The organism is Paraburkholderia sp. CI2, assembly GCF_014201055.1.
Lineage (GTDB): Bacteria > Pseudomonadota > Gammaproteobacteria > Burkholderiales > Burkholderiaceae > Paraburkholderia > Paraburkholderia tuberum.
Genome location: NZ_JACHDL010000010.1, coordinates 1 through 55,687, shown reverse-complemented (window position 1 = coordinate 55,687; position 55,687 = coordinate 1). Strand labels below are relative to the sequence as shown.

Sequence of the window (55,687 nt, the reverse complement as noted above, 5' to 3'; positions counted from 1 at the left end):
GCGTGTCGCGGTGGTGCGCAGCGCCGACGCATCCGAGCCCGCTTGCGGCTCGGTCAGGCAGAACGCGCCGAGCATCTCGCCGCGCGCGAGCGGCGTCAACCAGTCGCGCTTCTGCGCGTCGTTGCCATAAGTGAGCAGGATGCTGCACACGGGGCAGTTGTTCACCGAGATCGCGGTCGACGTGCCGCCGTCGCCGGCCGCGATTTCTTCGAGGATCAACGCGAGCGCGAGCGCGTCCATGCCGGCGCCGCCATACGCTTCGGGCACCAGCACGCCATAAGCACCGAGCTCGGCGAGCTGCCGGTGCACGTCGCGCGGGAAGGTGCGCTCGCGGTCCCATTGCGCCGCGTACGGCGTGATCTCTTCGCGCACGAAGGTGCGCAGCGCGTCGCGCACCATCAGGTGATCCTGATCAAGCACCATGAGCGTGTCTCCGGTCCCATGCAACGTAGTTGTCTACCAGTCGAGCTGCGTGCCGTCGTGCTGAAAGAAGCGGCCGTGGAACGCGTCGCGCGATGCCGCCGCCTGCGCCAGCACCTCGCGCATGCCCGCCACGCTGCGCGCGGGATCGAGCGCGGCCTGCGCGCCGCCCATGTCGGTGCGCACCCAGCCGGGATGCAGCGACACGCAGGTCGCGCGCTGCGCGTCGAGCGACGCGAGCTTCAGCACGGCGTTCAGCGCCGCCTTGCTCGCGCGATACAGCCAGCCGGTCGTGCCGCTTGCATCGGCGATGCTGCCCATGCGACTCGAAATCACCGCGAGCACGCCGTCCGTTTCCTCGACGAGCGGCAGCAGGATTGGCAGCAGCTGCATCGGGCCGCGCACGTTCGTGTGCATCACGTGATCGAAGTCCTCGGCGGTGATCGTTTCGATGCCTTCGGTGCGCGGACCGTACACGCCCGACACCAGGATCGCGGCATCGAGCCGTTCGCCGTCGAGCTTCCAGCCGAGCGCCGCGATGTCTTCGGGCGCGGTGACGTCGAGCGTGAAGGTTTCGGCGCCGAGTTCGTTGAGCGCGTCGAGCGCGGCGCCGTCGCGCGCGGTCGCGAGCACGCGCCAGCCGCTGTTTCTGTACTGCCGGACGAATTCCTGGCCGATGCCACGCGATGCACCGACGATCAACACTGTTTTCATCGTATTCCTCGAAGATTTTGTGGATGCGTCAGATCAGTTCGACACCCATCGCGGTCGCCTCGCCGCCGCCGATACACAGCGTCGCGACACCGCGCTTCAGACCGCGATTCTTCAGCGCGCCGATCAGCGTGACGAGAATGCGCGCGCCCGATGCGCCGATCGGATGGCCTAACGCGCACGCGCCGCCGTTCACGTTGACCTTGTTGTGCGGTAAATCGTGCTCTTTCATCGCGGCCATCGTGACGACCGCGAACGCTTCGTTGATCTCGTACAGATCGACGTCGCCGGCGCGCCAGCCGTTCCTCCCAAGCAGCTTGCGGATCGCGCCGACCGGCGCGGTGGTGAACTTCGCGGGCGCCTGCGCGAACGTCGAATGACCGACGACGCGCGCGAGCGGCGCTACGCCGAGCCGTTTCGCGGTCGACTCGCGCATCATCACGAGCGCGGCTGCGCCGTCCGAGATCGACGACGAGTTCGCCGCCGTCACGGTGCCGGTCTTGCTGAACGCGGGCTTCAGCGTGGGGATCTTGTCGAGGTTGGCCTTGAACGGCTGCTCGTCGCGCGCGATCGTGACGTCACCCTTTCGGCCCGCTACGGTGACCGGCGCGATTTCCCAGTCGAACGAGCCGTCCTCGTTCGCGCGCTTCGCGCGGTTCAGCGACTCGACCGCGAACGCGTCCTGCGCCTCGCGCGTGAAGTCGAACGACGCCGCACACTCCTCGGCGAACGTGCCCATCAGACGGCCTTTGTCGTAGGCGTCTTCGAGGCCGTCGTAGAACATGTGGTCGAGCACCTGGCCGTGGCCCATGCGCATGCCGCCGCGCGCCTTCGGCAGCAGATAGGGTGCGTTCGTCATGCTCTCCATGCCGCCCGCGACGATCACGTCGAGCGAGTCCGCGGCCAGCATGTCGTGCGCGAACATCGCCGCGCGCATGCCGGAGCCGCACATCTTGTTGACCGTCGTGCAGCCGGTGGCGAGCGGCAGACCCGCACCGAGCGCTGCCTGGCGCGCGGGCGCCTGGCCGAGGCCGGCGGGCAGCACGCAACCGATCACCGCCTCGTCGATCTGCTCGGGCTTCAGACCCGCTCGTTCTACGGCCGCCTTGATCGCGACCGCGCCGAGTTGCGGCGCGCTCAGCGACGCGAAGTCGCCCTGAAAGCCGGCCATCGGCGTGCGCGCCGCGCTGACGATTACGATTGGATCGGCGTTGATACCACTGTGGTTTGCGTCACTCATGTTCGAGCTCCTTGGTCATAGCTTGGATGGCTACCGCCGCGCGTTGCCTGATGCGAACCCTCGTGGGATTCATCAAGCCACGCGCACATTTGGCTCGTCCGCCTGCGCATCGGGCGCTCCGGCGAACCGCTCCGGATAACGCACGCAAAAGCGCACGCTCCGGTCGTACGGGAAAAAATCGGGCAGTTCGCCCTTTAGCAGAGAATCCTTGTATCGCTGCCACAGCTCGGGCTCGAAGAAATCCGCGTGATGCCGCATGAACGAGCGCCGCACGCGTGGATCGCCGAGCAGGAAAGTGCCGTACGTCTCCGGGAAAATATCGTGCGGGCCTACCGCGTACCACGGCTCGTCCGACATTTCGTCTTCCTCGTTGCGCGGCGCCGGCACCGCACGCACGTTGCAGTCGGTCAGGTATTCGATCTCGTCGTAGTCGTAGAACACGACGCGGCCATGTCGCGTGACGCCGAAGTTCTTGTAGAGCATGTCGCCGGGGAAGATGTTCGCCTGGATCAGTTCCTTCACCGCGTCGCCGTATTCCTTGATGCCGTGCTCGACGTCGTTGTCGTTACCGTTCTGCAGGAACAGATTGAGCGGCACCATGCGTCGCTCGAGGTACAGATGGCGAATCACGAGGTTGTCGCCGTCGTACTCGATCAGCGACGGCACTTCCTTTTCGAGTTCGCGCAACAGCGTTTCGTCGAGCCGCGCGAGCGGCAGCGCGACGCTCGAATATTCGAGCGTGTCGGCCATCCGGCCGAGCCGGTCATGACGTTTGACGAGCAGATACTTCTGCTGGATCTGCGCGCGCGTGGTTTCCTTCGGCGGCGGAAAGTTGTCCTTGATCAGCTTGAACACGTAGGGGAACGACGGCAACGTGAACACCAGCATCACGAGCCCCTTGATGCCGGGCGCGACGATGAAGCGGTCGCTCGAATGCTTCAGGTGATGCAGCAGATCGCGATAGAACAGATTCTTGCCCTGCTTCTGCAGACCCACCGATGTATAGATTTCCGCCTTCGGCTTGCCCGGCATGACCGTGCGCAGAAACTCGACATACGCGGACGGCACTTCCATGTCGACCAGAAAATACGAGTGCGAGAAGCTGAAGATGATCAGCAACTGCTCGCGCTTGAGCAGCACGGTGTCGAGCGCGAGCACGCCCGGTTTCACGTGACGCAGCGGCACCGCGAACGGCAGCAGCGCCTCGCCGTTGATGATGCGCCCGACGATATATGCAGCCTTGTTGCGATAAAACAGCGACGACAACACGTGAATCTGGAAGTTCGGCGCTTCGTCGAACACGCCGAACGCTTCGTGAATCGACTGCATCACGCAGGCGACGTCGCGCGTCAGATCCTCGAACGGCGGATCGAGCTGGAAGTTCGTGACGACCCGTTCGAGCGTTGCGGCAAGTCCATCAGTACCGGGGTAATACGCGCGATAAGTCGGCTTCGCGGCCGGTTCGTCGTTCTCGATGTATTCGGTCGAGATCGCCGGCCGCACGAAAATGAAATCGTTGTTGAAGTACGAGCGATGCAGAATCTTGCAGGAAACCGAATTAAAGAAGGTTTCCGCGCATTCCGGCTGACGGTGCGTGGTCAGGAGGCCGATGTAGTGCAGCTTGATCTGCTGCCACACTTCGCTGTCGATGTTTTCCGCGTCGTACTCGTCTTCGAGCAACTGCACGCATTCCTGCACGCGATCGTCGTACGACGTGATGCGGTCGCGCGCGAGCTTTTGCAGGCCGTGCCAGTCGCCGGCTTCGAACAGCGTTTTCGCGTGGATCGCCGCGTCGCGAAAGATCCGGTAGTGACGGTCGAACCCTTCGAGCATCGTCTGCGCGACGTCGAAACCGATTTGCGACGATAACAGCTTGGGGAAGTGATTCATCACGCGCGCTCCGCAAACGCCGGTCAGAGTCAGGCAGCTTCAGGCAGGCTTCGCTTCGTGCCTCGCGCCATCGAGCAGCGCGCGCGCCTGCGCTTCATACTGCGCGAGATCTTCGAGCGTCGCGTCGAGATCTTCTCGCTGACGTTCGAGCACTTCGCGATGACGCGCGACCGTCGCGAGGAACGCGTGCAACTGCGGCACGGTATCGGTCGGCGATTCGTAGACGTCGAGCAGGTCCCGGATCTCCGACAGCGTGAAGCCGAGCCGCTTGCCGCGCAAGGTGAGCTTCAGACGCGTGCGGTCGCGGCCCGAATAGACGCGCCGCAAGCCGCTCGAACCCTCGCGGCTCGGTGAGAGTAAACCCTGGTCTTCGTAGAAACGGATCGCGCGCGGCGTGACGTCGAATTCGCGCGCGAGCTCGGTGATCGTGTATTGCGTATTCATCGGGACATCTCGTGGCCCTTGGTCGGCACAAAACCGGATTGGACGATAGAATCGACGTTTACGTTATCGTCAACCTGAGCGGAAAGCAACCACAACCCGGCCGACCGGCATCGCACACCTCGCCATGCCGGAGGGTCGTCGGAGGAAGACAGTCCCCATGAATGCACTCGAACACCAGCTCGAATACCCCTTCAACGACACGATGCCCGACGCGGGCCGCACGATGGAAGTCGCGCCCGGCGTGCTTTGGCTGCGCATGCCGCTGCCATTTGCGCTCGACCATATCAACCTGTGGCTGCTGCGCGATGAGATCGACGGCCAGCGAGGCTGGACCGTGGTCGATTGCGGCATCACGTCGGACACGATCAAGGCGAATTGGGAGAGCGTGTTCGAATCGGTGCTCGACGGCCTGCCGGTGCTGCGCGTGATCGTCACGCATTGCCATCCGGATCACATCGGCCTCGCGCATTGGGTGTGCGGCGGTGGCGATAAAAAGCGTTGGGACGCGCGACTGTGGATGACACTCGGCGAATACATGCAGGCGCGCGTGATGGCGACCGGCGACGGCTCGAACGCGGGTGGCGAGGCCGCGGCGCGGCACTTCGCGCGGCACGGTCTGACCGACGCCGAATCGCTCGAAAAACTGCGCAATCGCAATAGCTACTACGCGAGCCTCGTGCCGGCGATTCCGGGGCGATACCGCCGTTTGCGCGAAGCCGAGGACGTGAGGATTGGCGGTAGGACGTGGCGCGTGGTGACGGGATTCGGCCATTCGCCGGAACACTGTGCGCTGCACTGCGCGGAAACCGGCACGCTGATTTCCGGCGACATGGTGCTGCCGCGCATTTCGACCAACGTGTCGGTGTTCGATATCGAGCCTGAGGGTTCGCCGCTCGAACTGTATCTGGAGTCGCTCGGCCGCTACGAGACGATGCCCGAAGCTACGCTCGTGCTGCCGTCGCATGGCAAGCCGTTTCGCGGCGTGCGCACGCGCATTCAGCAACTGCGCGAGCATCATGACGCGCGGCTCGCCGAAGTGCGCGAAGCATGCGCGGAAAGGCCGCGCAGCGCCGCCGATATCGTGCCGTTGATGTTCAAGCGCCAACTCGATATCCATCAGATGACGTTCGCGATGGGTGAGGCGCTCGCGCATTTGCATCTGCTGTGGCGAGCGGGGGATTTGAAGCGGACGCAGGATGCGGATGGGGTGATTCGGTTTGCGGCGGTGTGATCTTTTCGATTCGATGCGCTATATGAGCGCACTCAGCGGCGCAACGGTGCTGGGTGTGTTCATTCGAACTATTTCAACGGCAAGTCAGATGCAGCGTCGCGAAGTTGCTGGGCACGCCGGTTGTTGAGTTCCGCAACGCAAGCCAAACTGCGCACTTCGCGTGCACTGCCGGCTCCACCACCGCTTAGCGAAGCTGCGAACTGGCATTGAGTCTCGCGGTACTTAGCGAATTTGCTGTTTGATGCGACGAGTCTTGCCTTGGCCTGGTTCACGTACTTGTTGTCTTCATCCCATTTGGAGAGGGTGCCAGCCATCTTCTCCTCGGCTCGTCTGAGGGCCTTCTGACTGGCATCTGCTTTTTCTGCCAGACAGTCCCGCATTCCCGATTGCGAGAATGCACTGCATTCTTCGCGTAAAGCCCGCTCGCTTGCAACGAGAGCAGTTGAGGCCGCAAGGACCAACGTTGGCAGGCAGGCGGCCAGGCCTAAACAGATCAGCTTTATAGCGCGCATAGGGCCACCTTTCCTTTACGCACCATTGACAAAGCGTAATCAAGCTTTCTGGCGTAGTTGAGGTCACCGCCTCCGTTATAACGCTCCGCTATCAATGCCGCGGAGAAGGGGCGCCAGCTCGTAATAGCCTTTTGAACTGAAGCCTTCCGGTACTTCAACACTTGTCCGGGTCGCAGAACGGTGGCGGGGGATTCAGCTCTTTTAACGTGTCGATCGTCGTGCCCTGAGCCTTCGCCATCTTGTCGAGGCTGTCTCCTGGCCTGACGGCGATTTCGTAAACCTTAGGGTCAGCACGAAGTACGCTTCGGTACTTAAAATGTGCCATGCGCATCAGCAAATAACCAATACCAGCACGGATGTTATACGCCGGTATCGTTCTGACTGAGGCCATTGTCAGCCGTCCTATCCAGGCTGGCGGCACAATCAAATCGCCGCCTTCATTACCTGAAAGCAGCGATGCTAATCCAGGATCGCCTGCAACCCCAATTCGCATCGGCTTGGCGTTCCACTCAGGATCGTGGGCACCTGTTTCGACCCACAACATCGCCTTGATAAGCTGCCAGTCCAGGGACACGTACCCGGAAGTGCCGCAGAGATGGCGGTGGTACTCATGGACTGCCGGCTGGATCTCGCAGTCCCAGGAATTCCATTTGGCATCGCTTACAGCCTTGCTAACGCCATCCTGCCACCGTTCAAAACCTGTCCTCGTTGGAGCTTGCATTGCCATAACCATTCCTTCTGTCAAAGTGTGGGCGGCTACTTTGCAGGCAATTATCAGCTTCTTGCCTGAGGAAAATTGCATTAGGAATCGGTCTGGCGGCCAAAGGCCCGAGATCACGTCGGAAAGAGGTTACGCAGTGTCAAATGCAACCAGCCAATTCGCGCGTTGAATAAAAAAAGCCCGGTTCAAAAACCGGGCTTTCTTGCAGTTCCGGCCGCGTCAACCGCAGCCCGCAGTCACTGCACCACCACCGCCCCAAAATTCTGCCGACCAAACGGACTCACGTGATACCCGCTCACGTTCGTGCGCGTGATCGCGGCAGCGGTCGGATAGCCGAGCGGAATCCACAGCGCTTCGTCGTGGATGATCTGCTGCGCGGCTTCATACGCTTTCGTGCGCTTGGCGATATCGGACGTCGCTCTGCCGTCGGCGATCAGCTTGTCGAGGTCCTGATCGCAGAAGCGCGCGAAGTTGATGCCCGACTTCACCGCGTTGCAACTGAAGAGCGGCGACAGATAGTTGTCCGGATCGCCGTTGTCGCCGGCCCAGCCCATGAACAGCGTGTCATGCTGACCCTGCTTCGCCCGCTTGATCAGCTCGCCCCATTCGATCACCTTTACGTCCGCCTTCACGCCGATCTTCGCGAAGTCGGCCTGCAGCAGTTCGGCACCGGCCTTCGGATTCGGATTGAGCACGCTGCCATTCGGACGCACCCAGATCGTCGTTTCAAAACCGTTCGGATAGCCCGCGTCGGCGAGCAGCTTCTTCGCCTTCGCCGGGTCGTACGGCCAGCCCTTGATCGAATGGTTGTAGCTCCACGTATTCGGCGGAAACGGGTTCACGGCCGGCGTCGCGGTGTTGTCGAACACGGTCTTCAGATATGTCGTGCGGTCGAACGCCATGTTCAGCGCGGCGCGCACCTTCTGGTTTTCAAGTGGCTTCTGCTGCGTGTTCAGCGCGACGAAGGCCGTCATGAACGCGGGCGTCTGCACGATCGCGAGCGACTTGTCGTTCTTCGCGTCGGCGAGATCCTGCGGCTTCGGCGAGAGCGCGATCTCGCATTCGCCAGCCTTCACCTTCTGCGCGCGCACGGTCGCGTCCGGCGTGATCGCGTAGATCAGGCGCTCGATCTTCGGCTTCGGTCCCCAGTAGGTCGGGTTCGCGTCATAACGGATCACCGCGTCTTTCGTATAGCTTTTCAGCACGAACGGGCCGGTGCCGATCGGCTTCGCATTCAGATCGACCTGCTTGCCGGCCTTCAGCAACTGGTCCGCGTACTCGGCCGAATAGATCGACGCGAAGCCCATCGTCAGGATCGACAGGAACGTCGCGTTCGGCTCGTTCAGCTCGAACTTGACCGTGTTGTCGTCGACCTTGGTAATCGACTTGATCAGCTTCGGCAGCCCCATCGATTGCGCATGCGGGAAGCCGCTCGCGCCCGCCACCTTGTGCCACGGATTGCTGTCGTTGAGCATGCGGTCGAACGTGAAGATCACGTCGTCGGCATTGAGCGCGCGGGTGGGCTTGAAGTAGTCGGTGGTTTGGAACTGCACGTTGGGGCGCAGGTGGAACGTGTACGTCAGGCCGTCGGGGCTCACTTCCCACTTGTCGGCGAGCGCGGGCACGACCTTCTTCGCGGCTTCGTCGAACGACACCAGCGAGTTGAAGATCACGTCGGCCGATGCATTCGTCGTGACGAGCGAATTGAACTGCACGACGTCGAAGCCGTCAGGGCTCGATTCGGTACAGACGGTCAACGGTTTGGCGAGCACGAGCGCGGGCGCAGTGAGCAGGATGGCGGCTGCGAGCAGTTTGAAGCGCATAGGATCTCCGGTAACGAGCGCAGTCAGGCAGTGCGTCTGGTTGTGTTTATGGCGGCGATGCGTGAGCGGGCAGGTCAGCGGTCCCGGCGCGCGCGTCGCCACGATTGTGATACGTTCCCGGCGCCGTCGTACAGGTCGGGCGATCCCGGCCTGAGGCCTGGGGGCCGGCCTTCGAGGCCTGGCCGGCGGCGCGCCTTCGCGAAAGCTTATCGAAGGGCCATTTTGGCGACAACAATTTAATCGACATATCCATATGGGGGCGGCGCGGCCATGCTGCCGCCTCAGGCTGCGGCGGCCTGACGCAGCAGGTAGCCGATGCCACTTATTGCGCGCACGCCGTACCACGACGTCATTTCCCCATCGATCAGATCGATGCGCTTGCCGGTGAGACGCGGATCGCGCGCGAGCGCATCGCGATGCGCGGCCGTGAAGCGGTACGGCTCGCTCGACAGCAGCACGCGGTCGACCTGCGCGAGCCACGGCGCGTCGTCGAAGTCGAGCGTGGGGTAACGCGCGGCGCCCGCGCTGCCGCCGCGCACGTCGGGAAGCGTATGCCAGTTCACGAGGCGCAGCATCGCGGCGATGTAGGTGTCGCGTGCGACGCTCATCCACGGTTCGCGCCAGATCAGGTACAGCACGCTCTGCGCGGCGAAGGCGTGAGCGCCGGCTTCGCGCAGACGCGCTTTGAGCGAGTTGCTCAAGCGCCGCGCTTCTTCTTCACGCCCGAAGATCGCGCCGAGCAGCGCGAACAGCGCGAGGTTGTCGTGCGGCGTCTGCGGATGGGTGACGACGATGTGCGGCACGAACGCGCGCAGTTGCTCGACGGTGTCGCGTTCGTTCTCGTCGACATTGACGATCAGATGGGTGGGGCGCAGCGCGCGGATCGCGTCCAGTTTGACGGCCTTCGTGCCGCCGACCTTCGGCACCGCCCAGACCTTGTCGCGCGGATGCACGCAAAAGCCGGTGCGCCCGACGATCTGCTGTTCGAGGCCGAGCGCGAACAGCGTTTCGGTGAGGCTCGGCACCAGCGACACGATGCGCGCGTCGGTGCCCGCGGATTCGTGCGCGACGCCGGCTGCATCGACCGCACGGGACTGCATGGCTTACTCGGTGGCGGCGCGCGGCTTGCGCGGCGCGCGTTCGAACACGCGGTCGTAGAGCCAGCGCGGCAGCACATGCAGCAGCAACGCGGCCACGCGCATCTGCCACGGAAACACCGCGAACGACGTCTGCCGTTCGACTGCCCGCGCGACCTTCGTCGCGAAACGGTCGGGGTCCATCAGGAACGGCATGTTGTACGGATTGTGCTCGGTCATCGGCGTGCGGATATAGCCGGGCGCGATCGTGACGACCCCGACGCCGAACGGCCGCATCTCGACGCGCAACGCCTCGAGATACTTCAGGGCCGCCGATTTCGACGCGCTGTACGCGCCCGAACCGGGCAAGCCGCGCACGCCCGCGACGCTCGCAATGCCGACCAGCGTGCCGCGCTTCGATGCGGCCATCGCGGCGGCAAATGGCTCGAACGTCGCGACCATGCCGAAGTAATTGATGTCCATCACCTCGCGGAACGTGCGCAGATCGCCGTGACCCGTCAGCGCGCCGCGGCTGATGCCGGCGTTGGCGATCACGACGTCCGGCAGGCCGTGCGCGGCGATGAAGCGCGCGGCCGCATCGGCGAGCGCTTCCGCGTCGCGCACGTCGACTGCATAGATCGAGACGGTGTTCTGGGGATGGGACCGCTGGAACGCGGCGAGCGCGTCGCCGCGGCGGGCGACGAGGCCGAGAATCGCGCCGCGCCGTGCGTATTCGCCGGCGAGCGCGAGGCCGATGCCGCTCGAAGCGCCGGTAATGAAAACCTTCAGCGGAGAGGTCATACCGGCGCCTCGTGATTACATCTTCTTGGCGCGGACTTGCGAGACGAGGTAGTCGAGCACCTGGATCGTGCCCGGCAGGGTGCCGGTCGCGGCCGGGCCGGTTTCATACTTGCCCTGCACGGCGAGCGTCGGCACGCCGTCGATCTTGTAGTCGTCGAGCAGCTTCTTGTCCTTCTGCAGCGCGCTTTGCGTCGAGAACGAGTTGTACGCTTCCATGTACTTCTTCGGATCGACGCCGAGCGTCGCGAGGTATTTGCTCTGGTCTTCCGGCGTCAGCAGATAGTTCTTGTTGACATGGATTTCGTTGAACACCTTCGGCGTCAGTTCGTTCGCGACGCCGAGCGCGTCGAGCGCGTGGTACATCTTCGAGTGCGGGATGAAGTCGTCGCGGAAGGCGACCGGCACGCGGCGGAACACGACGTCCGGGCCCTGCTTCTTGACCCAGGCTTCGAGGAACGGGTCGAATTCATTGCAATGCGGGCAGCCGTACCAGAAGAATTCGATGACTTCGATCTTGCCGGCCGGCACGTCGGTCGGTTGCGGCGAGGCCAGCACGGTGTAGTCCTTGCCGGCAACCGGCGCGGTCGGCGACGCATGCGCGCTGGCCGCGATCAGGCCTAGCGAGAGAAACAGGATGCTCAGCAGCTTTTTCATGTTGTGTAGACCCAGATAAGGCGGTAGCGCGGCGACGCCATGCTAAGAGCCCGTCGCCGCTGGTCGGATTCGGTGTGGCCGCCCGCCACAATACAGGTCGAAGCGGCCATCGTGCTTGTGACCCGCGCGCCGCGCCGATAGTTCGACGCGCCGTGCGGGCCGGCATTACCGTTTGTTTATTGTTTGGTGAAGCGGATCACCGCGGTATCGACACCCGCGTCCGACAGACGCTGACGACTCGAATTCATGTCCTCGAACTTCGAGAACGGCCCGATGCGCACGCGGTAGTACGTGACGCCGCCGGCATCGCGCTGCGTGACCTTCGATTCGAAGCCCTGGAACGCGAGGCGCGCGCGCTGCTGTTCGGCATCGGCGGAGGTCTTGTACGCGCCGACCTGCAGGAAATAGCCGGTGTTCGCCTCGCCCGGCGCCGGAGCGGCGGCCGAGCCCGGCTTGGCGTTGGCGACCGTGGTCGCGCTCGTGCTCTTAGGCACGGAGCCTGCCGCGGTGGCGGCCGGCGCGCTCGAGGTCTGCGGCTTCTTCGCCGGCGCCGGCGCGACGATGCCGCCGGTGCCGTTCTCCTGCGCGGGATTCGGCGCGACCGCCGTGCCGTTGTTATTCGCGTTGCCGCCCGACGGCGGCACTTCGACGATCTGCGGTTCTTCGAGCATGCCCGACTGGGTCTGGGCGTTGGTCTGGCCCGGCGCGGTGTTCGGCGGAGCCGGTTGCGCGGCCTGCGGCACCGGCTGGCCCGGCGTCTTGCCTTGCAGCGGACGGTTCGGATCGTATTGCGGCTGGCTCGCACCGTTGTCGGTCGCCGCTGGCGGCGCGACCTTCGACACGAACGGCGTAGGCGCACGGGTGATATACAGCGCCACCACTACCGCGATCGCCAGGCCGACGATCAGGCCCAGCACGATGCCGAGAAAAGTGCCCCCGGTTTGCTTCGATTGCTTTGTTGTGCGGCGTGGTTTTGCCATCGTACGAATCACCTGCAAAAAGAATCCAGGAACGGCCGCCGATTATAACGACGGCCGCGCGCATATTACGCTGGAGGAGTTACATCTTGACGGGAGCGGAGACGCCGATCGTCGCGAGACCGTTGGCCAGCACCTGGCGCGTGGCCGCGAGCAGCGCGACGCGAGCGTTGCGTTCGGCCGCGTCGTCGACCAGCACGCGCTCGGCACGGTCATTGTAGAACGAGTGAAATTCGCCGGCGAGTTCGCGCAAGTAGAAGGCGACCGCGTGCGGCGCGAGTTCGTCGGCGGCGTGCTGCAGCATGTCCGGGAATTCGGCGAGCTTGTTGAGCAGCGCCATCGAGCGCTCGCTTGTCAGCGGCGCGAAATCCACGCTTGCGAGCGCGTTCTCGTCCAGGCCGTAGCGCGCGTTGCACTCGGCGATCACCGAGCAGATGCGCGCGTGCGCATACTGCACGTAGTGCACCGGATTCTCGTCGTTCTGCTTCAGCGCGAGGTCGATGTCGAACACGAACTCGGTGTCCGCCTTGCGCGAGATCAGGAAAAAGCGCACCGCGTCGCGGCCGCGGCGAATGGTTTCCTCGTCGATCAGATCGACGGCCGCTTCCGAGCCCGGCGTCGCGCCGCCCGACCATTCGATCAGGTCGCGCACCGTCACGTAGCTGCCCGCGCGCTTCGAGATCTTCACCTCTTCGCCGTTGCGCATGACCGTGACCATCTTGTGCAGGATGTAGTCGGGGTAGCCCTTCGGAATGCCGATGCCGAGACCCTGCAGACCTGCGCGCACGCGCGCGATCGTGCCGTGGTGATCCGAGCCCTGCACGTTGATGACCTTGGTGAAGCCGCGCTCCCACTTCGCGACGTGATAGGCGACGTCCGGCACGAAGTACGTGTAGGTGCCGTCGGTCTTGCGCATCACGCGGTCTTTGTCGTCGTCGTCGTCGGTGGTGCGCAGCCACAGCGCACCTTCCTGCTCGTAGGTCTTGCCCGCGGCGATCAGCGCGTCGACCGTTTTCTCGACGCGGCCTTCCGCGTACAGCGACGATTCCAGGTAGTACTGGTCGAACTTCACGCCGAACGCCTGCAGGTCCATGTCCTGCTCGCGACGCAGATACGTGACCGCGAAGCGGCGGATCGCCTCGAGGTCCTCGACGTCGCGCGCGCCGGTGACGGGCTCGCCGTCGCTCGCCTCGACCGTGATGCCGTTCAGATAGTCTTTCGCGATGTCGGCGATGTACTCGCCGTTATAGGCCGACGCGGGCCAGCCTTCGTCGCCGGGGGCGAGGCCGCGTGCGCGTGCCTGGGTCGACAGGGCGAGCGTGTGGATCTGCACGCCGGCGTCGTTGTAGTAGAACTCGCGGTGCACGTCCCAGCCCTGCGACGCGAGCACGTTCGCGAGCGCGTCGCCGAGCGCGGCCTGGCGGCCGTGGCCGACGTGCAGGGGGCCGGTGGGGTTGGCCGACACGAACTCGATCAGCACGTGCTTGCCGGCGTCGCGCCGTGAGCGGCCGTACGCGTCCTTCTCGGCGAACACGGCGGCGATCACGCCTTGCTTGGCTGCGGCCGTGAGCCGCAGGTTGATGAAGCCGGGGCCCGCCACTTCGGCGGTGTCGATCAGGCCTTTGGCCTGCGGATTGACGAGCAGCGCATCGACGATCTGTTGCGCGAGCTGGCGCGGATTGGCGCGCAGCGGCTTGGCGAGCTGCATCGCGACGTTGCACGCGACGTCGCCGTGCGCGGCGACTTTCGGGCGCTCCAGCGCGATGGCGGGCGAGACGAAGGCGGCTTCCGTCGCGCCTTGGGTGGCAGTCGCGACCTGCTTCACCGTCTCGGCGAGCAGTGTTTCGAGTGTGTGTTTGTGTGCGGGCAGCATGCTTGTTGCGAGTCCAGTGAGGCAATCCGGTAAGGCGGAAGAGGCGCCGGCCGAGGCCGGTGTCGCAAGCGTTGAACGCGGCAGCGCTTTGCGGCGCCGATGGCTGCGCCGCCGGCAGACTGTCCCCCCAGGCGATGCGACGAGACGCAAGCAGCGCAACGCGGTGGACTCCGCTCGGCGGCCCGCCGGCACGCAGGCTCGCGCGGCATGCGGATCGCGGCCGATGGCTCGACGCCCCCGCTTGGCCCACGTGTGCGATGCTCGTCGAGCCTTGCCATACGTGGCGCTGGGCGGCGCGCTTTTCCGTTCAGACGGATTTTAGCAGGTGCTAATATGTTCAATGAGTTGCCCACGAGGGGCTGGGGCCGCCGCGCCTTGCCGGCGCCACGTCAGGCGCACGCTGTTGCAGCCCTTGGGACGCTCATGCGTTAACCCGACATAACGAAAAAGGGAACAGTCATGCTGATTACTTTCAAGTGCCACGCCTGCCCGGACGTGATGATGCTGGAGAATCTGGCGCAGTATCTGGTCGGCATTGTCGGCAAACGCCTTGGGCAGCGGGGCGTCATTACTCACGACGAACTGGGCCCGGCCATCGAGAAGCTCGAAGCGGCGATCACCTCCGACAAGCAGGAGCGCGCCGAGCACGAGGGCCATTTCCACGAGGGCGAAGACGGCCGCGATCGTCACGAGATTCCGCCCGGTCTCGCGCAGCGCGCGTATCCGTTCCTCGACATGCTGCGCGCGGCGCAGAAGGAAAACGCGGATATCGTCTGGGGGCTTTGATTTCTGCTGGGTCCCGAGCGCCGCGGCCCGGTCTCAGAAGGCCTTCATAAGCGCTTTTGGGGCGCACTCAAAGAAAGGAGCCCGCTTGACGCGGGCTCTTTGTCATTCAGAGGGCTTGTCCGCCTCGCCGCTCACTGGCTCGCGGGGGCCGCCGACGCTGCCGCGCCTTTCTTCATCTTTTGCTTCTTCGCCTTTTTGACATGCGCCTCGGTGGGGGGCGAGTAGGAGCTGACCGCGCTCGATCCGCCCGGCGCGGCGGGTTGTGCGAGCGCCACGGAAGCGCCCGCGGCCAGCGAAACAGCGGTCAATAACAGTGTCAGCTTCTTCATACGATTTTTCTCCGTTGACGGTTGCAATTTCGGTGAGCCGGCGCGTTGTGCTCGCGCCTGACGGGATGAAAGCCGACTCAGTCTACAAAGCCGAAATTGCCGTGGCGCCAAATATTCTGTCTTTCGGACTCGATATAGTCGCGCACGCGCGGCTCGGGCCGCACGGCCCGGCCACGTATCGCTTCACGCTCAAAGCAACGGCGCCAACGCGCGCTCGGCGTCCGCTTTCGTGAGCGACATCCGCTGCGCGTAGTCGTCGAGCTGATCCGCGCCGATCTTGCCGACCGAGAAATAGGTGCTGTCCGGATGCGCGAGGTAGAAGCCCGACACGCTCGCCGCCGGCAGCATCGCCAGCGATTCGGTCAGGCTCATGTTGATTTCGTTCGCCCGCAGCACGTCGAACATGTCGCGCTTGACGAGGTGGTCGGGGCAGGCCGGATAGCCTGGCGCCGGGCGGATGCCGCGGTATTTCTCGGCGATCAGCTCGTCGCTGGAGAGGTTTTCGCTGTTGGCGTAGCCCCACAGGTCGCGCCGCACGCGCGCGTGCAACGCTTCGGCGAATGCTTCGGCGAGCCGGTCCGCGAGCGCCTTCAGCATGATCGCGCTGTAGTCGTCGAGATCCTTCTCGAACTGCCTCTCCTTCACGTCGACGCCAAGACCCGCCGTCACCGCGAACATGCCGATGTAGTCGGCGACGCCCGAGTCCTTCGGCGCGATGAAGTCGGCCAGCGAGCGGTTCGGCCGCATCACCCCGTCGACCACCGGCCGCACGCTCTGTTGACGCAGATTGCGCCACGTCAGCGCGACTTCGCTGCGCGATTCGTCCGTGTAGATTTCGATGTCGTCGTCGTTCACCGTGTTGGCCGGCAACAGCGTGATCACGCCGTTGGCCTGCAGCCAGCGGCCCTGAATCAGGCGCGCGAGCATCGACTTGCCGTCGGAGAACACGCGCCGCGCCGATTCGCCGACGATCTCGTCGTTGAGAATCGCCGGATATGGGCCGGCGAGATCCCACGTCTGGAAGAACGGACCCCAGTCGATATAGTTCGCGAGCTCGTTCAGATCGAAGTTCTTGAACACGCGTCGGCCGATGAACTTCGGCTTGACCGGCTGATAGCCTGCCCAGTCGATCTTCGTCTTATTGGCGCGCGCTTGCGCGAGCGTGACCATCGGCTGTGCTTTTTTGTTCGCATGCTGATCGCGGATGCGGTTGTAGTCGGCGTTCAGTTCGTCGATGTACTTCGCGGCGCCCTCGTCGGACAGCAGGCTCGAGGCGACCGATACCGAGCGCGACGCGTCCGGGACGTAGACCACCGGCCCGTCGTAGTGCGGAGAGATCTTCACCGCCGTGTGCACACGCGAGGTCGTCGCGCCGCCGATCAGGAGCGGAATCTTCTTGACGCGAAAGTAGTCGTCGCGCTGCATTTCCGATGCGACGTAGGCCATTTCTTCGAGACTCGGCGTAATCAGGCCCGACAGCCCGATGATGTCCGCGCCCTCGACCTTCGCCTTCGCGAGGATCTCGCTGCACGGGACCATCACGCCCATGTTGACCACTTCGAAGTTGTTGCACTGGAGCACGACCGACACGATGTTCTTGCCGATGTCGTGCACGTCGCCCTTCACGGTCGCGATGACGATCTTGCCCTTGGCGCGCACGTCGTCGCCGGCCGCCGCGAGCTGGCGCTTTTCTTCCTCGATGAACGGGATCAGATGCGCGACCGCCTGCTTCATTACGCGCGCCGACTTCACGACCTGCGGCAGGAACATCTTGCCCTGGCCGAACAGGTCGCCGACGATGTTCATGCCGTCCATCAGCGGACCTTCGATCACGTTGATCGGACGGCCGCCTGCAGCGGCGATCTTCGCGCGCACTTCCTCGGTGTCTTCGACGATGAACGTGGTGATGCCGCTCACCAGCGCATGCGCGAGACGCTTCTCGACCGGCTGCTTGCGCCACTCGAGGTTCTCTTCCTTCTTCGCGGCGCCGCTTTTGAACTTGTCGGCGATTTCGAGCAGGCGGTCGGTGCCGTCTTGACGGCGATTCAGCACGACGTCTTCGACGAGCTCGCGCAGTTCGGGATCGAGTTCGGCATACACGCCGAGCTGGCCCGCGTTGACGATGCCCATGTCCATCCCCGCCTGGATCGCGTGATAGAGGAACACGGTGTGAATCGCCTCGCGCACCGGATCGTTGCCGCGGAACGAGAACGACACGTTCGACACGCCGCCGCTCACCTTCGCGTACGGCAGGTTCTGCTTGATCCAGCGGGTCGCCTCGATGAAGTCGACCGCATAGTTGTTGTGTTCCTCGATGCCGGTCGCGATCGCAAAGATGTTCGGATCGAAGATGATGTCCTCGGGCGGAAAGCCGACTTCGTTGACGAGCACGTCGTACGAGCGCTTGCAAATCCCGGTCTTGCGTTGGAACGTATCGGCCTGGCCCTGTTCGTCGAACGCCATCACGACCGCAGCCGCGCCATAGCGGCGAATCAGCTTTGCATGATGAACGAACGCTTCCTTGCCTTCCTTCAGCGAGATCGAGTTGACGATCGCCTTGCCCTGCACGCACTTGAGACCCGCCTCGATCACGTCCCACTTCGACGAGTCGATCATGATCGGCACGCGCGCGATGTCCGGCTCCGACGCGATCAGATTCATGAAGCGGACCATTGCCGCTTTCGAATCGAGCATCGCCTCGTCCATGTTGATGTCGATTACCTGCGCGCCGTTCTCGACCTGGTGGCGCGCGACGGCCAATGCTTCGTCGAACTGATTGTTCAGGATCATTCGCGCGAACGCTTTCGAGCCGGTCACATTGGTGCGTTCGCCAACGTTGATGAAGAGCGTCCCGGACGTGACGTTGAACGGCTCGAGGCCGGCAAGGCGCATGGTGTGATCGGTCATGGCGTGTGTGCGAGTCGGGTGCGTGCGTTAAGGGACGTGCAGGACGTGCAGGACGTCGGGGCGAAGTGTTTCGGCGGGCTCAGGCCGCGTCGCGATACTGGCTCGGCCACTTGCGCGGCTTCAACTCGGCGAGCGCCTTCGCGATCGCCGCGATGTGCTCGGGCGTCGTGCCGCAGCAGCCGCCCGCGATGTTCACGAGCCCCGCTTCGGCGAATTCCTTCAGCAGGCCAGAGGTATCCGCGGGCAATTCGTCGAAGCCGGTGTCGCTCATCGGGTTCGGCAGGCCGGCGTTCGGATAGCACGACACGTAGGTGTCGCACAGCTTCGCGAGCTCGGCGATGTACGGACGCATCAGCGCCGCGCCGAGCGCGCAGTTCAGGCCGAACGTGAGCGGCTTCGCGTGACGCAGCGAGTTCCAGAAGGCCTCGACGGTCTGGCCCGACAGAATGCGGCCCGACGCATCGGTGACGGTGCCCGAGATCATGATCGGCAGACGCTCGCCGGTGTTTTCGAACAGCTCGTCGAGCGCGAACAGTGCGGCCTTCGCATTCAGCGTGTCGAAGATCGTTTCGACGAGGAACAGGTCCGCGCCGCCGTCGAGCAGCGCTTTCGCCTGCTCGTAGTACGCGGCGCGCAGTTCGTCGAAGGTCACGTTGCGCGCGCCCGGATCGTTGACGTCCGGCGAAATGCTGGCGGTTTTCGGCGTCGGGCCGATCGCGCCGGCGACGAAGCGCGGCTTGTCCGGCGTTGCGTATTTGTCGCACGCGGCGCGCGCGAGCTTCGCCGATTCGATGTTCATCTGGACGGCGAGCGATTCCATGCCGTAGTCGGCCTGCGCGACCGTGGTCGCGCCGAACGTGTTGGTCTCGATGATGTCCGCGCCCGCCGCGAGATACTGCTCGTGAATCTCGGCGATGATCTGCGGCTGGGTGATCGACAGCAGTTCGTTGTTGCCCTTGATGTCGCGCGCGTAGTCCTTGAAGCGCTCGCCGCGATAGCTGGCTTCGTCGAGCTTGTAGCGCTGGATCATCGTGCCCATCGCGCCGTCCAGAATCAGGATGCGCGAGTTCAGCAGCGCGGGCAGCGCTGCGCCGCGGGTGTAGGCGGGCTCCGAACGGACTGGCGTGATGGATTGAGCAGGCTGGGTCATGGCGGACGAGGGCTTGCGCCGGCGTTGGCGGAAAGCCTGTCATTGTAGCCGCAGCCGGGCGGATGCGCCCGCCGCGGTGGAGAGTGCGAGGCGCGGCCGGCAAAATCGACCGATACGGACGCGCCGCGCCGGGAATTCAGAAACGCGCTAACAAACGATGCAATAAAAAACGGCCCGGCAAGCCAAAGCCTGCCGGGCCGTTTCGCTGCCGCCGACCGCTTGATGGAACCCGCCGGCAAAGCCGCGCGGCGCGGTCGATCGATGTCGCCAGAGCGCCAGCTGAACACCTCCAGTCAATGCAGGACCACCGGTTGATGCATCAGACTGTCGAATTGACCGAGGAATTCATCAACCTCGTCGAGCGTCGGCTCGCCTTCGATCAGCTTTTGCACATGCTCGCGAAAACGCGCCGCCATTGCCCCGTCGATGTAGATTTCGCGCTGCATGTTCTTGTCGACAATCTCGTAGCCGCCCGACTTCATGGCAAGCAGACCTTCCTGCGGAGGAAACTCGACGACACAGTAGTTAGGGCTGTTATAGATCATTTGCATGGCGACACTCCTTATTTCCGTTGGGCTCCTGCCCTTTTCTGCACCGTAGGTGGAGCATGTGGGATGGAATTCAAGGGGTGGGTCCGGACGACGCAAGTAAAAACTCCGGACCTGACGGTTAGACTCGCCGCTCCAGAAACGATTCAAGCAAGGCGGCAAAACGCTGTGATTGCTCGATTGGCGCGAGATGCGCGGCGTCCAGCAACTCGAAGCGGGCGCCCTCGATCGCCTCCGCTATTGCCTGCGTAGCAGCAGGGGGCGTGCCAGTGTCGTGACGTCCGGCCACCGTCAGCGTCGGCGAGCGGATTGCGCCGTGCTGGCCGCGAAGGTCGAAATCGCGCAGTGCCTCGCAGGCCATCGCAAAACCTTCCGGCGAGGTGCGCGCAAATGTCTCACGGATCGGCTCGACCGCTTCGGGATGGCCGGCCTGAAAGTCGGGCGTGAGCCAACGCGCGATCGTCGACGGTAACAGCGCCTCCATGCCGTCGCTGCGCGCGGTGTGGGCGCGCTGATTCCACAACTCACGGTTCTCGGGCGGAGTGCCGCCGGTGCTGTCGGCAATCGTCAGCGTGTCGATGCGCGATGGATGGTCGAGCGCGAACTGCTGCGCAATCATGCCGCCGAGCGACAGGCCGACCAGGTGCGTCGTCCGCGCGCCGAGGGCATCGAGCAGTTTGGCGAGATCGTCGGCCAGATCGTGCATGGCGAACGGCTCGCGCGCAACTGCGCTGTGGCCGTGGCCGCGCACGTCGTAGCGCAGCACCGTGTAATCGTCGCGGAAATAGCCTGCCATCTGATCCCAGATGGAAAGATCGCCGCCCAACTGATGGATGAACGTGAGCCACGGGCCGCCGCCTTCGTTGCTCAGCACGTAGCGTGTGTCGATACCGTTGATGTTCACTTGCATGTGGACTCCTCTGAAGGAAACGCAGTGAAAAAGCGCGGTGGGTCGCCTCGTTCGCGCGAACGAGGCTCCATTGACGTGCGAGTCAGCGTTGCAAAGGAAGTTTCGCCGATCTCGTGCGGATTTGCTCGTGACACTGTGTCACGAAAAGTGTCACGGTTTGATGATGGTCGGAGCGGTCGAATCGACCGGTGCAGATGGGGCGGCCTCGGGTGTTACTGCCGATGCGTCGGCCGGTGCTGGCGCTGGCGTTGCAGGGCCCGTGGCAGCGGAAGCCGCGGGTGCAGCAGGCGTGGCCGGCGCGCCACCATTGCCGCGGTCATCCGGCGACGTGCCATCGACATTCAGCTTGCCGCGCCACACCAGTTCGAACTGGGTACCGTTCGGCTCCGTCTGCAGGATGCGCGCCGGCAGCCAGCCAAGGGACGGGGCGAGCCACACATCGACGCGGCGCTGGTCGCCATCGTGGCGCGGCAGACGTTTGAAGTGACGCGTCTCCAGATAGCCTTGCGCGGCGCGGATCGTTTCGTCGCCGATCGTCTCGATCGGCCAATTCTCCCCGCTATCGGTATCGACGACGAAAAACTGTCGCGTCACGCCAGGCTTATAGGCGTCAGGATCGCCGCGCACGAGGCTCGCGAGCTGCATCACGACACTGAAGCGATCCTGCGCGCCGTCGGGCAACGGCAACGAGGCGGGCGTGCGCGTAAAGCCAACCTTCTTGTCATTGCGATTGAAGATCGCGATGTCTTCGGCGCGACGGCCACGCTTTTCGCTGTACTGCGCCGGCGCGAGGCCAAAGGCATCGATGCCGCCGTGGCTCGAAAACACGAACGGACCGACGAACGGCAGCGGCACTGATACGACCATTTCGTAGCCCTGCCCGTCGCTCGCCCAATGGATCGTGCCGGGCGCGTTGCGCACGCCGTTGTAGAACGTGTCGTAGTCGAGTTCGGCCGACGGCGGTACCGAAAACTTCACACCCTGCGACGCTTGCGGCGCGCTGGCCGCGGCAGGGGCGCTCGCGACGGCGCCACTGGCATTCGCATGGGCCGATGCATTCGCGTTCGCGATGGCGGGTGGCGCGCTAGCCGCCACCTCCGATGCCGGCGTGGCCGCGGGCTCGTCCGGTTTGGCCGGTTGCAACGCGGTCATCACATGCTGCTCGCGCGGCGGCCTCGCCGCGGGCTTGCGTGCAGGCGCGGGCGGATGCGGTGCCGGCACGGCGGGCTGTGGCGCGGGTTGACGCTCGACCCTTTCGGGCGTCAGCAGCACGACCTGCACCGGCACATGCTCGCGATTCGCCGGATTCAGATCCACGCGATTGCGCTCGAACCATTGCGCCGCGATCCAGTGCACAACCGCGACGGCCGCGAGGACGGCGATCCAGCGCCACGCGCGCGCGCCGCGTCCCGGCCCGCTACCAAAAGCGGGCAGGCGATCATGACGGCGGTTGGCGGAAGCAAAATCCATCGGCGCTTGAATCGGTGAGAGCGTGAAAGGATACGGTGCGTATCAACCGTTGTCACCACGCGGCGTCGCGCTATAGCCGAGTTCGTACGACAGCTTGCGCGCGCATTCGCGCAACGCGGTATCGATCTCGCCGCCCCAGCGGATATCGAAGGCGCCTTCATGGCCGAGCGCGACGAGACCGAGCGCGAGTTCGCCGGTCGAATCGAACACCGGCAACGAAAACGCGTGGATCGTCGGCAGCAGCATGCCTTCGACGCGCGCAGCCTCGTGCTCGCGCACCTCGGCGAGCACCTTGTCGACCTCTTCGCGGGTGCGTGGCGCGCCGCTATACGACGAGCGCCGCGAGTCGGCCAGCTCGTGCTCGAGCATCGCGGCGGTCTTGCCGGACGGCAGGTAGGCGGCGAACAGCAGACCGGTCGCCGAACTGAGCAAGGGCATCACGTCGCCGAGCTTTAGCGACGCCTTGGCCGGATAGCTCGACTCCATCCAGTGCACCATCGTCGGTCCCTGATTGCCCCACACCGCGATGCCGACGGTCAGGTCGAGCCGGTCGCGCAGTTCGGCGAGCGCGATGCGCGCGAGCTTCACACCGTCGACGCGAGCAAGCCGCGCGAGCCCCAACTGCAAAGCGAAGCCGCCGAGTTCGTAGCGGCCCGACAGCGGGTCCTGCGCGACCACGCCGAGACGCAGAAAGCTGACCAGATAGCGATGCGCCTTCGCCGGACTCATGCCCGCGCGCTGCGCGAGATCGCGCAGCATCATCGCGCGCGGCTCGTGGGTCAGCACGTCGAGCAGCCTGAAACCGACCTCGATCGACTGGATGCCCGAGCGCAGTTTTTCTTCGCCGGGTTCGCCGGGTTCGTCATCGGCGCCGGTGGCGTCGGTTGCATGGGCGGGATCGAGCAGATCGTCGGCGGACGCGGGGTCGGTGCGGGTGCGGATCGTGCCGGAGCGGGCGTTGGCGGACATGTGCAAAAAGCGCGGGCAGCGCGTTCGGTGATCGTAATGGAGACGGCTACGGTGACACGACGACGAACACGCAGATATTGGGCCGCGCCGATTCACCATCGTAGAATACATTCCTTCCATCGTCACTAATACACGGTTCACAGCTCTATGAAACTTGCCTCGCTGAAGGACGGCACGCGCGACGGTCAACTGATCGTCGTGTCCCGCGACCTGCACACGGCGGCCATCGCCGACGCGATTGCGCCCACGCTGCAGCGCGTGCTCGACGACTGGGCCTTCTACGCGCCGCAACTGCACGACCTTTACGATGCGCTGAACCAGGGCCGTGCGCGCAACAGCTTTTCATTCGACGCCAAAGAGTGCATGGCGCCGCTGCCGCGCGCGTTCCAGTGGGCCGACGGCTCGTCGTACGTGAACCACGTCGAGCTCGTGCGGCGCGCGCGCGGCGCGCAAATGCCGCCCGAATTCTGGACCGACCCGCTGATGTACCAGGGCGGTAGCGACGACTTCATCGGCCCGCGCGACGACGTGGCGTGCGCATCGGAAGAGTACGGCATCGACTTCGAGGCCGAAGTCGCGGTCGTCACCGGCGATGTGCGGATGGGCGCGACGCCCGAGCAGGCCCTGCGCGGCGTGCGGCTGGTCATGCTCGTCAACGACGTGTCGCTGCGCAACCTGATCCCCGCCGAACTCGCGAAGGGCTTCGGCTTTTTCCAGAGCAAGCCGGCCACCTCATTCGCGCCGGTCGCCGTGACGCCCGACGAGCTCGGCGAACACTGGCGCGAAGGCCGCGTGCATCGGCCGATGATCGTCCACTGGAACGGCAGGAAGGTCGGCCAGCCCGACGCGGGCACCGATATGGTGTTTCACTTCGGTCAGCTGATCGCGCATGCCGCGAAAACGCGCAATCTGCGTGCTGGTGCCATCGTCGGTTCGGGCACGGTGTCGAACAAGGACGCGAAACGCGGCTACTGCTGTATCGCCGAGAAGCGCTGCCTCGAAACGATCGAGCACGGCGCGCCGCAAACGGAGTTCATGAAATACGGCGACACCGTGAGGATCGAAATGTTCGACGATGCGGGCAAGTCGATTTTCGGTGCGATCGAGCAGAGCATCGCGCCGCTCGAATGAAGCGCGGCGCTCACGCGGCAATGCTTTGACGCGGGCGGCACGCGCGAAAGGGTTTCGCCCGATGCCGCCACTTGCGCGCGCGGCTACACTGCGGCAAACATCACAACGAAAACCCCGACGTGAGGACAGCATGCCGCGATTGGACTTCTCCGCAGCTGGACGTCGGCGCGCTTGCGCGTCGCCCGTTGAAGCGCGCACGAGCGCGCGTGGCTTGCCTCAACGTGGTCGGCGCTTCGCGCGGCGCGCCGCGACGCTGTGCGCCGCGCTTGCCTGCGCGTTGCCGCTGACATCGTTCGCGCAGGTGAAAATCGGTCTCGTGCTGTCGCTGACCGGGCCGGCCGCGTCGCTCGGCATTCCCGCGCGCGACACGGTCGCGCTGCTACCCAAACAGATCGGCGGGCAGAACGTCGAATACATCGTGCTCGACGATGCATCGGACACGACCCACGCCGTGCAGGACACCAGGAAGCTCATCAGCGAGAATCACGTCGACGCGATCATCGGCTCGTCGATCACGCCGAATTCGCTCGCGATGATCGACGTGGTCGCCGAGGGCGAAACGCCGATGATCTCGCTCGCGTCGTCCGCGAAAATCATCGAACCGGTCGACGCGAAACGTCGCTGGGTCTTCAAGACGCCGCAGACCGACGCGATGATGGCCTCGGCGATCGCCGAGCATGCGAGCGGACACGGCGTGAAGACGATCGCGTTCATCGGCCAGGCCGACGCGCTCGGCGAGACGTTCTACGCCGAGGTCGCGAAGTTCGCGCAACTGCATCACATCGACGTGGTCGCGAGCGAGCGTTTCAATCGCACCGATCCGAGCGTGACCGGCCAGGTGCTGAAGATTCTCGCGACCCACCCCGACGCGGTAGTGGTCGGCGCGGCCGGCACGCCTGCCGCGTTGCCGCCGAAAACGCTGCGCGAGCGCGGCTACAAGGGCGTCATCTATCACAACCACGGCGTCGGCAATAACGACTTCCTGCGCGTGTGCGGCGCCGATTGCAACGGCACCTTCCTGCCCGCGAGCCCAGTGTTGGTCGCCGCGCAATTGCCGGCCGATCATCCGGCGAAGGGTCTCGCCCTCGATTACATCGCGCGCTTCGAGGCGCAGCACGGGGCGGGCAGCGTGTCGGCATTCGGTTCGTACACGTCGGACGCGGGCGCGTTGCTCGAGCATGCGATTCCGCTCGCGCTGAAAGCCGGCACGCCCGGCACGCCGCCGTTTCGCCGCGCGCTGCGCGACGCGCTCGAAGGAACACGCGGTCTCGCGGACACCAATGGCGTCGTCAACATGAGCGCGGCCGATCATCTCGGGCTCGATCAGCGCGCCCGCGTGATGGTCGAAATCACCAATGGCAAGTGGCTTTATCAGCCGCATTGAACGGGTCGCGGCGTTCCGCGCGCGACTGAACGAATCTCCTCCGGACTGCTCACCATGCCTCAGCCATCGCAACCGAACGACGCGTACTACGCGCACTACCAGTCGCTGCGTTTGCAGCGTCATCCGCATGGCGTGCTCGAAGTCGTGATGAGCGGCGAGGGCGCGAATAAAAGCGGCCTCGCGACCGCGAACGCACGCATGCATTACGAGCTCGCGGAAATCTGGCGCGATATCGATCGCGATCCCGATGCGCGCGTCGCGATCATTCGCGGCGAGGGTAAAGGCTTTTCGGCCGGCGGCGATCTGCAGCTCGTCGAGGACATGGCGAACGATTTCGAGGTGCGCACGCGTGTGTGGCGCGAAGCGCGCGATCTCGTCTACAACGTGATCAACTGCGGCAAGCCGATCGTGTCGGCGATGCACGGGCCGGCGGTCGGCGCCGGGCTCGTCGCGGGGCTGCTCGCCGATATCTCGATCGCGGCGAAGACGGCCCGCATCATCGACGGACACACGCGCCTCGGCGTCGCCGCGGGCGATCATGCGGCGATCGTCTGGCCGCTCCTGTGCGGCATGGCGAAGGCGAAGTACTACCTGCTGCTGTGCGAGCCGGTGAGCGGCGAGGAGGCGGAGCGCATCGGGCTCGTGTCGCTGGCCGTCGACGAAAGCGATCTGCTGCCGAAGGCGTTCGAAGTCGCGCGCAAGCTGGCCGACGGTTCGCAGACCGCCATCCGTTGGACCAAGTACGCGTTGAACAACTGGCTGCGCACGGCGGGGCCGGCGTTCGATACGTCGCTCGCGCTGGAATTCATGGGCTTCGCGGGGCCCGACGTGCGCGAGGGCCTGAGCTCGTTGCGCGAGCGGCGCGCGGCCGATTTTGGCGCGGGCGGTTCACGTAACGACCAACGATCGTGATGTCATACCCCACACGGTATGATCGAATCGACGCGCGCGGCATCGCGCGCTCCACCTATCATCCAGCACCGAGGCGACAACCATGACCGACACCACTGGCTCCGCGCCGCCCTTTCCCGGCTTCCCCGGTTTTCCGCCCGCTGAAATGCTCGATCGCATGTGGAGCATGATTCGACTGTCGCCGTTCGGCGCCGCCATGACGGGCGCGCAGCCGGGTGGGGGCACGAGTCCGTCGCTGTCGATGATGTCCGACATGATGGCGCCGCTCACGAGCGTCGAGGAGCTCGACAAGCGCGTCACCGACATGCGCGCGGTCGAGCAATGGCTGAAGCTGAATCTGAGCATGCTGCAGTCGGCGATCCAGGCGCTCGAAGTGCAACGTGCGACGCTCGCGACGCTGCGCGCGTTCGGCGCGTTCGCGCAATCGTCGATGTCGCAGGCGGCGGCTGCTGCGTCGGGTGCCGCCGCGAGTGACGCGCCGAACACCGCCCCGGCGCCGCGCTGGACGAAGCCGGCCGAGCCCAGGCCCGAAAGCGCCACGCAGGCCGACAGCGACGAAGAGGAAGCGCCTGCGGCGCCCGGCTTCGATGCGTCCGCGTGGTGGAATCTGCTGCAATCGCAGTTCAACCAGATCGCGCAGTTCGCGATGACGCAGCCGTCCGTCGCGGTCGCCGCGGCGGGCGGGGGCACGCAGGGCAAGCCGGAACCGTCGAAGGCCGCGGATGCGTCGGGCGCCGATGCGTCGGGCGCCGCCGCGCACAACGCGAAGCCCGCCGTCAAACGGCCGGCGGCGAAGCGCGCCGCGCCGTCGGCCAAACGCGCGGCCGGAACGAGCGCGGCAACGCCGAAAAAGTCGACGTGAGCCGGACGGCGCGCCGGGAATCAGTGGCCGTTGATGAAGGCGACTGATCGGCTGCGTTTTCCCCTATTCCAGCGCCGGCGGTTTCCCCCCGCGCGAATCGCCGACTTTATTGAGAGAAGTCAATACCACAGTGCGCTCGCGCCGCTTCTGTCACGGGTTTCGTGGGAGGCGCGTGCTATCATTGTGTAAGCTTGATCTGGCTTTGGGGCGCGCGCCGAAAACGACCAATCCCGCCGCCCTCGCGTCATTCGCCGCCGGCGCTACCGGTGCAGGGCGGGACGGTGCGGTTGTCGACCCAGACTGGCTCGACCTCAGGCAAAGGGTATCCCTTCCCCACGGTTGGCCACGGCGCCTGATTCACGCTTCAGGCGCCAATACAAAAGCCCGGACTTCTTTGCTGCCCGATGCTTCTGGGCGGCTGATTAACGCGTAAAATTGAATGCTTGGCCGATAAACGGCACGTCCGTTCGTCGTAGGTAAAAACGGCTACACGTAGCAGCAACAGACACACACAGTATGTGCAGAACAGGGGTGGGACTATGAACACCATGCTTTATCCGGAACTTTATAAATCGCTCGAATCCGTTCGATGGGACATGGAGAAGGACATTCCCTGGGACAAATTCGATGCATCGCTGTTGACCGACGAGCAAGCCGCGACGATCAAGATGAACGCGATCACCGAATGGTCGGCGTTGCCCGCCACGGAAATGTTTCTGCGTGACAATCATCACGACAGCGATTTCTCCGCATTCATGAGCGTGTGGTTCTTCGAGGAGCAGAAGCACTCGCTGGTGCTGATGGAATACCTGCGCCGCTTCAAGCCGGAACTGGTCCCGACCGAAGAGGAACTGCACGCAGTGCGCTTCGAGTTCGATCCCGCACCGCCGCTGGAAACGCTGATGTTGCACTTCTGCGGCGAAATCCGCCTGAATCATTGGTATCGCCGTGCCGCCGAATGGCATACCGAGCCAGTCATCAAGCACATCTACGAAACTATCTCGCGCGACGAAGCGCGCCACGGCGGCGCGTATCTGCGCTACATGAAGAAGGCGATGGCGCAAACCGGCGACATCGCGCGTGCCGCGTTCGCGAAGATCGGCGTGCTGATGGCGTCGGCGCGTCGCACCGAAAAGCCGCTGCACCCCACCAACCTGCACGTGAACCAGGCGCTGTTCCCGCGCGACACGATCCAGTCGCGTCTGCCGGATCCGGAATGGCTCGAGCGCTGGCTCGACGAGCAGATCCGTTTCGACGACGGCTGGGAAAAGAAGGTCATCGAGCGCATTCTGCACAACCTGTCGCTGCTGTTCGAACGCACGTTCAACACCGCGCAGGAACTGAACCGTTATCGCAAGGAAGTGGTCGCGCGTCTGCAAGCTGCTGAACAAAACCCGGCGCAGCAGCAGCCGGCGTAACGACTCAGGCGGTTTCAGCACCGTATCAAACGGCGGTCCGGCAAGCGTGAGCTTGCCGGACCGTTTTGCTTCGGGCCGTCCACCGTGTATCGTGACGGCACCTGGCATTCCTGTTCCCGTCACGCCCCAACTCCCTAATTCCCCAACTCTGTGACCGTGCGATGACCGCCATCTTTGAACGGAAGATTCTGACGCGCGATGCCCTGGTGAAGCTTCGTCCTTCGCTGCGCGCGCCCGTCGTGTTTACGAACGGCGTGTTCGATATCCTGCATCGTGGTCACGTGACCTATCTGGCCGACGCAAAGGCGCTGGGCGCGTGCCTGATCGTTGGTGTCAATAGCGACGCGTCGGTGCGGATGCTCGGCAAAGGCGACGACCGGCCGATCAACAACGAGGCCGACCGCATGGCCTTGCTAGCGGCGCTGGAAAGCGTCGATTACGTGGTGGGCTTCGGCGAGAAGACGCCGGTCGAGCTAATTTCCGCGCTGCGCCCGGACGTGCTCGTTAAGGGCGGCGACTACGACATGGACGCGCTGCCCGAATCGGCGCTCGTGCGCGGTTGGGGCGGCAAGGCGCTCGCGATTGCGTTCGAGCACGATCGCTCGACGACCGCGCTGTTGAAGAAGGTGCGGACGCAGGGTTGATGCCGCCCGTTACCGCAAAACGCGCGGCGCACTGCTGAACTTCTAACCGATCGCGTCGCTCACCTGATTACTGCGGCAACTCCGATGTCGAAATCGGCGCCTGCGGCGCGGGTCCGCCGACCACCGCCTGGTCGGCCGCATCGGCGGCGCTGACCGGCCGCACCTTCAGCCAGTCCGGATGAATCTGGCGATTCAGATGATTTGGCTCGCGTCCGCTGGCGGTGGGTGTGGGGCCGAAGGCGCCAAGCAGCGCGACGAAAGCCAGCACGTTGACAACAATCAGAATGGCGATCGGCCAGCGAAGCATTGTGGGTGTTTCCAATTCAGAAAGAAGTTGAGCCTGGGGCGTGCGGGAAAAACTCGGGTTCGGAAAATGGGCGGCGAATTGCGCGCAACTCAGGCGCACGTTCTACACGTACATCACGCGCCACCCGGTCGTGAATCGAACGCTAGCCACGGCAGGCAATCAGCCGCTTTGCCGCGCCGTATCCTCGGCTGCGATCAGCGCAAGCCCTGACAGCACCAGCGAATCGTGGCGAGTATGCGGCACTTTCAGGGCGCTCGCCACTTCGTCGGCGGCGCCGCCGCTGACTACGAGACGCACCGGCACCTGCCACTCATCCTGCAGGTCCCGCCACATCCGTTCGATCAATCCGGCCTGCGCCAGCGTGCAGCCCGCCGACAGCGAGCGCGGCGTATCCGTTGCGAAGAACGGACCGCGACGGCCCGCGCCGGTGGTTTCGGCGGCGTCGAGCAGGCCGCGCGCGTGCGCGGCGTCGAGCGTCGGCAGTTGCGCGGTGTGCTCACCGAGCGAGCGCATCATCAGCGTCCAGCCCGGCGCAATCAATCCGCCGATAAACGCGCCATCGGCGCGCAAGGCCTCGAGCGTCGTCGCGGTGCCGAAGGTCGCGAGCAGCAGATGCTCGCCGGGAAAGGTCGCGTGCGCGCCGATCATGCCGGCCCAGCGGTCGCTGCCGAGCGAGTCCGGTGTCGTGTAGCAATTGGTCACGCCGCATCGACGAGCACTTGCGCGGATCGTCGCGAGCGGCAGTCGCGGCCAGTGCGCGTCGACGAGCGCCGCGATGTGCGTCGCGACCTCCGCACCCGCGACGTTGGAGAGCCACGCGCCGCATGGCGCCGGCCAGTCAGTCCAAGCGGGTTGCGCACCCGATCGCGCGCGTGGCCCGGCAAGGTCGTCATGCGCGAGCGCGCCGCTCGCCAACTGCGTCCCATCGGGCTGCACCAGCGCCCACTTGATCCGGCTATTGCCCGCGTCGATCAGCAGATATGGCGCGCGCTGACTCATGCGACACCGTGGGCGAGGCGCAGCGACACGTCGCCGGTCGCGATGCTCTGGCGGCCCTCAGCCGTATCGAGCAGCAACTGGCCACGCTCGTCAACGCCCGCCGCCACGCCGCGCGCGAGCTCCTGGCCTTGTTCGAGCAGCACGACGTCGCGGCCCGCGTAAGCATGCACCGCGTTCCAGCGCGGCTGGAACGGCGCGAAGCCTTCGGCGCCGAAGCGCTGCAGCATCGGTTCGAGCGCGTTCAATTCGGCTGCCAGCGTATCGGTCAGATTCGCGTTCGGCAGCGCGCGTTGCAACGCGGTCGGCACGGTGCCGAGCGCCTGCGGCGGTACCTCGGCGTTCAGCGCGCCCACCTTCGCCGCGAGTTCGTCGGCGCCTTTCACGTTGGTGCCGATGCCGATCACGACCGCGCTCGCGTCGTCGGTGCTCCACGCGGTTTCGATCAGGATGCCGGCGAGCTTGTCGCCTTCGAGCAGCACGTCGTTCGGCCACTTCAGCGCGATCTGTCCGGGACCCGCGACCGGCAGCGAGCGCAGCCCGTCGACGAGCGCGACGCCCACCGCGAGACTCAAGCCCCCGAGCCCTTCGAGCGGTCGCGGCAAGACGCACGCGACCGAAAACAGCAGCGCGTTGCCGGGCTCCGCGTACCACGGCCGCCCACGGCGGCCGCGCCCGGCGGTCTGCAGATACGCGACGCGCACGATCGGCCGCGGCAGCGCGTTCGCGCGGCGCGGCAGCGCTTTCACGTGGGTCATCAAGTCGGCGTTGGTCGAGCCGGTTTCTTCGACGATTTCGATCGGCCAGTCATGCGCATGCGCGCCGAACAGCTTGACCGCGCGTTCGCGATCGATGCGCCAGTCGGTCGAAGCCGACGACGAGGCTGGTGCCGCGCTTGTCGCTGCGGACGGGGAGGCGGGAGTCTTGGAGGCATTCATGTCCCATATTGTAGCCACAGCGACCCCGCCCGGGACTCGAATGCGCAGCGGTGAACGGCGATGCCGATCGATGTGCATCAGTGCGGACCGGCGGCCGAGCCTTCGTTACAATGGCCGCTAATCCGATAACCAGATTCACGCGATCCTTGAACAATGACACTCCGCCCGGCCTTGAAGTCGCGGCCGGCAGCAAAGGCAAGATCGTCCGTCTCTCGGGCCAGTGGACGGCGCTCGCGCTCGCGCGCGATCGCGACACCGGGCACGTGATTCCGCAACTGGTTTCGCTGACCGGCGCGCAGGGCATCGGCGAGTGGGACCTGTCGCGCGTCGACAGGATGGACCACGTCGGAGGCCAGGCGCTGTGGCGCGTGTGGGGCCGCAAGATGCCGCCGGGCACCGCGCTCACCGACACGCAGCGCGACATCTTCGAGCGCATCGCGCTGCTCGACACGGTGCGCGAGAGCGCCGAGCCGGTCACGCGCCTCGATCCGTTCACGCGGCTCGGCCTCAGCCTCTTCTCGTTCGTCGAGCATATGCAGGGCGGCGTCACGATGCTCGGGCGCGTGGTGCTCGATCTGCTCGCGATCGTGCGCAAGCCGAAACTCACGCCGTGGACCGAAATCTCCGCGAACATTTACAACGCCGGCGCTCGCGCGCTGCCGATCACCGCGCTGGTCGCGTTCCTGATCGGCATCGTGTTGAGCTATCTGTCGGCACAGCAATTGCGCGTGTTTGGCGCGAACCAGTTCATCGTCAATATTCTCGGCCTCGCGGTGATTCGCGAACTCGGCCCGGTGCTGTCGGCGATTCTGGTGGCGGGCCGCTCGGGCTCGGCGATCACCGCGCAGATCGGCGTGATGCGCGTGACCGAGGAGCTCGACGCGATGCGCGTAATGGGCATCCCGCACGGCCTTCGGCTGATCCTGCCGCGCGTGATCGCACTGGCCGTCGCGATGCCGCTGCTCGTGATGTGGACCAACGTGGTCTCGTTGACGGGCGGCGCGCTCGCCGCGAAGCTCGTGCTCGGCATCGACATGAGCTTCTTCGCGCGCCAGCTGCCGAACGTCGTGCCGATCGCGAACCTGTGGATCGGGCTTGGCAAGGGCGCGGTATTCGGCATGCTGATCGCGATCGCCGGCTGTCATTTCGGCTTCCGTATCAAAGCCAATTCGCAGAGTCTCGGCGAAGGCACGACGACCTCGGTGGTCACGTCGATCACCATCGTGATTCTCGCGGACGCGGTGTTCGCGATCCTCTTTCAGAACGTGGGGCTAGGATGATCGCGCCACTCACCGAAGCCGTACGCGGCCAACCCGTACCGTCGATCGCCGAGCCGGTGATCGAGGTGATCGACATCACCAAGCGCTACGGCCGCAATATCGTGCATCAGCATCTGAGCCTCGACGTGCGGCGCGGCGAGATCGTGTCGATCGTCGGCGGCTCGGGCTCGGGCAAAACCACGCTGGTGCGGCAGATTCTCGGCCTCGAGCGCCCGTCGAGGGGCACGATCAAGCTGTTCGGCGAAGACCTCGCAACGATCTCGCCCGACACCGCGCTACTGATGCGCAGCCGCTCCGGCATGCTGTTCCAGCGCGGCGCGCTGTTCTCGTCGCTGTCGGTGTTCGACAACGTCGCGCAACCGGTGCGCGAGCTCGGCAAGGTGCCCGAAGACCTGCTGCGCGACATCGTGATGCTGAAGCTCGAAATGGTCGGGCTGCCGTGCAAGCACGCGTCGAAGATGCCATCGGCGCTGTCGGGCGGCATGATCAAGCGGGTTGGCATCGCGCGCGCGATCGCGCTCGAACCCGAACTGCTGTTCCTCGACGAACCGACCGCCGGCCTCGACCCGGAGGCGTCCGACGAATTCGTCGAGCTGATCTCGGGGCTGCATCGCGCGCTCGGTCTGACGGTCGTGATGATCACGCACGATCTCGATACGATGGTCGCACTGTCGACACGCGTGGCCGTGCTGGCCGATCGCAAAGTGCTCGTCAACGCGCCGGTCGAGGAGGCCGCGGGCGTCGACCATCCGTTCATCCACGAATATTTCCTCGGCCTGCGCGGGCGCCGCGCGCTGCAGGCGCTGCCGCCGGAGCGCCGGGCGAAGCTGCCGCCGGCGGCGCTCGAGCCGGCGTCGTCCGAGTTGCCGCTGTGAGGCGGGCCGCCATGAACCGGGCCGCTATGAACCAGGGAAACTGACAATGGAAAACAAAGCGCATGCGTTCTGGGCCGGGCTCTTTACGGTCGTGCTGACGGCGGCGGTCGCGCTGGCGGCGTATCTGTTCAACGTCGACCGCACCGTGCGGGTGCCGTACGACCTGATCGCGCGCACCAGCGTGAACGGCCTCTTTGCGGACGCGGCGGTGCGCTTTCGCGGGCTCGACGTCGGCCGTGTGCAGTCGATCAAGTTCGATCCGACACATCCGGGGGAGATCCTGATCCGCATCATGGTCGACGAGCACGCGCCGATCACGCATTCGACGTTCGGCAGCCTCGGCTTGCAGGGCGTGACCGGCATCGCGTTCATCCAGCTCGACGATACCGGGCGCGATCTGACCCCGCTGCCGTCGTCAGCCCAAAAGGTCGCACAATTGCCGATGCGCCCGGGTCTGTTCGACCAGTTGCAGCGACGCGGCGACGTGCTGCTGCGCAAGCTCGAAAAAGTCACCGACAACGTGAACAACATGCTGTCGCCGGAAATGGTCGCGCAGCTGCACGACACCGCGGCGAGCATCGCGCAGGCGGCCTCGGGCGTCGCGACGCTGACTCGTGAGATGGCGCCCGTCGCCCGCAAGCTGCCCGGCACGATCGACCAGCTGAACCACACGCTCGCGTCGACCAACCAGATGATCACGAACCTGAACCGTCCGGACGGGCCCCTCGAGCGCAATCTGAACAAGGTCGGCACGGCCGCGCAGCAGGCGGGCGATGCGCTCACGCAGATGAGCACGTCGCTGCAGGACCTGTCCGCGCAGGTCGGCTTCCAGACGCTGCCGCGCGTCAATTCGCTGACCGAGGACGTGCGCGCGGCGGCGCAATCGATCGACCGCGCCGCCGACACCTTCAACACCAATCCGCGCAGCGTGCTGTTCGGCGCGCCGCGCCCGGCGCCGGGTCCGGGCGAGGCCGGCTTTGCGTGGCCCGCCGCCGTCGCGCCCGCAGCTCACTAAATCCGCAGGCTAGAACAGAGGAAGATGCCCATGTCACGCTCGATTCACCGACTGTTGTCCTCGCGCGCCGCGCTCGCGGCGCTGCTCGCGTTCGGCGTGCTGGCGGCGGGCTGCGCGGGCACGTCCGCGGTGGTGTCGGATGTCCGCTACGACTTCGGACCACCGCCGCAGGCCGCCGCGGCGAGCCGGCTGCCGGCCGTCAAGGTGCTGGAGGTCAGCGCGCCGTCCGTGCTCGAATCCGACCGGCTGACTTATCGGCTGAGCTACGCCGACGCGCAGCAGACGGCCGCCTACGCCAACAGCCACTGGACGATGATGCCGTCGCAACTGCTGACGCAGCGCCTGCGCAACACGCTGAGCGAGCGCGGCACCGTGCTGACGGGCGCGGACAGCGTGAGCGCGCCGGTGCTGCGGGTCGATCTGACCGAGTTCGAGCAGGTGTTCGACAGCCAGACGGACAGCCACGGCGCGATCACCGCGCGCGCGACGCTGATGCAGGGCGGCAAGGTGATCGGCCAGCAGACCTTCGTCGCGCACGCGCCCGCGCATTCGGCGGATGCGGCCGGCGGCGCGCGGGCGCTCGCCACGGCCAGCGACGACCTCGTCGCGCAGATCACCACGTGGCTCGGCTCGCAGGCGCTGGTCGCCGCGCAATGACGGGCGGGCAGCGCACGCAACGGAGCGCTGCATGAGCGAACGCCCCTGGCTGCGCCGCCCGTCGACGCTGGCCCGTCAGGCGCTGCTGCTTTACACGGCGCTGATCGTCTACGGGTCGTGGTATCCGTTCTCGGGCTGGCGCTCGCTCGGCATCACGCCGTTCGCCTATCTGTTCGATCCGATGCCGCAGTACCTGACGGCGTTCGACGTCGTCACCAACGTGCTCGGCTATATGCCGTTCGGCGCGCTGGTGGTGCTCGCGGTGTACCCGCGTTGGCGCGGCACGCTGGCCGTCGCGCTCGCGTTCGTGTTGGGCGGTCTGCTGTCAGGCACGATGGAAGCCGTGCAGACCTATCTGCCGACACGCGTCGCCTCCAATCTCGATCTCGCCGCCAACACGCTGGGCGCGCTCGTCGGTGCGGCGGTGATGTCGCCGTTGACCGGCGCGCTGCTCGACCGCGGCCTGCTCAGGCGTTTGCGGTTGCTGTGGTTCGAGCGCGGCCATGCGACGCTCGCGTGCCTCGTCGCCGCGTGGCCGTTTGCGACGATGTATCCGTCGCCGCGTCTGTTCGGTCTCGGCAACTGGCCGCGCGCGCTGTGGCTGAGCGTCGATCCGGCCACCCAGGACGCGCTGCTCGCGTGGACGCCGTCCGCGTGGCATGTCGGCGCATGGCCGGCGGCGGCCGCCGCGTGGCTGGACGACGACACATGGGAAGCGCTGATCACGGCGCTGAACCTGTTCGCGGCGCTCGCGCTTGCATCGCTGCCGGCGCGCCGTCATGCGCCGCGCGTGCGCCTGCTGTTCGTGTTCATCGTCGCGACCTTGTGCGTGAAGGCCGGCGCGACGTTCCTGCAATCGCAATCGGGCCTCGCGTTCGACTGGGCGACGCCCGGCGCGCTAATCGGACTCGTGTGCGGCACCGTCGCGGCGCTCGTCGCGCTGCCGCTGCGGCGGCGGTTGCGTGCGACGCTCGCCGGGGTCGCGCTGGTCGTCGCACTCGTGTTCGTCAATCTGCTGCCGGTGAACCCGTATTTCGACGCCGTGCTCGCCGACTGGCGGCAGGGACGCTATCTGCATTTCAACGGGCTCGCGCGCTGGCTCGCATGGATATGGCCCTATGCGGCGCTGGTGTGGCTCGCGTTCGCGGTCGAGCGGGCGTGGCTCAAGCGGCGCGCGAGGCGGGCGTGACGTGCTTGCGCGCCGGCCGCCAGACCCCGACGCCTGCACAGCCCGGTCGCTATAATCGTCCGCACCGCCATTGCACTTCCTTTCAGGCTCGCCCTCCGAACATCATGGATTCCTTCTACAAGCACCACGTTTTCTTCTGTCTGAATCAACGCGACCCCGGCGCCGAGCGTCCGAGCTGCGCGAACTGCAACGCACAGGCGATGCAGGAATACGCGAAACAACGCGTGAAGCAACTCGGCCTCGCCGGGCCCGGCCAGGTGCGCATCAACAAGGCCGGCTGCCTCGATCGCTGCGAACTGGGCCCGACGCTCGTCGTGTATCCCGAGGCGGTCTGGTACACCTATGTCGACGAGAGCGACATCGACGAGATCGTCGAATCGCATCTTGCGAACGGCAAGATCGTCGAGCGTCTGAAGATCGATCAATAACGCGAACCACGAAACGATCCATCCCGATGAACGTCAACACGAAGAAGTATCTGATCGACGGCCCGGTCGGCAAGATCGAGGTCGCGCTGGACCTGCCCGACGGCGTGCGCGAAAAAGGCGCCGCGCCACGCGGCATCGCGCTCGTCGCGCATCCGCATCCGCTGTTTGGCGGCACGATGGACAACAAGGTCGCGCAGACCCTCGCGCGCACGCTCGTGCAGCTGAACTACGTCACTTACCGGTCGAATTTCCGCGGCGTCGGCCAGACCCAGGGCGAGCACGACGCGGGCGTCGGCGAGCGCGACGATCTGCGCGCGGTGCTCGAGCACATGCGCGCAGATCCGGACTACGGCGATCTGCCGCTCGTATTGGCGGGCTTTTCGTTCGGCACTGTGGTGCTGTCGCACGTCGCGGCGAAGCTGCGCGATGAAGGCCGGGAAATCGAGCGCATCGTGTTCGTCGGTACCGCGGCGAGCCGCTGGGACGTCGCACCCGTGCCCGAAAGCACACTCGTGATCCACGGCGAAGTCGACGAGACCGTTCCCGTCCAGTCCGTATTCGACTGGGCGCGGCCGCAGGAACTGCCGGTCGTCGTGATTCCGGGCGCCGAGCACTTTCTGCATCGCAAGCTTCACATCCTGAAGCGGATCATCGTCGACGCCTGGCGCTGAAAACGCGCGACGCGCATTTTGCGGGGGACAGGTGCGCGCAAACGTGTGCAAATCGACGACACGCGCGCGAAGCTGACCAGGTAGCGCGCGTATAATGGGCGCTCTTTTTTTGGGCACAGCGCCGCCCAGCCGGCAGAATCGCGCGCCGCGGAATCATTTCGCGGGAGGGCGCGGCCGGGTGCGCAGCGCCGCGCTCGCGAACCGATTGCGTCGCCATCAGTCCAACGGGCGCCCGCCGTTTTACGGCCAGATGCCCCGCCGACCGGCTCCTCCAACTCCGCGCGCTGTCGCGCAACGTATTTTTCTGCACGAATCGATCCTATGCGTTTCTCCTCCTCTGGCCGCACGTCATTCCCGTCACTCGCTTCTTTCGTTCCCGCTTCGCTCAATCGCGCCGTCGCCGTCGGCCTCGTGCTGCCGGCCACGCTCGTCGCCAGCACCGCGTTCGCGCAGGTGCCGCCGCCGGGCGTCAACGCGCGCTCGTGGGTGCTCGTCGACGCGACCAGCAACCAGGTGCTCGCGTCCGCCAATGCCGACGAGCGCGTCGAGCCGGCGTCGTTGACCAAGCTGATGACCGCGTATCTCGTGTTCGAGGCGCTCGACACGAAGAAGATCACGATGGATCAGAGCATCGAGCCGAGCGAAGCCGTGCGGCGCGTGCGCAACGACGAATCGCGCATGTTCATCGAGGCGCTCAAGCCGGTGACCGTGCACGACCTCGTGTACGGCATGATCGTGCAGTCGGGCAACGACGCGGCAATTGCGCTCGCCGAACTGGTGGGCGGCAGCGAGGCGCAGTTCGTCGACATGATGAACAAGGAGGCGCAAAAGCTCGGCATGACGCACACGCATTTCGCCGACGTGAACGGCATGCCCGACCCGCAGCACTACACGACCGCGGGCGATCTCGCGATCCTGTCGGCCCGCCTGATCCGCGACTATCCCGAGTACTACAACATCTTCTCGGTCAAGGAATTCACGTACAACAAGATCAAGCAGCCGAACCGCAACCGTCTGCTGTGGATCGACCCGACCGTCGACGGTCTGAAGACCGGTCACACGCAAGGGGCCGGCTACTGCCTGATCGCGAGCGCGAAGCGTCCGCTGCCGGGCACGACCGACGCGTCGCGCCGTCTCGTCTCGGTGATGATGGGCGAGACCAAGGAGCACGACCGCGTGCAGGACAGCCTGAAGATGCTGAACTACGGCTACACCGCCTACGACACGACGCGTCTGTACAAGGCGAACCAGGTCGTGGCCACGCCGCGCGTCTACAAGGGTTCGCAGGACAGCGTGCAGGTTGGCGTGAAAAGCGACCAGTACATCACGCTGCCGAAGGGCGCCGCCGACAAGGCGAAGCCGCAGATCGAACTCAACGATCCGCTCGTCGCGCCGATCGCCAACGGCCAGCAGATCGGCACCGCCAAGCTCGTCGCCGACGGCAAGGTGCTCGCGCAATTCCCGGTGGTCGCGCTGCAGCCGGTGCAGCAAGCCGGTGTGGTGGGCCGCGTGTGGGATTCGCTGATGCTGATGTTCAACAAGAAAAAATAAGGGCTACGTCGCAATGACCGTTGTCTCCGAGGTTTTGCCGGACCCGATCGTTCATCTGAACGGCGACTTGGTGCCGTTGTCCGAAGCGCGCGTGCCGGTGCTCGACCGCGGCTTCATTTTCGGCGACGGCATTTACGAAGTGGCGCCGTTGTACGCGCACGCGAGCGGACGGCGCACCGCGTTTCGTCTGAAGCAGCATCTGGCGCGTCTCGCGCGCTCGGTCGGCAAGATCGGCATCGCCAATCCGCTCGACGACGCTGGCTGGCGCGAGCTGATCGGACGCGTGGTCGAGGCCAACGAAACGGACGGCGGCTTGCGTGCCGATCAGGACGCGATCGCATACATCCAGGTCACGCGTGGCGTCGCGAAGCGCGCTCACGCATTTCCGGCCGGCGTGAAGCCGACCGTGTTCGTGATGGTCACCGCGCTGAACCTGCCCGCCGCCGCGCAGCGCGCAAGCGGTGTCCCGTGCGTGAGCGCCGAGGATCGTCGCTGGCTCAATTGCGACATCAAGTCGGTGTCGCTGCTCGGCAACGTGCTGATGGCGCAATACGCGGCCGAAAACGACGCCCTCGAGACGCTGCAGTTCCGCGATGGTTTGCTGACCGAAGGGTCGTCGTCGAACGTGTGGATCGTGAAGGATGGCGTGCTGGCCGCGCCGCCGCGCAGCAACAGGATTCTCGAAGGGATCCGCTATGGGCTCATCGAGGAGCTGACGGCCGAATGCGGTATCCGCTTCGAAGCGCGCGACATCACCGAAGCTGAAGTGCGCGCGGCCGATGAAATCATCGTCAGTTCGGCGACCAGGGAAGTGCTGCCGGTCACGCGGCTCGATGGCGCGCCGGTCGGCGCGCGCCGCCCGGGCGCGGTGTTTGCGGAGCTGTATGCGGCGTATCAGCGAGCCAAGGCGGCTGAAGCCGCCGCGGCGGAAGAAGGAGTAGAGAATGAATCCCGAGAACGACTCACTGTTTGAATTCCCCTGCGATTTCCCGATCAAGATCATGGGCAAATCGCACCCCGAGTTTGCCGCGACGATCGTCGAAGTGGTGCGCGTGTTCGATAGCGAGGTCGATGCGTCGCGCGTCGAGACGCGGCCGTCGAGCAGCGGCACCTACACGGGGCTGACCGTCCACGTGCGGGCGACGAGCCGCGCGCATCTCGACGACATCTATCGCGCGCTGACCGGCCATCCGATGGTCAAGGTCGTGCTGTAACACCGCGCGGTTTTTCAACTTACGGCGCGACGCGCAACGCGTCCGCCGTCACTCCCTGCGCCGCCAGGCGCGCGCTTGCCGCGGGACCCGCCTCGCAGGCGAGATCGAACAGCAGCCTGAAGCGCGCCACCTCGTCGAACAACCAGTCGCGAAACGCCTTGACCCGCGCGGTCCCCAGCATCTGCGGCAGGCAGACCAAATAGTATTGCCACGGGCTCGGCCCATCGACATCAAAGAGCCGCACGAGCCGGCCCGCCGCGATTTCGTGCATCGCGAGCGAGCGGCGCGTCAGCGCGACCCCCTGGCCGTCGACGGCCGCCTGCAACAGATTCGACGAATCCTGATACAGCACGCCGCGCTTCGGCTCCGGCCAGTCGGTGAGGCCGGCGGCGTCGAACCATGGGCGCCATAGCTCGTCGTCGGAGCGCAGCAGCGGGACTTTGGCGAGATCGGCCGGGGTTTGCGGCAGCTTGCCGCCGTTGAAGTTGGGCGAGCAGGCGGGGAAGAAAATCTCGTCGAGCAGCAGCTCGGCGTGCAGCCCCGGATATTTGCCGAAGCCGAAACGGATCGCGACGTCGACGTCGTCGCGCGCGAAGTCCGTCAGCGCATTGGTGGTCAGCAATTCGAGATCCCACTGCGGATTTGCCTCGATAAAGCTGCCGATGCGCGGCGTCACCCAGCGTGCCGCGAACGAGGACAGCATCGATATCACGAGGCGCCGCTCGCGGTCGCCGGCACGGATCGCGCGAGTCGCGTCGGCGAGCTCCATCAACGCGGCGCGCACCTGGGTGGCGTAGCGACGGCCGGTTTCGGTGAGGCGCACGCGCTTGCCGTCGCGCGCGAACAGCGACACGCCGAGCTCGGCCTCGAGCGCGCGGATCTGGTGGCTGACCGCGCCGTGCGTGACGAACAACTCGTCGGCGGCGCGCGAAAAGCTTTCGTGGCGGGCGGCGGCTTCGAACGCCTTGATCGCGTTCAGGGCGGGGAGTTGACGCAGGTCCATTGCAATATTTCTCACATAGACGTGAAAATTGATCGTTTTGCCCAAGTCCTTGCTGCACCTAGGATTCTAGTCATGAAACGATTTTTGGCGAGGGCCTCATGCGAGAAATTTCCTCTAGCATTGCATATGAAATCCGCACTGGCGACACGCTGCCGCTGAAGGTCGCGCGCAGCACGAAGTTGCGCGTGCATGGCGGCGCAGTGTGGGTCACGCGCAGCGACGACACGAAGGACTACTGGCTGCAGCCCGGGCAGACGCTGCATCTGCGGCGCGGCGAGCGGCTCTGGCTCAGCGCCGAGGGCGCCACGTTCGCGAAGGTTACGTTCTCGGTGCCGACCCGCTGCGACGAGCGCGCGCTGAACTGGCTCGCTCGCATCGGCGAGCGCTGGATGATGCGTGTGCGCGGCGGCTGGCGCACCGTTTGACGGTGGCGCGGCGCAAAAGCCGTGCATGACGCCGGGGCCGGCAGGGTACCGGCCCCGGCTGTGCAGGTTCCCGGTGGCCGCGGGCGCGGTTTCCGAGATTTCGGTAAACTCCCGGAATCATGTGCGCCACCCCGGTCTCTCCGTCTCCTCTACCTGCCATCGAGCCGCCCATGCTGCGCTGGCTCGGCCGCGAACCCTACGAAGCCAGTTTCGACGCGATGCGCGCCTTCACCGACGCACGCACCGCCGACACCGCCGACGAAATCTGGCTCGTCGAACATCCGCCCGTCTTCACGCTCGGCCAGGCCGGCGATCCGGCGCACCTGCTCGCGGCAGACAGCAACATTCCGCTCGTCAAGGTCGACCGGGGCGGGCAGATCACGTATCACGGGCCCGGCCAGGTGGTCGCCTATCTGCTGCTCGACCTGCGCCGGCGCAAGCTGATGGTGCGCGAGCTGGTCACCCGGATCGAGCAGGCCGTGATCGACACCCTCGCGGCGTATAATCTCGCCGGAGAACGCAAGGCGGGCGCCCCCGGCATCTACGTGGCGCCTGGGCCCGACGCCGGGCTCCATGCCGGCGCCAAGATCGCGGCGCTTGGCCTGAAAATCCGCAACGGCTGCAGCTATCACGGCGTGAGTCTGAACGTGAACATGGACCTGCGGCCGTTTCTCGCGATCAATCCATGCGGCTACGCGGGGCTCGAAACAGTCGACATGGCGACGCTCGGCATCGCCGCCGGCTGGGACGACGTGGCCCGTACCCTCGCAGCAAGTCTCACCGCAAACCTCGACGGCAATCCCGCGGCCGTCACCCAACCGCAGGCCGGTGCGCTCACCGCTTGACTGGATCGAACGAATGACTGACGTAACCGCGAATTCCGCAGCAGCCACCCCCGCGCCCGAAGGCGTGCCGGCCCCCGCCGCCTACGACGCCACCGCGAAGCAGAAAGCGCAAGCCAAGACCGCGCGCATCCCGATCAAGGTCGTTCCGATCGAAAAGCTGAAGAAGCCGGACTGGATCCGCGTGAAGGCGGCCACCGGCAATTCGCGCTTCTACGAGATCAAGCAGATCCTGCGCGAGCACAATCTTCACACGGTGTGTGAAGAGGCGAGCTGCCCGAACATCGGCGAATGTTTCGGCAAGGGCACCGCGACCTTCATGATCATGGGCGACAAGTGCACGCGTCGCTGCCCGTTCTGCGACGTCGGCCACGGCCGTCCCGATCCGCTCGACGCCGACGAACCGGCCAACCTCGCGCGCACCATCGCTGCGCTGAAGTTGAAGTACGTGGTGATCACCAGCGTCGACCGTGATGATCTGCGCGACGGTGGCGCGGCGCACTTCGTCGAATGTATCCGTCAGACGCGCGAGCTGTCGCCGCAAACGCGTATCGAAATCCTGACGCCGGACTTCCGTGGCCGCCTCGACCGCGCGCTCGGCATCCTGAATGCGGCGCCGCCCGACGTGATGAACCACAACCTCGAAACGGTGCCGCGTCTGTACAAGGAAGCGCGCCCGGGGTCGGATTACGCGCATTCGCTGAAGCTGCTGAAGGACTTCAAGGCGCTGCATCCGCACGTCGCGACCAAGTCCGGCCTGATGGTCGGCCTCGGCGAAACCGAAGAGGAAATCCTGCAAGTGATGCGCGATCTGCGCGAGCACGACGTCGACATGCTGACGATCGGCCAGTACCTGCAGCCGTCGGAGCATCATCTGCCGGTCCGCGCTTACGTGCATCCGGACACCTTCAGGATGTACGAGGAAGAGGCGTACAAGATGGGCTTCACGCACGCCGCGGTGGGCGCGATGGTTCGTTCGAGCTATCACGCCGACGTGCAGGCGCATGGAGCCGGCGTGGTCTGACGCGCTCGCGCCTCGCCGCTGTTGCCTCGCTTCACGCCCGCAGAAACGAAAAGCCCGCCGATGTGCGGGCTTTTTTCATAGACCGCTCTTCTATCAGCAAGGAAACGACACGTGGCAACCCCGATGGATCGCGGGACCTCCGCACAATGGCCTTATCCGCGGCTGATCGCGCACCGCTGCGGCGGTACGCTTGCGCCGGAAAACACCTTGGCCGGTTTCGACGCCTGCGTGCGCTACGGCTATCGCATGGTCGAATTCGACGCGAAGCTGTCCGCCGACAACGCGCTGTTCCTGCTGCATGACGACACGCTCGATCGCACGACCAACGGCCACGGGCCGGCGGCCACGCACACATGGCAGCAACTCGCCGCTCTGGATGCCGGCGCGTGGCGCGGCGCGGAGTTCGCCGGCACGCGGCTGCCGACGCTGGCCGACGCGGCCGAGCGTTGCGCGCGCGACGGCATCGCGGCGAACATCGAGATCAAGCCGTGTCCGGGCCGCGAAGTCATCACCGGCGCACTGGTCGCCCGGGGCGCGCTCGAGCTTTGGCAAGGGCAGACGCCGCCGCTGGTGTCGTCGTTTTCGTTCGACGCGCTCGCCACCGCGCGCGATGCCGCGCCGTCGCTGCCGCGCGGCATGCTGTTCGAGCGGGTCCCGGCGGACTGGCTGCGCATCGTGCGCGAACTCGACTGCGTCTCGCTGCACGCGAGTCACCGCTATCTGAGCGAACCGCTGGTCGCGCAGATCCGCGCGGCCGGGCTGCGCGTGCTCGCCTACACGGTGAACGATCCGGCGCGCGCGCGGTTGCTCGAAGAATGGGGCGTCGACACGATCTGCACGGACCGGATCGATCTGTTGACGTGACGGTGCGCTCGCAAGCTCCGCACAAACCCCTGCGGGTTTCCCCGCAAACGCGCGCGCACCGAATTCCGGATTCCCCGACAGTGCTCGTCCGGATTTCCGGGAACCCGGACGGCGCGCGCCGAGCTGTGCCGGAAAACCCACAAAAATCAAGGCTTCCAGTCTGAAATCAAACTGGCATCGACCTTGCAAAAGAAAGCGCGTGGCCGCCACGGCCCGACAAAAAAGCAAGGAGACAAAATGTCCGATTTCCCTTCCCGGTATTTCTGAATTCGTCGTCTTTGCAGCGGTCCGCCAACGTGCGCCCGCGCGACGACGTTTCGTTCGCGTGTCGCGCCTCGCGGCGGGTCATCAGCTCATATCCCTCGCAGGAACCATCGTGAAGAAACCTATCCATAAAGTGCTGTACGTCCAGGTGATCGTGGCGATCATCATCGGCATCGTACTCGGGCATTTCTACCCGAACCTCGCCATCGACATGAAGCCGCTCGGCGATGGCTTCATCAAGCTGATCAAGATGGTGATCGGGCCGATCATCTTCTGCACGGTCGTGACGGGCATCGCCGGCATGGAGGACATGAAGAAGGTTGGACGCGTCGGCGGCAAGGCGCTGTTGTACTTCGAAATCGTCTCGACCTTCGCGCTGGTGCTCGGCCTCGCGGCCACGCACCTGCTGCGACCCGGCGCCGGCTTCAACGTCGATCCGGCCTCGCTCGACGGCCGCGCGGTTGCGTCGTATGCCGCGAAGGCGCACGGCCAGTCGACGGTCGACTTCTTCATGCACATCATTCCGGACACGCTGTTGTCGGCGTTCGCGCAGGGTGAGATCCTGCAGATCCTGCTGATCGCGCTGCTGTTCGGCGCCGTGCTCGCAACGGCCGGTGAGAAGGGCAAGCCGGTGACCAACTTCATCGAAGGGCTCTCGCACATCCTGTTCGGCATGGTGCGCATCATCACGAAGCTCGCGCCGATCGGCGCGTTCGGCGCGATGGCCTTCACGATCGGCAAGTACGGCATCGGCTCGCTGCTGCCGATGCTCAAGCTGGTCGGCACGTTCTATCTGACCTCGATCGTGTTCGTGGTGGTCGTGCTCGGCGCGATCGCGCGGGCGGTGGGCTTCAACATCCTGCGTTTCGTCGCATACATCAAGGAAGAGATGCTGATCGTACTCGGCACGAGCTCGTCCGAAGCCGCGCTGCCGCAGCTGATGCTGAAACTCGAAAAGCTCGGCTGCTCGCGCTCGGTGGTGGGCCTCGTGGTGCCGACCGGCTACTCGTTCAACCTCGACGGCACCAACATCTACATGACGATGGCGGTGCTGTTCATCGCTCAGGCGACCAACACCGACCTTACGTGGGGCCAGCAGCTGACGCTGCTCGCGGTGACGATGCTGACCTCGAAGGGTGCGAGCGGCGTGACCGGCGCGGGCTTCATCACGCTCGCGGCGACGCTGGCCGTGGTGCCGACGATTCCGCTGTCGGGCATGGTGCTGATCCTTGGCATCGACCGGTTCATGAGCGAGTGCCGCGCGCTGACGAACATCGTCGGCAACGGTGTCGCGACGGTCGTCGTGTCGGCCTGGGAAAAGGAGCTCGATCGCAGCAAGCTGAACAAGGTGCTGCGCGGCGAGGTGGCGGTCAAAGAGCCGGCCGGCGTTTGAGTCGCGCCTCGCCAACCCTGTCGTGACCAGCGCGGACGCTTAAGCATGAAACCGGCGTCCGCGCGACCTTTCGAGGCGTTTGCCGGCGAGACCGCCGGCAAAAGTCGCGGCCCAGCCCGCGACGCGTCTGGCGGCGACGCCTTGCCGCCCTGTGCCACAATGTCCGATGCACATCGATCGGACTTTGCCAACGTGACCCGCCGCCTGCTGATTCTTTTCGCGCTCGCAGCCGGGCTCGCGGCGGCATGCTGGCTCACCTACAGCCTTGCGTGGAAAAGCGGTGTCGACACGCTGCGGCGCAACGCCGCCGTGCGCGCCGAGCGCACCGCGAGCGCGCTCAAGAGCACGCTCGAACGCTACGAATCGCTGCCGTATCTGCTCGCCGAGCATCCGATCGTGCAGGACGTGCTGATCGATCCGAATCCCGCCAACGTCAAGCGCGCGAATCTCTATCTCGAAGACCTGAACCGCCACGCGCGCGCGACGGTCACCTACATCATTTCGCTCGACGGCTACTGCATCGCCGCCAGCAACTGGCGCGGGCCGGGCAGCTTCGTCGGCGCGGGCTATCAGTTCCGGCCGTATTTCGTCGATGCAATGAAAGGCGGCGTCGGCCGCTTCTTCGGCATCGGCACGATTTCGCAGGCGCCCGGCTACTACATCTCGCAGCCGGTGCGGCGCGACGGCAAGATCGTCGGTGTGGCGGTCGTCAAGCTCGATCTCGAATGGTTTCAGGGCGTGGACGCGTCCGAGCCGCTCGTCGTCACCGACGATCATGGCGTGATCTTCCTGTCGTCGGTGCCGGCATGGAAGTACCACACGATTCGGCCGCTGCCCGGCCAGATCGCCGATTCGATCTACCAGGCTCGCCAGTACGCGCAGCAGCCGATCGAGCCGCTACCGGTGACGGTCGAGCGCATGCTCGAAGGCAATGCGCAGATCCTGCGCATCGGCGGCGGGCGCTCCGCGCCGCGCTTCCTCGCGTCGCGTCACGCCATGGGCGAGCCGGACTGGCATCTGATCACGATGTCGCCGGTCGATCCGGTCGATGCCGACGCGCGCAAGGCGACCATCGTCACCGGCTTCGGCTATGTGTCGCTGGTGCTGCTCGCGTTCTACTGGCGCATGCGGCGCGCGCGTGTGCGCGAAATGATGCGCAGCCGCGCGCTGCTGCAGAAGGCCTATGCCGAGCTGAACCAGCGCGTCGCCGAGCGCACCGCCGATCTGTCCGAGGCGAACGAGCAGTTGCACAAGGAAGTCGCCGAGCGTACACGCGCCGAGCAGGAACTGCGCGCCGCGCAAGACGAACTGATCCAGGCGAGCAAGCTGGCCGCGCTCGGCCAGATGGCGGCCGGCATCACGCACGAGCTGAACCAGCCGCTCGCCGCGCTGCGCAGTTTTTCCGATAACACGCGCGTGCTGCTCGAACGCGGCGATCAGGCATCGGCGCGCGAGAATCTCGAAGCGATCGCGGCGCTCACCGAGCGCATGGGCAAGATCACGAACCAGCTGAAGCTGTTCGTCGGCCGCGCGCGGCCGCGCAGCGCGCGCGCGTCGATCGTGCGGGCCCTGCGCAACGTCGTCGCGCTGCTGCAAAAGCGCCTGCAGGGCGTCGAACTCGAGTTCGTGCTGATCGATGCCGCGGCCGACACCGACACCGACACCGACGCCGCCGCTGCGGCAGGCGGCGCGCGCACGCCGCTGAATCTCGCCGACGATCATCCGGAGCTGGTCGCGAATTGCGACGATCTGCGGCTCGAACAGGTGCTGATCAACCTGCTCGGCAACGCGCTCGACGCAACCGCCGGCATGAACCCGCCGCGTATCACGGTCGAGGTGGAGGCCGGCGTCGCGAACCTGTCGATCGCGGTCGGCGACAACGGTCCCGGCATTCCCGACGACGTGTTGCCGCACCTGTTCGAACCGTTTTTCACGACGAAGGAAATGGGCCAGGGGCTCGGCCTTGGCCTCGCGATTTCATCGTCGATCGCGCGCGATTGCGGCGGCTCGCTCGTCGCGCGCAACGCGCCGCACGGTGGCGCATCGTTCGTGTTGACGCTGCGTCGCGCGCGTGTGCAGACCAGCCCCTCGCACGATTCGCTGACCGCGGGCTCCTGATTTCACCCCGAAGCATCACCCGGAACACGCAATGAACGACGGCCTGCAAGTGCTGTATATCGAAGACGACGAACTGGTGCGCCGCGCGAGCGTGCAGAGCCTGCAACTGGCGGGCTTCGACGTAATCGGCCATGCGTCGGTCGAGGCCGCGGCGAAGCTGATCAGCGCGGACTTCTCCGGCGTGATCGTCAGCGATATCCGGCTGCCCGGCGCGAGCGGTCTCGACCTGCTCGCGCAGTGCCACGAGCGCGCGCCCGACGTGCCGGTGATTCTGGTCACCGGCCACGGCGATATCTCGATGGCCGTGCAGGCGATGCGCGACGGCGCCTACGACTTCATCGAAAAGCCGTTCGCGTCCGAGCGGCTGATCGAAACTGTGCGGCGCGCGCTGGAGCGCCGCAAGCTCGTGCTCGAAAACCTCGCGCTGCGCCGTGAGCTGGCCGGGCAGAACGCGGTCGCGCCGCGCATCATCGGCCGCAGTCCGGCGATCGAGCAGGTGCGGCGGCTGATCGCCAACGTCGCGCCGACCGATGCGTCCGTCCTGATCAACGGTGATACCGGCGCGGGCAAGGAGCTGATCGCGCGCAGCCTGCACGAGCTGTCGCCGCGGCGTGACAAGCCGTTCATCGCGGTGAACTGCGGCGCGCTGCCCGAGCCGATGTTCGAATCGGAGATGTTCGGCTACGAGCCGGGCGCGTTCACCGGCGCGGCCAAACGGCGGATCGGCAAGCTCGAACATGCGTCGGGCGGCACGCTGTTTCTCGACGAGATCGAGAGCATGCCGCTCGCGCTGCAGGTCAAGCTGCTGCGCGTGCTGCAGGACGGCGTGCTGGAACGGCTCGGCTCGAATCAGCCGATTCGCGTCAATTGCCGCGTGGTCGCGGCTGCAAAAGGCGACATGGCCGAGCACGTCGCGGATGGCTCGTTCCGGCGCGATCTGCTGTACCGGCTCAACGTGGTGACGATCGCGCTGCCGCCTTTGAGCGAGCGTCGCGAGGACATCGTGCCGCTGTTCGAGCATTTCCTGCTGGATGCTGCCGTTCGTTATCAGCGGCCGGCGCCGATGCTAACCGATCGCCAACGTGCGAGTCTGATGCAGCGAGACTGGCCGGGCAACGTGCGCGAGCTGCGTAATGCCGCCGACCGCTTCGTGCTCGGCATCGCCGACGAACCGGTGCTGTCGTTCGGCGAAGACGGCGGGGCCACCCATCCGCTGAAGGAGCGTGTCGAGCAGTTCGAGCGCGCGATGATCGCCGAGGCGTTGGAGCAGGCGGGCGGCGTGGTCGCGGTCGCGGCGGACCGGCTGCAGCTCGGCAAGGCGACGCTCTACGAGAAGATCAAGCGATATGGCCTTGCGGCCAAAGGGGAAGGGGAGCGGTGAGGAGGCGGACGCCGGCGGCGGGAGGTTGCGCCGGCGCGTGGGGATCTGCTTGCGCCGGCTTAAGCCGCGCCAGCCTTCAGCGCTTTCGCGAGCAACTGGTCGAGTTCCGCGAACTGCGGCTCGCCGACATAGCGCTTCAGGATCTTGCCGTCTTTATCGACGACGAAGGTGGTCGGCGTGAGCTGCACGTTGCCGAACCGCTTGGCGGCCGAGCCGTCGTCCATCGCGACCTTGAACGGCAACTGACGCGTTTGCGTGTAATTGGTCACGTACATCGGCGCGTCGTAGTTCATTGCCACCGCGACGAATTCGAGGCCCTGGCCCTTGAAGCGGTTATAGGTCTCGACCATCTGCGGCATTTCCTTCATGCAGGTGTCGCAACTCGTTGCCCAGAAGTTGACCAGATAAACCTTGCCTTTGAGGTCCGCGGTCGTGAGCTTCTGTCCCGATAGCAGCGTGAAGGTCGCATCGGGTACGCGCTGCTGGCCGGCAAACGCGAAGTAACCGGCGACGGCGAGCGCAATGGCCACGGCCACCGCAATCAGATAGCGAAGCGGGTTCGTGCGCCGGACGGCGGTCGGTGAATTGGAACTCATGGACGGAACCTCGTGAGTCGCGCGCGGCGCGGAACAATGGGGCGGTGTGGTGGCCCGCGGGCCGGTACTGAACAACTCTTCTATTCTAGCTCCAATGGGTTCGGCTGCGCCGAAATGGCGGGACGGCTGCGCTTCGCGTCGGCCCGGCAGTCGATCAGCGGATAATGGCGCTTTACGCTCCGAGAAGCCCGATCTTCCGTCCCATGCTCCGAACCGTTCTTCGCGTCTGCTCTTTAGTTGCCCGCGTTTCTTGCCATTTTCCGTTGATCAGCCGATTGTCCGCCCGCCGTGCGGGCGACTTCCAACCGGCGGGCCTATTTCTCCGCGCATTCACGCGATCCGGTCACGCTCGAACCGTGATCGGCGCGGCGACGGCCGCGTTGGCGCTCGGCGTCGCGCTCAGCGCCTGCTCACCGACCTTCGACTGGCGCACCGTGATGAACAACGACAAGGGCTACACGGTCGACTTCCCAGCCAAGCCGGACAACGATCAGCGCGCGGTGCAGATCGGCGGCACACCGATGCAGATGGCAATGCAGACCGCCGAAGCGGGCAATGCGGTCTTTGCGGTCGGCACCGTGATGCTGCCCGACGACAGCGACGCGACCCAGCGTGCCGCGCTCGATTTCCTGCGCGCGGGACTGGCGCGCAATGTCGGCGCGACGCCCGATGCTCACCCAGCGCAAATCCCGCTGGCGGCGGGCGGCAAGATACCGGGGCTGGAAATGACGGTGAGCGGCACGGCGGGCGCCAAACACGAGACGCGCACGGTGTATGCGCGGCTCGTCGCGCGCGGCCGGCACGTGTACCAGGCGGCGATCATCGCCGATCAACCGCTGCCGCAAGACCAGGTCGACCAGTTTTTTTCGTCGTTCCAGCTGTACTAAATGCGGTATTTTTGGCCGATCGGGCGCACCTCAGAGTGCCGAATGCAGTGAAAGTTCCTTCGCAGGTTTGTACGCTAATTGCCGGTTTACGTTGAGATTTTTGAGTTGCGCGCACAGCCTGTGGATAACTCTGTTGAGAAGTCGGCCTCAATGGCCGCAAAAGCCCATCAGGCGGGCCTTCCGGCAAAATTCACAGGCGTAGGGAATTTAAAAAAATACAATGAAATCAACAGATTAGCGAGATGCGCGTCTGCGCCCTTTTGAGTTGTATCAAAATCTAACAGGATCGCGCGTGTGTGAATAAGTCAAGTCTTGACAGTCGTTTTTTCTCCTCATAACGAGCCAAAAGCGCGGCGGTATTGGATTGCCTCGGCGACCTGCGCGGCGCTCGGCATCGCCGCGCCAGCCAGGTCCGCGACGGTGCGCGCGACCTTCAACACCCGGTAGTACGCCCGCGCCGACCAGCCAAAGCGCTCGCCGGCTTCGCGCAGCAGCGCCTCGCCCGCTGCGTCCGGGCGGCATACATCGTCGACTTCGCGTCCGTCCAGCTCGCGGTTGGTCTTGCCTTGCCGGGCCAGTTGCCGCTCGCGCGCAGCGCTCACGCGCTGTGCAATCGCCACGCTTGCTTCGCCGGTGGTGGCGGCGCGTGCCGCGAGTTCGGTGGCGGTCAGTGCTGGAATTTCGAGCTGGATGTCGATGCGGTCGAGCAGCGGTCCCGACAATTTCCGCAAATAGCGCGCCGCAACTTCAGGCGTACAGCGGCAGCGCCCGCCCGGATCGCCGCGCCAGCCGCACGGGCACGGGTTCATTGCGGCGATCAGTTGGCAGGCAGCGGGGAAATCCGCTTGCCAGGCGGCGCGCGAGATCGTGATGCGGCCAGCTTCGAGCGGCTCGCGCAGCGTTTCGAGCACCACCCGATCGAATTCGGGAAGCTCGTCCAGAAAAAGCACGCCCAGATGCGCGAGCGTGATCTCGCCGGGCTGCGGCGGATTGCGTCCGCCGACCAGCGCCGCCGCGCTCGACGAATGGTGCGGCGCGCGAAACGGCCGCTGACGCCACTGCGACGGCTTGAAGCCGATGCGGCTCGCGGACAGTAGCGCGGCGGAGGCGAGCGCTTCGTCGTCGGTCATGGGCGGCAGCAAGCTGGGCAGGCGTGCCGCGAGCATCGACTTGCCGGCGCCGGGCGGTCCGATCAGCAGCACGTGATGGCCGCCGGCCGCCGCGACTTCGAGGGCGCGCCGAGCGGCGCGCTGGCCAATCACGTCGGCCATGTCCGGCGACGGGGCGGCGGCGTGCTCGTTGTGCTCGGGCGCGGCGACCGGACTAAGACGCGCGTCCGGCGAGCCTGCGAGATGCGCGCATAGCGACGGGAGATCGGCGGCGCCGAACACGTCGACGCCGGGCACGAGCGCCGCTTCCGCCGCGCTCGCGGCCGGCAGGTAAAGCTGTGGGGTATGGAAGGCCGGTGCGGCTAGTTGATCGAGGAGGGCGGGCAACGCAGAACGCGCTTCAGATGAAGCGTCGGCGTTGCCGGCGTTCGCCAGCGCGCCGCGCGCGGTGCCGCAGGCCATCGCGAACGCGCCGCGCATCGGCCGCAGCGCGCCGGTCAGCGACAGCTCGCCGGCAAACTCGCGATGGAGCAGCGATTCGGCGGGAATCTGCCCGCTTGCGGCGAGGATGCCGAGCGCGATCGGCAGATCGAAACGACCGGATTCTTTCGGTAGATCGGCCGGCGCGAGGTTGACGGTGATGCGGCGGACTGGAAAATCGAAACCGCAGTTCTGCAGCGCCGCGCGCACGCGTTCACGGCTCTCGCGCACTTCCAGGTCGGGCAGGCCGACGATCGAAAAGGACGGCAGTCCATTGGCGAGGTGAACCTCGACGGTCACTTCGGGCGCACGGCCAGCGGCCGGCGCGCGGCTGCGCACCACGGCAAGCGACATATTCTCTCCCGTCGGACGGCGCGCTCACATCGCGCGCAAATCCCCTAAAACGCTGATGACGTCACGGCCCGCTTGCCTGTGATGTGCGGCACTGCGCAGCGCGAAAGCTGCGAGCAGCGCTTACGGCGTCTGCGTGAGCGGCAATTTCTGTTCGAGCTCGGCGACCCGGCGCTCGAGTTCTTCGAGGCGCGCGCGCGTACGCACGAGCACCTGGGTCTGCGTATCGAATTCCTCGCGCGTGACCAGATCGAGCTTCGAGAAGCCCTGCGACAGCATTGCCTTGACGTTGCGTTCGACATCCTTGGCCGGCGAATTCTTGAACAGATCGCTGACGCGGGCCTGGAAGTCGTTAAAAACGTCGTTCGGTTGTTTCATCGTGTTCCCCTTGGCGCACAAAAAGTGTGCATGTTTCATTGCGCCCGTGCCCCGTTACGGCGAGCGGGCGATCCTGGTGCGCGCGACGTATTGGTTGCCGCGGCCGCGTGAGCGTGTTTGGTGCGCGCCCTCGCGTTCAGAACGTTCGAACACTCTAGCAACGATCCCCCCGCCGCGCCACCGCCCGCCGCGCCGCTGGCCGTTCGGACAAGGCCGCTCGGGCGCGCTGCGCCACGCGCGCGAGGCGCGCTCCGACACAACGTGGCATAGGAGTTGCTGTTACTGCCCCGCGCGCGCACTGCCAGGGCGCTTTTCCCGGTAGCGCAGGAGACCGCCGTCACGGGTACGCCACGGGGCACAACGGATCAGCAATAACTAGCGAGGATTTCATGAAACTCATTACCGCAATCATCAAGCCGTTCAAGCTGGATGAAGCGCGCGAAGCCCTGTCGGCGATCGGCGTGTCGGGCATCACGGTGACTGAAGTCAAAGGCTTCGGACGGCAAAAGGGCCACACCGAGCTGTATCGGGGTGCCGAATACGTCGTCGACTTTCTGCCGAAGGTGAAGATCGAAGCGGCGGTATCGGACGACATCGTCGATCAGGCGATCGAGGCGCTCGAGCGCGCCGCGCGTACCGGCAAGATCGGCGACGGCAAGATCTTCGTCACGCCGATCGAGCAGGTGGTTCGGATCCGCACCGGCGAGACCGGCGCGGACGCACTGTAAAAGACCAGAACATAGCGACACGGATAGCGACAAGAGGAAAACCAAGATGCGCAAACTAATGATGTCCCTGCTGATGGCCGGCTCGCTGCTCGCGGGCGGTGTCGGCACCGCCCTCGCGGACGATGCGTCCGCTCCCGCAGCCGCCTCCGCTCCCGATACGACGGCGAGCGCGCCCGCACCGGACGCCTCCGCCGCAGCCGCTGCCCCGGCGGCCTCGGCTCCCGCCGCCGATGCGTCCGCCGCGCCGGCCGCAAGCGCACCGGCCGCCGCCGATGCATCGGCCGCCGCCGCGGCCGCGCCGGCCGCCCCAACCGCACCGTTCTCGGTCGATTCATCGAAGATCAACTCCGGCGACACCGCGTGGATGCTGACCTCCACCGCGCTGGTGCTGTTCATGACGATCCCGGGTCTCGCGCTGTTCTACGGCGGCATGGTCCGCAAGAAGAACGTGCTCGCGACGCTGATGCAAAGCTTCGCGATCACCTGTGTCGTGACGATCGTCTGGACCGTGGTCGGCTACAGCCTCGCGTTCACGCCTGGCAGCTCGTTCATCGGCGGCTTCTCGCGCGTGTTCATGACGGGCATGAACTACATCAAGGGCGACAAGGCCACGACGCTGACCGTCAGCCACCTCGCGCCGACGATCCCCGAGACGGTCTACTTCGTCTATCAGATGACCTTCGCGATCATCACGCCGGCGCTGATCACCGGTGCCTTCGCGGACCGCATGAAGTTCTCGGCGATGCTGGTGTTCATGACGCTGTGGTCGATCATCGTCTACTCGCCGATCGCGCACATGGTGTGGGAGCCGAGCGGCTGGCTGGCTAGCGCGGGCATCCTCGACTTCGCGGGCGGCACGGTGGTGCACATCAACGCCGGTATCGCGGGCCTGGTCTGCTGTCTGGTGCTCGGCAAGCGCGTCGGCTATGG

53 protein-coding genes and 2 pseudogenes (1 of these 55 cut by a window edge) are annotated in these 55,687 nt (G+C 65.4%); 28 read left to right on the top strand and 27 right to left on the bottom strand.

Features of this window, described 5'->3' with window-relative positions:
- From HDG32_RS15865 to HDG32_RS15845, 5 genes are all read right to left on the bottom strand, one after another.
- On the bottom strand, window positions 1-423 hold the start of the coding sequence (locus HDG32_RS15865) for an acyl-CoA dehydrogenase family protein (protein ID WP_184068668.1). Its footprint begins 708 nt before the window's first position; the window shows 423 of its 1,131 coding nt (coding positions 1-423); it begins with the start codon at window positions 421-423; its stop codon lies off the left edge, out of view.
- Window positions 424-456: 33 nt separating this feature from the next.
- Window positions 457-1,134 (bottom strand): SDR family oxidoreductase, encoded by a 678-nt coding sequence (locus HDG32_RS15860; protein ID WP_184068665.1) that lies wholly within the window; start codon window positions 1,132-1,134, stop codon window positions 457-459.
- 28 nt (window positions 1,135-1,162) lie between these two features.
- On the bottom strand, window positions 1,163-2,371 hold the full coding sequence (locus HDG32_RS15855) for an acetyl-CoA C-acetyltransferase (RefSeq protein ID WP_184068662.1): 1,209 nt from the start codon (window positions 2,369-2,371) through the stop codon (window positions 1,163-1,165).
- A gap of 72 nt (window positions 2,372-2,443) precedes the next feature.
- Window positions 2,444-4,261 carry a bifunctional isocitrate dehydrogenase kinase/phosphatase gene (aceK, locus tag HDG32_RS15850; protein WP_184068659.1) on the bottom strand — a complete coding sequence of 606 codons (1,818 nt, stop codon included), beginning with the start codon at window positions 4,259-4,261 and terminating at the stop codon, window positions 2,444-2,446.
- Window positions 4,262-4,300: 39 nt separating this feature from the next.
- Window positions 4,301-4,705: a MerR family DNA-binding transcriptional regulator gene (locus tag HDG32_RS15845; protein ID WP_184026376.1), complete on the bottom strand. Its 405-nt coding sequence runs from the start codon at window positions 4,703-4,705 to the stop codon at window positions 4,301-4,303.
- A 157-nt stretch (window positions 4,706-4,862) separates the two neighbouring features.
- Between HDG32_RS15845 and HDG32_RS15840 the strand changes: the two genes are divergently transcribed.
- Window positions 4,863-5,936: an MBL fold metallo-hydrolase gene (locus tag HDG32_RS15840; protein ID WP_184068656.1), complete on the top strand. Its 1,074-nt coding sequence runs from the start codon at window positions 4,863-4,865 to the stop codon at window positions 5,934-5,936.
- Between the two features lie 68 nt (window positions 5,937-6,004).
- Here the strand turns inward: HDG32_RS15840 and HDG32_RS15835 are convergent, their stop codons facing one another.
- The 8 genes from HDG32_RS15835 to argS form a co-directional block, all read right to left on the bottom strand.
- Window positions 6,005-6,448, bottom strand: a complete 444-nt coding sequence (locus HDG32_RS15835) for a lysozyme inhibitor LprI family protein (protein WP_184068653.1) — start codon at window positions 6,446-6,448, stop codon at window positions 6,005-6,007.
- A 154-nt stretch (window positions 6,449-6,602) separates the two neighbouring features.
- Window positions 6,603-7,250: a LysM domain-containing protein gene (locus HDG32_RS15830; protein ID WP_311539929.1), complete on the bottom strand. Its 648-nt coding sequence runs from the start codon at window positions 7,248-7,250 to the stop codon at window positions 6,603-6,605.
- Window positions 7,251-7,405: 155 nt separating this feature from the next.
- Complete coding sequence (locus HDG32_RS15825; RefSeq protein ID WP_184068650.1) at window positions 7,406-8,992, bottom strand: ABC transporter substrate-binding protein; 1,587 nt, start codon at window positions 8,990-8,992, stop codon at window positions 7,406-7,408.
- 281 nt (window positions 8,993-9,273) lie between these two features.
- The gene (locus HDG32_RS15820; protein WP_184068647.1) at window positions 9,274-10,092 is read right to left on the bottom strand and encodes a helical backbone metal receptor; all 819 of its coding nucleotides are present in this window, start codon (window positions 10,090-10,092) and stop codon (window positions 9,274-9,276) included.
- 3 nt (window positions 10,093-10,095) lie between these two features.
- Window positions 10,096-10,869, bottom strand: a complete 774-nt coding sequence (locus HDG32_RS15815) for an SDR family oxidoreductase (protein WP_184068644.1) — start codon at window positions 10,867-10,869, stop codon at window positions 10,096-10,098.
- A 15-nt stretch (window positions 10,870-10,884) separates the two neighbouring features.
- Window positions 10,885-11,523, bottom strand: a complete 639-nt coding sequence (locus tag HDG32_RS15810) for a thiol:disulfide interchange protein DsbA/DsbL (protein ID WP_090802791.1) — start codon at window positions 11,521-11,523, stop codon at window positions 10,885-10,887.
- A gap of 176 nt (window positions 11,524-11,699) precedes the next feature.
- A complete protein-coding gene (locus tag HDG32_RS15805) occupies window positions 11,700-12,503 on the bottom strand; it encodes an SPOR domain-containing protein (RefSeq protein WP_260336489.1) in 804 nt (267 codons plus the stop codon).
- Window positions 12,504-12,582: 79 nt separating this feature from the next.
- On the bottom strand, window positions 12,583-14,373 hold the full coding sequence (argS, locus tag HDG32_RS15800; RefSeq protein ID WP_184068638.1) for an arginine--tRNA ligase: 1,791 nt from the start codon (window positions 14,371-14,373) through the stop codon (window positions 12,583-12,585).
- A 459-nt stretch (window positions 14,374-14,832) separates the two neighbouring features.
- On the opposite strand from argS, the gene HDG32_RS15795 reads away from it, so the two are divergent.
- The gene (locus HDG32_RS15795) at window positions 14,833-15,159 is read left to right on the top strand and encodes a DUF1840 domain-containing protein (protein WP_018419249.1); all 327 of its coding nucleotides are present in this window, start codon (window positions 14,833-14,835) and stop codon (window positions 15,157-15,159) included.
- Window positions 15,160-15,290: 131 nt separating this feature from the next.
- Here the strand turns inward: HDG32_RS15795 and HDG32_RS15790 are convergent, their stop codons facing one another.
- The 7 genes and pseudogenes from HDG32_RS15790 to HDG32_RS15760 all read right to left on the bottom strand — a co-directional run bounded on the left by HDG32_RS15790 (window position 15,291) and on the right by HDG32_RS15760 (window position 23,442).
- The gene (locus HDG32_RS15790) at window positions 15,291-15,488 is read right to left on the bottom strand and encodes a hypothetical protein (RefSeq protein WP_018419250.1); all 198 of its coding nucleotides are present in this window, start codon (window positions 15,486-15,488) and stop codon (window positions 15,291-15,293) included.
- Between the two features lie 189 nt (window positions 15,489-15,677).
- Window positions 15,678-18,407, bottom strand: a pseudogene (metH, locus tag HDG32_RS15785) (methionine synthase); the annotation flags it as partial.
- Window positions 18,408-18,474: 67 nt separating this feature from the next.
- Window positions 18,475-19,545, bottom strand: a complete 1,071-nt coding sequence (locus HDG32_RS15780) for a homocysteine S-methyltransferase family protein (protein WP_184068632.1) — start codon at window positions 19,543-19,545, stop codon at window positions 18,475-18,477.
- Window positions 19,546-19,838: 293 nt separating this feature from the next.
- The gene (locus tag HDG32_RS15775) at window positions 19,839-20,096 is read right to left on the bottom strand and encodes a DUF3567 domain-containing protein (RefSeq protein WP_062125693.1); all 258 of its coding nucleotides are present in this window, start codon (window positions 20,094-20,096) and stop codon (window positions 19,839-19,841) included.
- A gap of 118 nt (window positions 20,097-20,214) precedes the next feature.
- Entirely contained in the window at window positions 20,215-21,003 is a 789-nt protein-coding gene (locus tag HDG32_RS15770; protein ID WP_184068629.1) for an alpha/beta fold hydrolase, read from the bottom strand.
- A gap of 150 nt (window positions 21,004-21,153) precedes the next feature.
- Window positions 21,154-22,473 carry a DUF3108 domain-containing protein gene (locus HDG32_RS15765; RefSeq protein ID WP_184068626.1) on the bottom strand — a complete coding sequence of 440 codons (1,320 nt, stop codon included), beginning with the start codon at window positions 22,471-22,473 and terminating at the stop codon, window positions 21,154-21,156.
- A 42-nt stretch (window positions 22,474-22,515) separates the two neighbouring features.
- On the bottom strand, window positions 22,516-23,442 hold the full coding sequence (locus HDG32_RS15760; protein WP_184068623.1) for an IclR family transcriptional regulator: 927 nt from the start codon (window positions 23,440-23,442) through the stop codon (window positions 22,516-22,518).
- Between the two features lie 147 nt (window positions 23,443-23,589).
- On the opposite strand from HDG32_RS15760, the gene HDG32_RS15755 reads away from it, so the two are divergent.
- The 6 genes from HDG32_RS15755 (at window position 23,590) to rfaE2 (ending at window position 29,793) form a co-directional block, all read left to right on the top strand.
- On the top strand, window positions 23,590-24,573 hold the full coding sequence (locus tag HDG32_RS15755) for a fumarylacetoacetate hydrolase family protein (protein ID WP_184051339.1): 984 nt from the start codon (window positions 23,590-23,592) through the stop codon (window positions 24,571-24,573).
- Between the two features lie 130 nt (window positions 24,574-24,703).
- Window positions 24,704-25,957, top strand: a complete 1,254-nt coding sequence (locus tag HDG32_RS15750; RefSeq protein ID WP_184068619.1) for an ABC transporter substrate-binding protein — start codon at window positions 24,704-24,706, stop codon at window positions 25,955-25,957.
- A gap of 54 nt (window positions 25,958-26,011) precedes the next feature.
- Window positions 26,012-26,869 carry an enoyl-CoA hydratase/isomerase family protein gene (locus HDG32_RS15745; RefSeq protein ID WP_184068616.1) on the top strand — a complete coding sequence of 286 codons (858 nt, stop codon included), beginning with the start codon at window positions 26,012-26,014 and terminating at the stop codon, window positions 26,867-26,869.
- A gap of 82 nt (window positions 26,870-26,951) precedes the next feature.
- The gene (locus HDG32_RS15740) at window positions 26,952-27,731 is read left to right on the top strand and encodes a PhaM family polyhydroxyalkanoate granule multifunctional regulatory protein (protein WP_184068613.1); all 780 of its coding nucleotides are present in this window, start codon (window positions 26,952-26,954) and stop codon (window positions 27,729-27,731) included.
- 539 nt (window positions 27,732-28,270) lie between these two features.
- Window positions 28,271-29,149, top strand: a complete 879-nt coding sequence (locus HDG32_RS15735; RefSeq protein WP_184026492.1) for a ferritin-like domain-containing protein — start codon at window positions 28,271-28,273, stop codon at window positions 29,147-29,149.
- Between the two features lie 161 nt (window positions 29,150-29,310).
- On the top strand, window positions 29,311-29,793 hold the full coding sequence (gene rfaE2 / locus HDG32_RS15730) for a D-glycero-beta-D-manno-heptose 1-phosphate adenylyltransferase (RefSeq protein ID WP_152851779.1): 483 nt from the start codon (window positions 29,311-29,313) through the stop codon (window positions 29,791-29,793).
- A gap of 67 nt (window positions 29,794-29,860) precedes the next feature.
- Here the strand turns inward: rfaE2 and HDG32_RS15725 are convergent, their stop codons facing one another.
- The 3 genes from HDG32_RS15725 to HDG32_RS15715 all read right to left on the bottom strand — a co-directional run bounded on the left by HDG32_RS15725 (window position 29,861) and on the right by HDG32_RS15715 (window position 32,034).
- On the bottom strand, window positions 29,861-30,100 hold the full coding sequence (locus HDG32_RS15725) for a hypothetical protein (protein WP_090802818.1): 240 nt from the start codon (window positions 30,098-30,100) through the stop codon (window positions 29,861-29,863).
- A 159-nt stretch (window positions 30,101-30,259) separates the two neighbouring features.
- Window positions 30,260-31,099: a type III pantothenate kinase gene (locus tag HDG32_RS15720; RefSeq protein ID WP_184068610.1), complete on the bottom strand. Its 840-nt coding sequence runs from the start codon at window positions 31,097-31,099 to the stop codon at window positions 30,260-30,262.
- Complete coding sequence (locus HDG32_RS15715; protein ID WP_090802821.1) at window positions 31,096-32,034, bottom strand: biotin--[acetyl-CoA-carboxylase] ligase; 939 nt, start codon at window positions 32,032-32,034, stop codon at window positions 31,096-31,098. Before HDG32_RS15715 ends, HDG32_RS15720 begins: the two co-directional genes overlap by 4 nt.
- A gap of 146 nt (window positions 32,035-32,180) precedes the next feature.
- Here HDG32_RS15715 and HDG32_RS15710 point away from each other — a divergent pair, with 146 nt between their 5' ends.
- The 10 genes from HDG32_RS15710 (at window position 32,181) to HDG32_RS15665 (ending at window position 40,914) form a co-directional block, all read left to right on the top strand.
- Window positions 32,181-33,314, top strand: a complete 1,134-nt coding sequence (locus HDG32_RS15710) for an ABC transporter permease (RefSeq protein WP_184068608.1) — start codon at window positions 32,181-32,183, stop codon at window positions 33,312-33,314.
- Window positions 33,311-34,189 carry an ABC transporter ATP-binding protein gene (locus tag HDG32_RS15705; protein WP_184002655.1) on the top strand — a complete coding sequence of 293 codons (879 nt, stop codon included), beginning with the start codon at window positions 33,311-33,313 and terminating at the stop codon, window positions 34,187-34,189. The genes HDG32_RS15710 and HDG32_RS15705 overlap by 4 nt, the downstream gene beginning before the upstream one ends.
- A 46-nt stretch (window positions 34,190-34,235) precedes the next feature.
- Window positions 34,236-35,204 carry an MlaD family protein gene (locus HDG32_RS15700; protein ID WP_184068605.1) on the top strand — a complete coding sequence of 323 codons (969 nt, stop codon included), beginning with the start codon at window positions 34,236-34,238 and terminating at the stop codon, window positions 35,202-35,204.
- Window positions 35,205-35,234: 30 nt separating this feature from the next.
- Window positions 35,235-35,861, top strand: a complete 627-nt coding sequence (locus HDG32_RS15695) for an ABC-type transport auxiliary lipoprotein family protein (protein WP_184068602.1) — start codon at window positions 35,235-35,237, stop codon at window positions 35,859-35,861.
- Between the two features lie 31 nt (window positions 35,862-35,892).
- On the top strand, window positions 35,893-37,050 hold the full coding sequence (locus HDG32_RS15690; protein ID WP_090802829.1) for a VanZ family protein: 1,158 nt from the start codon (window positions 35,893-35,895) through the stop codon (window positions 37,048-37,050).
- Window positions 37,051-37,154: 104 nt separating this feature from the next.
- Entirely contained in the window at window positions 37,155-37,478 is a 324-nt protein-coding gene (locus HDG32_RS15685; RefSeq protein WP_090802831.1) for a ferredoxin, read from the top strand.
- A gap of 26 nt (window positions 37,479-37,504) precedes the next feature.
- On the top strand, window positions 37,505-38,149 hold the full coding sequence (locus HDG32_RS15680; RefSeq protein WP_090802833.1) for an alpha/beta hydrolase: 645 nt from the start codon (window positions 37,505-37,507) through the stop codon (window positions 38,147-38,149).
- A 321-nt stretch (window positions 38,150-38,470) separates the two neighbouring features.
- The gene (locus tag HDG32_RS15675; RefSeq protein WP_184068599.1) at window positions 38,471-39,700 is read left to right on the top strand and encodes a D-alanyl-D-alanine carboxypeptidase family protein; all 1,230 of its coding nucleotides are present in this window, start codon (window positions 38,471-38,473) and stop codon (window positions 39,698-39,700) included.
- Window positions 39,701-39,713: 13 nt separating this feature from the next.
- Window positions 39,714-40,673: a D-amino acid aminotransferase gene (locus tag HDG32_RS15670; protein ID WP_184068596.1), complete on the top strand. Its 960-nt coding sequence runs from the start codon at window positions 39,714-39,716 to the stop codon at window positions 40,671-40,673.
- The gene (locus tag HDG32_RS15665; RefSeq protein WP_129960330.1) at window positions 40,645-40,914 is read left to right on the top strand and encodes a DUF493 family protein; all 270 of its coding nucleotides are present in this window, start codon (window positions 40,645-40,647) and stop codon (window positions 40,912-40,914) included. Before HDG32_RS15670 ends, HDG32_RS15665 begins: the two co-directional genes overlap by 29 nt.
- A 19-nt stretch (window positions 40,915-40,933) precedes the next feature.
- Here the strand turns inward: HDG32_RS15665 and HDG32_RS15660 are convergent, their stop codons facing one another.
- A complete protein-coding gene (locus HDG32_RS15660) occupies window positions 40,934-41,917 on the bottom strand; it encodes a transcriptional regulator GcvA (RefSeq protein ID WP_184068593.1) in 984 nt (327 codons plus the stop codon).
- Window positions 41,918-42,015: 98 nt separating this feature from the next.
- Between HDG32_RS15660 and HDG32_RS15655 the strand changes: the two genes are divergently transcribed.
- The 7 genes from HDG32_RS15655 to HDG32_RS15625 all read left to right on the top strand — a co-directional run bounded on the left by HDG32_RS15655 (window position 42,016) and on the right by HDG32_RS15625 (window position 50,228).
- A complete protein-coding gene (locus HDG32_RS15655; protein ID WP_184002639.1) occupies window positions 42,016-42,342 on the top strand; it encodes a DUF2917 domain-containing protein in 327 nt (108 codons plus the stop codon).
- A 119-nt stretch (window positions 42,343-42,461) separates the two neighbouring features.
- Entirely contained in the window at window positions 42,462-43,187 is a 726-nt protein-coding gene (lipB, locus tag HDG32_RS15650; protein ID WP_184068590.1) for a lipoyl(octanoyl) transferase LipB, read from the top strand.
- 13 nt (window positions 43,188-43,200) lie between these two features.
- Window positions 43,201-44,208, top strand: coding sequence for a lipoyl synthase (lipA, locus tag HDG32_RS15645; RefSeq protein WP_184068587.1), 1,008 nt, complete (start codon window positions 43,201-43,203; stop codon window positions 44,206-44,208).
- A gap of 111 nt (window positions 44,209-44,319) precedes the next feature.
- Window positions 44,320-45,072 (top strand): glycerophosphodiester phosphodiesterase, encoded by a 753-nt coding sequence (ugpQ, locus tag HDG32_RS15640; RefSeq protein ID WP_184068585.1) that lies wholly within the window; start codon window positions 44,320-44,322, stop codon window positions 45,070-45,072.
- 376 nt (window positions 45,073-45,448) lie between these two features.
- Window positions 45,449-46,729: a dicarboxylate/amino acid:cation symporter gene (locus tag HDG32_RS15635; RefSeq protein WP_184068582.1), complete on the top strand. Its 1,281-nt coding sequence runs from the start codon at window positions 45,449-45,451 to the stop codon at window positions 46,727-46,729.
- A 45-nt stretch (window positions 46,730-46,774) separates the two neighbouring features.
- On the top strand, window positions 46,775-48,847 hold the full coding sequence (locus HDG32_RS15630) for an ATP-binding protein (RefSeq protein WP_184068579.1): 2,073 nt from the start codon (window positions 46,775-46,777) through the stop codon (window positions 48,845-48,847).
- A 31-nt stretch (window positions 48,848-48,878) separates the two neighbouring features.
- Complete coding sequence (locus tag HDG32_RS15625; RefSeq protein WP_184068576.1) at window positions 48,879-50,228, top strand: sigma-54 dependent transcriptional regulator; 1,350 nt, start codon at window positions 48,879-48,881, stop codon at window positions 50,226-50,228.
- Between the two features lie 59 nt (window positions 50,229-50,287).
- Here HDG32_RS15625 and HDG32_RS15620 read toward each other — a convergent pair whose 3' ends face one another.
- Complete coding sequence (locus HDG32_RS15620) at window positions 50,288-50,824, bottom strand: TlpA disulfide reductase family protein (RefSeq protein ID WP_184026536.1); 537 nt, start codon at window positions 50,822-50,824, stop codon at window positions 50,288-50,290.
- Between the two features lie 203 nt (window positions 50,825-51,027).
- On the opposite strand from HDG32_RS15620, the gene HDG32_RS15615 reads away from it, so the two are divergent.
- Window positions 51,028-51,711 carry a hypothetical protein gene (locus HDG32_RS15615; RefSeq protein ID WP_184068573.1) on the top strand — a complete coding sequence of 228 codons (684 nt, stop codon included), beginning with the start codon at window positions 51,028-51,030 and terminating at the stop codon, window positions 51,709-51,711.
- 332 nt (window positions 51,712-52,043) lie between these two features.
- On the opposite strand, the gene HDG32_RS15610 is transcribed toward HDG32_RS15615, so the two are convergent.
- Both HDG32_RS15610 and HDG32_RS15605 read right to left on the bottom strand, forming a co-directional pair.
- Window positions 52,044-53,654 carry a YifB family Mg chelatase-like AAA ATPase gene (locus HDG32_RS15610; RefSeq protein WP_184068570.1) on the bottom strand — a complete coding sequence of 537 codons (1,611 nt, stop codon included), beginning with the start codon at window positions 53,652-53,654 and terminating at the stop codon, window positions 52,044-52,046.
- Window positions 53,655-53,774: 120 nt separating this feature from the next.
- A complete protein-coding gene (locus HDG32_RS15605) occupies window positions 53,775-54,029 on the bottom strand; it encodes an accessory factor UbiK family protein (RefSeq protein ID WP_026228952.1) in 255 nt (84 codons plus the stop codon).
- Window positions 54,030-54,418: 389 nt separating this feature from the next.
- On the opposite strand from HDG32_RS15605, the gene HDG32_RS15600 reads away from it, so the two are divergent.
- Together HDG32_RS15600 and HDG32_RS15595 are read left to right on the top strand one after the other, a co-directional pair.
- Entirely contained in the window at window positions 54,419-54,757 is a 339-nt protein-coding gene (locus HDG32_RS15600) for a P-II family nitrogen regulator (RefSeq protein WP_013088261.1), read from the top strand.
- Window positions 54,758-54,803: 46 nt separating this feature from the next.
- Window positions 54,804-55,687 (top strand): annotated as a pseudogene (locus HDG32_RS15595) (ammonium transporter); the annotation flags it as partial.

What these genes read in the sequence shown, in the direction of transcription:
- HDG32_RS15860 (WP_184068665.1), bottom strand. Translation starts at nt 1,134, where the DNA reads ATGAAAACAGTGTTGATCGTCGGTGCATCGCGTGGCATCGGCCAGGAA.
- HDG32_RS15855 (WP_184068662.1), bottom strand. Translation starts at nt 2,371, where the DNA reads ATGAGTGACGCAAACCACAGTGGTATCAACGCCGATCCAATCGTAATC.
- aceK (WP_184068659.1), bottom strand. Translation starts at nt 4,261, where the DNA reads ATGAATCACTTCCCCAAGCTGTTATCGTCGCAAATCGGTTTCGACGTC.
- HDG32_RS15845 (WP_184026376.1), bottom strand. Translation starts at nt 4,705, where the DNA reads ATGAATACGCAATACACGATCACCGAGCTCGCGCGCGAATTCGACGTC.
- HDG32_RS15840 (WP_184068656.1), top strand. Translation starts at nt 4,863, where the DNA reads ATGAATGCACTCGAACACCAGCTCGAATACCCCTTCAACGACACGATG.
- HDG32_RS15835 (WP_184068653.1), bottom strand. Translation starts at nt 6,448, where the DNA reads ATGCGCGCTATAAAGCTGATCTGTTTAGGCCTGGCCGCCTGCCTGCCA.
- HDG32_RS15830 (WP_311539929.1), bottom strand. Translation starts at nt 7,250, where the DNA reads ATGCAATTTTCCTCAGGCAAGAAGCTGATAATTGCCTGCAAAGTAGCC.
- HDG32_RS15825 (WP_184068650.1), bottom strand. Translation starts at nt 8,992, where the DNA reads ATGCGCTTCAAACTGCTCGCAGCCGCCATCCTGCTCACTGCGCCCGCG.
- HDG32_RS15820 (WP_184068647.1), bottom strand. Translation starts at nt 10,092, where the DNA reads ATGCAGTCCCGTGCGGTCGATGCAGCCGGCGTCGCGCACGAATCCGCG.
- HDG32_RS15815 (WP_184068644.1), bottom strand. Translation starts at nt 10,869, where the DNA reads ATGACCTCTCCGCTGAAGGTTTTCATTACCGGCGCTTCGAGCGGCATC.
- HDG32_RS15810 (WP_090802791.1), bottom strand. Translation starts at nt 11,523, where the DNA reads ATGAAAAAGCTGCTGAGCATCCTGTTTCTCTCGCTAGGCCTGATCGCG.
- HDG32_RS15805 (WP_260336489.1), bottom strand. Translation starts at nt 12,503, where the DNA reads ATGGCAAAACCACGCCGCACAACAAAGCAATCGAAGCAAACCGGGGGC.
- argS (WP_184068638.1), bottom strand. Translation starts at nt 14,373, where the DNA reads ATGCTGCCCGCACACAAACACACACTCGAAACACTGCTCGCCGAGACG.
- HDG32_RS15795 (WP_018419249.1), top strand. Translation starts at nt 14,833, where the DNA reads ATGCTGATTACTTTCAAGTGCCACGCCTGCCCGGACGTGATGATGCTG.
- HDG32_RS15790 (WP_018419250.1), bottom strand. Translation starts at nt 15,488, where the DNA reads ATGAAGAAGCTGACACTGTTATTGACCGCTGTTTCGCTGGCCGCGGGC.
- HDG32_RS15780 (WP_184068632.1), bottom strand. Translation starts at nt 19,545, where the DNA reads ATGACCCAGCCTGCTCAATCCATCACGCCAGTCCGTTCGGAGCCCGCC.
- HDG32_RS15775 (WP_062125693.1), bottom strand. Translation starts at nt 20,096, where the DNA reads ATGCAAATGATCTATAACAGCCCTAACTACTGTGTCGTCGAGTTTCCT.
- HDG32_RS15770 (WP_184068629.1), bottom strand. Translation starts at nt 21,003, where the DNA reads ATGCAAGTGAACATCAACGGTATCGACACACGCTACGTGCTGAGCAAC.
- HDG32_RS15765 (WP_184068626.1), bottom strand. Translation starts at nt 22,473, where the DNA reads ATGGATTTTGCTTCCGCCAACCGCCGTCATGATCGCCTGCCCGCTTTT.
- HDG32_RS15760 (WP_184068623.1), bottom strand. Translation starts at nt 23,442, where the DNA reads ATGTCCGCCAACGCCCGCTCCGGCACGATCCGCACCCGCACCGACCCC.
- HDG32_RS15755 (WP_184051339.1), top strand. Translation starts at nt 23,590, where the DNA reads ATGAAACTTGCCTCGCTGAAGGACGGCACGCGCGACGGTCAACTGATC.
- HDG32_RS15750 (WP_184068619.1), top strand. Translation starts at nt 24,704, where the DNA reads ATGCCGCGATTGGACTTCTCCGCAGCTGGACGTCGGCGCGCTTGCGCG.
- HDG32_RS15745 (WP_184068616.1), top strand. Translation starts at nt 26,012, where the DNA reads ATGCCTCAGCCATCGCAACCGAACGACGCGTACTACGCGCACTACCAG.
- HDG32_RS15740 (WP_184068613.1), top strand. Translation starts at nt 26,952, where the DNA reads ATGACCGACACCACTGGCTCCGCGCCGCCCTTTCCCGGCTTCCCCGGT.
- HDG32_RS15735 (WP_184026492.1), top strand. Translation starts at nt 28,271, where the DNA reads ATGAACACCATGCTTTATCCGGAACTTTATAAATCGCTCGAATCCGTT.
- rfaE2 (WP_152851779.1), top strand. Translation starts at nt 29,311, where the DNA reads ATGACCGCCATCTTTGAACGGAAGATTCTGACGCGCGATGCCCTGGTG.
- HDG32_RS15725 (WP_090802818.1), bottom strand. Translation starts at nt 30,100, where the DNA reads ATGCTTCGCTGGCCGATCGCCATTCTGATTGTTGTCAACGTGCTGGCT.
- HDG32_RS15720 (WP_184068610.1), bottom strand. Translation starts at nt 31,099, where the DNA reads ATGAGTCAGCGCGCGCCATATCTGCTGATCGACGCGGGCAATAGCCGG.
- HDG32_RS15715 (WP_090802821.1), bottom strand. Translation starts at nt 32,034, where the DNA reads ATGAATGCCTCCAAGACTCCCGCCTCCCCGTCCGCAGCGACAAGCGCG.
- HDG32_RS15705 (WP_184002655.1), top strand. Translation starts at nt 33,311, where the DNA reads ATGATCGCGCCACTCACCGAAGCCGTACGCGGCCAACCCGTACCGTCG.
- HDG32_RS15700 (WP_184068605.1), top strand. Translation starts at nt 34,236, where the DNA reads ATGGAAAACAAAGCGCATGCGTTCTGGGCCGGGCTCTTTACGGTCGTG.
- HDG32_RS15695 (WP_184068602.1), top strand. Translation starts at nt 35,235, where the DNA reads ATGTCACGCTCGATTCACCGACTGTTGTCCTCGCGCGCCGCGCTCGCG.
- HDG32_RS15690 (WP_090802829.1), top strand. Translation starts at nt 35,893, where the DNA reads ATGAGCGAACGCCCCTGGCTGCGCCGCCCGTCGACGCTGGCCCGTCAG.
- HDG32_RS15685 (WP_090802831.1), top strand. Translation starts at nt 37,155, where the DNA reads ATGGATTCCTTCTACAAGCACCACGTTTTCTTCTGTCTGAATCAACGC.
- HDG32_RS15680 (WP_090802833.1), top strand. Translation starts at nt 37,505, where the DNA reads ATGAACGTCAACACGAAGAAGTATCTGATCGACGGCCCGGTCGGCAAG.
- HDG32_RS15675 (WP_184068599.1), top strand. Translation starts at nt 38,471, where the DNA reads ATGCGTTTCTCCTCCTCTGGCCGCACGTCATTCCCGTCACTCGCTTCT.
- HDG32_RS15670 (WP_184068596.1), top strand. Translation starts at nt 39,714, where the DNA reads ATGACCGTTGTCTCCGAGGTTTTGCCGGACCCGATCGTTCATCTGAAC.
- HDG32_RS15665 (WP_129960330.1), top strand. Translation starts at nt 40,645, where the DNA reads ATGAATCCCGAGAACGACTCACTGTTTGAATTCCCCTGCGATTTCCCG.
- HDG32_RS15660 (WP_184068593.1), bottom strand. Translation starts at nt 41,917, where the DNA reads ATGGACCTGCGTCAACTCCCCGCCCTGAACGCGATCAAGGCGTTCGAA.
- HDG32_RS15655 (WP_184002639.1), top strand. Translation starts at nt 42,016, where the DNA reads ATGCGAGAAATTTCCTCTAGCATTGCATATGAAATCCGCACTGGCGAC.
- lipB (WP_184068590.1), top strand. Translation starts at nt 42,462, where the DNA reads ATGTGCGCCACCCCGGTCTCTCCGTCTCCTCTACCTGCCATCGAGCCG.
- lipA (WP_184068587.1), top strand. Translation starts at nt 43,201, where the DNA reads ATGACTGACGTAACCGCGAATTCCGCAGCAGCCACCCCCGCGCCCGAA.
- HDG32_RS15630 (WP_184068579.1), top strand. Translation starts at nt 46,775, where the DNA reads ATGAAACCGGCGTCCGCGCGACCTTTCGAGGCGTTTGCCGGCGAGACC.
- HDG32_RS15625 (WP_184068576.1), top strand. Translation starts at nt 48,879, where the DNA reads ATGAACGACGGCCTGCAAGTGCTGTATATCGAAGACGACGAACTGGTG.
- HDG32_RS15620 (WP_184026536.1), bottom strand. Translation starts at nt 50,824, where the DNA reads ATGAGTTCCAATTCACCGACCGCCGTCCGGCGCACGAACCCGCTTCGC.
- HDG32_RS15615 (WP_184068573.1), top strand. Translation starts at nt 51,028, where the DNA reads ATGCTCCGAACCGTTCTTCGCGTCTGCTCTTTAGTTGCCCGCGTTTCT.
- HDG32_RS15610 (WP_184068570.1), bottom strand. Translation starts at nt 53,654, where the DNA reads ATGTCGCTTGCCGTGGTGCGCAGCCGCGCGCCGGCCGCTGGCCGTGCG.
- HDG32_RS15605 (WP_026228952.1), bottom strand. Translation starts at nt 54,029, where the DNA reads ATGAAACAACCGAACGACGTTTTTAACGACTTCCAGGCCCGCGTCAGC.
- HDG32_RS15600 (WP_013088261.1), top strand. Translation starts at nt 54,419, where the DNA reads ATGAAACTCATTACCGCAATCATCAAGCCGTTCAAGCTGGATGAAGCG.